This window comes from Xenorhabdus indica (genome assembly GCF_014467235.1).
Lineage (GTDB): Bacteria > Pseudomonadota > Gammaproteobacteria > Enterobacterales > Enterobacteriaceae > Xenorhabdus > Xenorhabdus indica.
On the sequence record NZ_NKHP01000008.1, the window covers coordinates 15,072 to 72,742 of the forward strand.

The 57,671-nt window shown below is 39.0% G+C and carries 46 protein-coding genes, 1 tRNA gene and 4 pseudogenes (1 of these 51 only partly in view); 14 read left to right on the forward strand and 37 right to left on the reverse strand.

Features of this window, described 5'->3' with window-relative positions; translation table 11 throughout:
- Positions 1-457: 457 nt before the first annotated feature.
- Positions 458-823 (forward strand): LecA/PA-IL family lectin, encoded by a 366-nt coding sequence (locus Xind_RS08040; protein ID WP_047685339.1) that lies wholly within the window; start codon positions 458-460, stop codon positions 821-823.
- A gap of 150 nt (positions 824-973) precedes the next feature.
- Here the strand turns inward: Xind_RS08040 and Xind_RS08045 are convergent, their stop codons facing one another.
- The 12 genes and pseudogenes from Xind_RS08045 to Xind_RS08100 form a co-directional block, all read right to left on the reverse strand.
- The gene (locus Xind_RS08045; protein WP_231571568.1) at positions 974-1,501 is read right to left on the reverse strand and encodes a nucleoside 2-deoxyribosyltransferase; all 528 of its coding nucleotides are present in this window, start codon (positions 1,499-1,501) and stop codon (positions 974-976) included.
- Positions 1,502-1,620: 119 nt separating this feature from the next.
- The gene (locus Xind_RS08050) at positions 1,621-2,799 is read right to left on the reverse strand and encodes a hypothetical protein (RefSeq protein WP_187649812.1); all 1,179 of its coding nucleotides are present in this window, start codon (positions 2,797-2,799) and stop codon (positions 1,621-1,623) included.
- A gap of 9 nt (positions 2,800-2,808) precedes the next feature.
- Positions 2,809-3,894: a GNAT family N-acetyltransferase gene (locus Xind_RS08055; RefSeq protein ID WP_187649813.1), complete on the reverse strand. Its 1,086-nt coding sequence runs from the start codon at positions 3,892-3,894 to the stop codon at positions 2,809-2,811.
- A 1-nt stretch (position 3,895) separates the two neighbouring features.
- The gene (locus Xind_RS08060) at positions 3,896-4,717 is read right to left on the reverse strand and encodes a hypothetical protein (protein WP_187649814.1); all 822 of its coding nucleotides are present in this window, start codon (positions 4,715-4,717) and stop codon (positions 3,896-3,898) included.
- Between the two features lie 53 nt (positions 4,718-4,770).
- Positions 4,771-6,150 carry a P-loop nucleotide/nucleoside kinase family protein gene (locus Xind_RS08065; protein WP_187649815.1) on the reverse strand — a complete coding sequence of 460 codons (1,380 nt, stop codon included), beginning with the start codon at positions 6,148-6,150 and terminating at the stop codon, positions 4,771-4,773.
- Positions 6,140-6,991 carry a hypothetical protein gene (locus tag Xind_RS08070; protein WP_047685327.1) on the reverse strand — a complete coding sequence of 284 codons (852 nt, stop codon included), beginning with the start codon at positions 6,989-6,991 and terminating at the stop codon, positions 6,140-6,142. Before Xind_RS08070 ends, Xind_RS08065 begins: the two co-directional genes overlap by 11 nt.
- Positions 6,988-8,136 (reverse strand): DegT/DnrJ/EryC1/StrS family aminotransferase, encoded by a 1,149-nt coding sequence (locus tag Xind_RS08075; RefSeq protein ID WP_047685324.1) that lies wholly within the window; start codon positions 8,134-8,136, stop codon positions 6,988-6,990. Before Xind_RS08075 ends, Xind_RS08070 begins: the two co-directional genes overlap by 4 nt.
- Positions 8,137-8,170: 34 nt before the next feature.
- Complete coding sequence (locus Xind_RS08080) at positions 8,171-9,280, reverse strand: MFS transporter (RefSeq protein ID WP_187649816.1); 1,110 nt, start codon at positions 9,278-9,280, stop codon at positions 8,171-8,173.
- 106 nt (positions 9,281-9,386) lie between these two features.
- Complete coding sequence (locus Xind_RS08085) at positions 9,387-10,730, reverse strand: ATP-grasp domain-containing protein (protein WP_187649817.1); 1,344 nt, start codon at positions 10,728-10,730, stop codon at positions 9,387-9,389.
- 4 nt (positions 10,731-10,734) lie between these two features.
- A complete protein-coding gene (locus Xind_RS08090) occupies positions 10,735-11,763 on the reverse strand; it encodes a radical SAM protein (protein WP_047685315.1) in 1,029 nt (342 codons plus the stop codon).
- A 279-nt stretch (positions 11,764-12,042) separates the two neighbouring features.
- Positions 12,043-12,132, reverse strand: a pseudogene (locus tag Xind_RS08095) (helix-turn-helix domain-containing protein); the annotation flags it as partial.
- A gap of 266 nt (positions 12,133-12,398) precedes the next feature.
- Positions 12,399-12,509, reverse strand: a complete 111-nt coding sequence (locus tag Xind_RS08100) for a phage integrase N-terminal domain-containing protein (RefSeq protein ID WP_231571565.1) — start codon at positions 12,507-12,509, stop codon at positions 12,399-12,401.
- A gap of 1,094 nt (positions 12,510-13,603) precedes the next feature.
- Between Xind_RS08100 and Xind_RS08105 the strand changes: the two genes are divergently transcribed.
- Together Xind_RS08105 and Xind_RS08110 are read left to right on the forward strand one after the other, a co-directional pair.
- Complete coding sequence (locus Xind_RS08105; protein ID WP_187649818.1) at positions 13,604-15,280, forward strand: ATP-dependent nuclease; 1,677 nt, start codon at positions 13,604-13,606, stop codon at positions 15,278-15,280.
- Positions 15,281-15,330: 50 nt separating this feature from the next.
- Positions 15,331-16,170, forward strand: coding sequence for a DNA adenine methylase (locus tag Xind_RS08110; RefSeq protein WP_187649819.1), 840 nt, complete (start codon positions 15,331-15,333; stop codon positions 16,168-16,170).
- Positions 16,171-16,389: 219 nt separating this feature from the next.
- Here the strand turns inward: Xind_RS08110 and Xind_RS08115 are convergent, their stop codons facing one another.
- Both Xind_RS08115 and Xind_RS08120 read right to left on the reverse strand, forming a co-directional pair.
- Positions 16,390-16,749, reverse strand: a complete 360-nt coding sequence (locus Xind_RS08115; RefSeq protein ID WP_187649820.1) for a DUF7079 family protein — start codon at positions 16,747-16,749, stop codon at positions 16,390-16,392.
- Complete coding sequence (locus tag Xind_RS08120) at positions 16,734-16,910, reverse strand: hypothetical protein (RefSeq protein WP_187649821.1); 177 nt, start codon at positions 16,908-16,910, stop codon at positions 16,734-16,736. Before Xind_RS08120 ends, Xind_RS08115 begins: the two co-directional genes overlap by 16 nt.
- A gap of 46 nt (positions 16,911-16,956) precedes the next feature.
- Between Xind_RS08120 and Xind_RS24045 the strand changes: the two are divergent.
- Positions 16,957-17,334 (forward strand): annotated as a pseudogene (locus tag Xind_RS24045) (transposase domain-containing protein); the annotation flags it as partial.
- A 22-nt stretch (positions 17,335-17,356) separates the two neighbouring features.
- On the opposite strand, the gene Xind_RS08135 reads toward Xind_RS24045, so the two are convergent.
- From Xind_RS08135 to Xind_RS08175, 10 genes and pseudogenes are all read right to left on the reverse strand, one after another.
- Positions 17,357-17,506 carry a hypothetical protein gene (locus tag Xind_RS08135; protein ID WP_187649822.1) on the reverse strand — a complete coding sequence of 50 codons (150 nt, stop codon included), beginning with the start codon at positions 17,504-17,506 and terminating at the stop codon, positions 17,357-17,359.
- Complete coding sequence (locus Xind_RS08140; protein ID WP_187649823.1) at positions 17,503-17,904, reverse strand: structural protein; 402 nt, start codon at positions 17,902-17,904, stop codon at positions 17,503-17,505. The genes Xind_RS08135 and Xind_RS08140 overlap by 4 nt, the downstream gene beginning before the upstream one ends.
- 479 nt (positions 17,905-18,383) lie before the next feature.
- Positions 18,384-18,653, reverse strand: a complete 270-nt coding sequence (locus Xind_RS08145; protein ID WP_187649824.1) for a helix-turn-helix domain-containing protein — start codon at positions 18,651-18,653, stop codon at positions 18,384-18,386.
- 65 nt (positions 18,654-18,718) lie between these two features.
- On the reverse strand, positions 18,719-18,889 hold the full coding sequence (locus Xind_RS08150) for a hypothetical protein (RefSeq protein ID WP_169926702.1): 171 nt from the start codon (positions 18,887-18,889) through the stop codon (positions 18,719-18,721).
- Between the two features lie 1,096 nt (positions 18,890-19,985).
- Positions 19,986-20,110, reverse strand: a pseudogene (locus Xind_RS21110) (IS982 family transposase); the annotation flags it as partial.
- A gap of 119 nt (positions 20,111-20,229) precedes the next feature.
- Entirely contained in the window at positions 20,230-22,071 is a 1,842-nt protein-coding gene (locus tag Xind_RS08155) for a DUF2357 domain-containing protein (RefSeq protein ID WP_187649825.1), read from the reverse strand.
- Between the two features lie 12 nt (positions 22,072-22,083).
- Entirely contained in the window at positions 22,084-24,627 is a 2,544-nt protein-coding gene (locus Xind_RS08160) for an AAA family ATPase (protein WP_187649826.1), read from the reverse strand.
- A gap of 956 nt (positions 24,628-25,583) precedes the next feature.
- Entirely contained in the window at positions 25,584-28,025 is a 2,442-nt protein-coding gene (locus Xind_RS08165; RefSeq protein WP_420856066.1) for a DUF5906 domain-containing protein, read from the reverse strand.
- Positions 28,026-28,125: 100 nt separating this feature from the next.
- On the reverse strand, positions 28,126-29,340 hold the full coding sequence (locus Xind_RS08170) for a tyrosine-type recombinase/integrase (RefSeq protein WP_187649827.1): 1,215 nt from the start codon (positions 29,338-29,340) through the stop codon (positions 28,126-28,128).
- Between the two features lie 194 nt (positions 29,341-29,534).
- Positions 29,535-29,622: transfer RNA gene (locus Xind_RS08175), tRNA-Ser, on the reverse strand.
- Positions 29,623-29,804: 182 nt separating this feature from the next.
- Here Xind_RS08175 and tusE point away from each other — a divergent pair.
- Positions 29,805-30,134 carry a sulfurtransferase TusE gene (tusE, locus tag Xind_RS08180; protein WP_047678867.1) on the forward strand — a complete coding sequence of 110 codons (330 nt, stop codon included), beginning with the start codon at positions 29,805-29,807 and terminating at the stop codon, positions 30,132-30,134.
- A 15-nt stretch (positions 30,135-30,149) separates the two neighbouring features.
- Here tusE and yccX read toward each other — a convergent pair whose 3' ends face one another.
- Complete coding sequence (gene yccX, locus Xind_RS08185) at positions 30,150-30,428, reverse strand: acylphosphatase (RefSeq protein WP_187649828.1); 279 nt, start codon at positions 30,426-30,428, stop codon at positions 30,150-30,152.
- Between the two features lie 297 nt (positions 30,429-30,725).
- On the opposite strand from yccX, the gene hspQ reads away from it, so the two are divergent.
- Positions 30,726-31,046 (forward strand): heat shock protein HspQ, encoded by a 321-nt coding sequence (gene hspQ, locus Xind_RS08190; RefSeq protein WP_176551317.1) that lies wholly within the window; start codon positions 30,726-30,728, stop codon positions 31,044-31,046.
- Positions 31,047-31,129: 83 nt separating this feature from the next.
- On the opposite strand, the pseudogene Xind_RS21115 reads toward hspQ, so the two are convergent.
- Positions 31,130-31,213, reverse strand: a pseudogene (locus Xind_RS21115) (CoA-binding protein); the annotation flags it as partial.
- A 32-nt stretch (positions 31,214-31,245) separates the two neighbouring features.
- Positions 31,246-33,342 carry a DNA helicase IV gene (helD, locus tag Xind_RS08195; RefSeq protein ID WP_047678871.1) on the reverse strand — a complete coding sequence of 699 codons (2,097 nt, stop codon included), beginning with the start codon at positions 33,340-33,342 and terminating at the stop codon, positions 31,246-31,248.
- 66 nt (positions 33,343-33,408) lie between these two features.
- Between helD and yccS the strand changes: the two genes are divergently transcribed.
- Positions 33,409-35,598, forward strand: coding sequence for a YccS family putative transporter (yccS, locus tag Xind_RS08200; protein WP_187649829.1), 2,190 nt, complete (start codon positions 33,409-33,411; stop codon positions 35,596-35,598).
- 110 nt (positions 35,599-35,708) lie between these two features.
- On the opposite strand, the gene Xind_RS08205 is transcribed toward yccS, so the two are convergent.
- A complete protein-coding gene (locus tag Xind_RS08205) occupies positions 35,709-36,317 on the reverse strand; it encodes a TfoX/Sxy family DNA transformation protein (RefSeq protein WP_047678875.1) in 609 nt (202 codons plus the stop codon).
- A gap of 249 nt (positions 36,318-36,566) precedes the next feature.
- Between Xind_RS08205 and sulA the strand changes: the two genes are divergently transcribed.
- Together sulA and ompA are read left to right on the forward strand one after the other, a co-directional pair.
- On the forward strand, positions 36,567-37,127 hold the full coding sequence (gene sulA, locus Xind_RS08210) for an SOS-induced cell division inhibitor SulA (protein WP_072032481.1): 561 nt from the start codon (positions 36,567-36,569) through the stop codon (positions 37,125-37,127).
- 352 nt (positions 37,128-37,479) lie between these two features.
- Positions 37,480-38,748, forward strand: a complete 1,269-nt coding sequence (gene ompA, locus Xind_RS08215) for a porin OmpA (protein WP_187649830.1) — start codon at positions 37,480-37,482, stop codon at positions 38,746-38,748.
- Positions 38,749-38,845: 97 nt separating this feature from the next.
- Here the strand turns inward: ompA and matP are convergent, their stop codons facing one another.
- On the reverse strand, positions 38,846-39,295 hold the full coding sequence (gene matP / locus Xind_RS08220; RefSeq protein WP_047678879.1) for a macrodomain Ter protein MatP: 450 nt from the start codon (positions 39,293-39,295) through the stop codon (positions 38,846-38,848).
- 205 nt (positions 39,296-39,500) lie between these two features.
- Between matP and Xind_RS08225 the strand changes: the two genes are divergently transcribed.
- Entirely contained in the window at positions 39,501-41,246 is a 1,746-nt protein-coding gene (locus Xind_RS08225) for an AAA family ATPase (RefSeq protein ID WP_187649864.1), read from the forward strand.
- Between the two features lie 84 nt (positions 41,247-41,330).
- Positions 41,331-41,849, forward strand: coding sequence for a bifunctional 3-hydroxydecanoyl-ACP dehydratase/trans-2-decenoyl-ACP isomerase (fabA, locus tag Xind_RS08230; protein WP_047678881.1), 519 nt, complete (start codon positions 41,331-41,333; stop codon positions 41,847-41,849).
- 165 nt (positions 41,850-42,014) lie between these two features.
- Here fabA and pqiC read toward each other — a convergent pair whose 3' ends face one another.
- The 5 genes from pqiC to rlmKL all read right to left on the reverse strand — a co-directional run bounded on the left by pqiC (position 42,015) and on the right by rlmKL (position 49,712).
- The gene (gene pqiC, locus Xind_RS08235; protein ID WP_047678883.1) at positions 42,015-42,617 is read right to left on the reverse strand and encodes a membrane integrity-associated transporter subunit PqiC; all 603 of its coding nucleotides are present in this window, start codon (positions 42,615-42,617) and stop codon (positions 42,015-42,017) included.
- A complete protein-coding gene (gene pqiB / locus Xind_RS08240; protein ID WP_187649831.1) occupies positions 42,617-44,281 on the reverse strand; it encodes an intermembrane transport protein PqiB in 1,665 nt (554 codons plus the stop codon). The genes pqiC and pqiB overlap by 1 nt, the downstream gene beginning before the upstream one ends.
- The gene (pqiA, locus tag Xind_RS08245; RefSeq protein WP_047678887.1) at positions 44,268-45,536 is read right to left on the reverse strand and encodes a membrane integrity-associated transporter subunit PqiA; all 1,269 of its coding nucleotides are present in this window, start codon (positions 45,534-45,536) and stop codon (positions 44,268-44,270) included. The genes pqiB and pqiA overlap by 14 nt, the downstream gene beginning before the upstream one ends.
- A gap of 107 nt (positions 45,537-45,643) precedes the next feature.
- On the reverse strand, positions 45,644-47,554 hold the full coding sequence (locus Xind_RS08250; protein ID WP_187649832.1) for an ABC transporter ATP-binding protein: 1,911 nt from the start codon (positions 47,552-47,554) through the stop codon (positions 45,644-45,646).
- A 4-nt stretch (positions 47,555-47,558) separates the two neighbouring features.
- Positions 47,559-49,712 (reverse strand): bifunctional 23S rRNA (guanine(2069)-N(7))-methyltransferase RlmK/23S rRNA (guanine(2445)-N(2))-methyltransferase RlmL, encoded by a 2,154-nt coding sequence (rlmKL, locus tag Xind_RS08255; protein ID WP_187649833.1) that lies wholly within the window; start codon positions 49,710-49,712, stop codon positions 47,559-47,561.
- Between the two features lie 100 nt (positions 49,713-49,812).
- Between rlmKL and Xind_RS08260 the strand changes: the two genes are divergently transcribed.
- On the forward strand, positions 49,813-49,977 hold the full coding sequence (locus tag Xind_RS08260; protein WP_187649834.1) for a hypothetical protein: 165 nt from the start codon (positions 49,813-49,815) through the stop codon (positions 49,975-49,977).
- A gap of 41 nt (positions 49,978-50,018) precedes the next feature.
- On the opposite strand, the gene Xind_RS08265 is transcribed toward Xind_RS08260, so the two are convergent.
- From Xind_RS08265 to pepN, 3 genes are all read right to left on the reverse strand, one after another.
- The gene (locus tag Xind_RS08265; RefSeq protein WP_047678893.1) at positions 50,019-50,570 is read right to left on the reverse strand and encodes a cell division protein ZapC; all 552 of its coding nucleotides are present in this window, start codon (positions 50,568-50,570) and stop codon (positions 50,019-50,021) included.
- A 170-nt stretch (positions 50,571-50,740) separates the two neighbouring features.
- Positions 50,741-51,751, reverse strand: coding sequence for a quinone-dependent dihydroorotate dehydrogenase (pyrD, locus tag Xind_RS08270; protein WP_047678895.1), 1,011 nt, complete (start codon positions 51,749-51,751; stop codon positions 50,741-50,743).
- Positions 51,752-51,979: 228 nt separating this feature from the next.
- Entirely contained in the window at positions 51,980-54,598 is a 2,619-nt protein-coding gene (pepN, locus tag Xind_RS08275) for an aminopeptidase N (protein WP_187649835.1), read from the reverse strand.
- Positions 54,599-54,925: 327 nt separating this feature from the next.
- Between pepN and pncB the strand changes: the two genes are divergently transcribed.
- The gene (gene pncB, locus Xind_RS08280; protein WP_187649836.1) at positions 54,926-56,140 is read left to right on the forward strand and encodes a nicotinate phosphoribosyltransferase; all 1,215 of its coding nucleotides are present in this window, start codon (positions 54,926-54,928) and stop codon (positions 56,138-56,140) included.
- 224 nt (positions 56,141-56,364) lie between these two features.
- Positions 56,365-57,671, forward strand: partial view of an asparagine--tRNA ligase gene (asnS, locus tag Xind_RS08285; RefSeq protein ID WP_047678901.1) — the 5' portion only. 94 nt of this gene lie beyond the right edge of the window; the window shows 1,307 of its 1,401 coding nt (coding positions 1-1,307); its start codon is at positions 56,365-56,367; its stop codon lies off the right edge, out of view.

Genomic DNA, 57,671 nt, shown 5'->3' on the forward strand with positions numbered 1-57,671 from the left:
TCAGTCCATTTTGGGATTTTTTTGATTTGGCGATTAATCAGATCGCAAAAATTGGACTGAGTTCCCTCCAAGTGATCTACTATTTTGAAAGCTTATTTATACGCATTAAACTTCAAGTTGCAATCTACAACACTATATGAAACTTGATTTCTCCCCGCTTCGCGGGGAGAAATCATACGCATCTTGAAGTTAGATTGGTATACACATAAAAATTTAGTGAGTAAAAATGGACAATTTAACAAAATAAATCAATAAGTTAAAAGACGAAAAGGAAGCGTCTTTACCAAATTTTATCACCAATGGGAATGGATTTTGTTGATGTCCGATCATCCATTTTGTGTCACCCTAACCCAAGAAACACTCTCCAGTATTGATGAACCAGCTTATTGATGTTCACAGGCGGAGAAGTCTCCCACCGCCTTCATAAAGTTATAAAAACATAATTGGAGGTAATACTATGTACGATTGGTCTGGAACTGTTCCCGGCAAACTGGCGCAAGGTCAACCGACAGGGCTTGTGCTCCAAAAAGGAGATGTAATATCTATCATTGCTTCAGGATGGGTGAAATTTGCCAATGACAACCGTCCGAATCCGTGGTCTGCACCTCAAGGAAGTCCTCCTAATCGTCCAGGTGGTGCTTTAATTGCAAAAATTGGCGATAAGACCTATGAAATTGGCAATGGTGTACTCCACAGGACAGTTCCCACAGATGGTGAATTAATTCTTTTATTTTTTGATCCCCATTATGAAGATAATTCCGGTGACTTTTATGTCAACGTTAAAATAGAGTCACGTTATTCTCCTCTCGAAGAAAGGAAATAAATAATCTCAATACCTAACCCGCAGCTTTCTGCGGGTTTATTATATAAGCCATCCATCAATAACAATATATTAATACAACATCAACAAAAATAATCTTTTTTATTGCTTTAACCAATCCATCAGAGCCCACCTCCCTACTATCTCCTAATTTCATGCGACGGCTGAGGTTTTTGGGGTAACTTTCTTTTCTACTATAGACCGAATGGTATGGCTTAATACAGCCGGCTCATGTTCAAAATCATTCAGAGGGACATGATAAACTTGAGCAATAGCAGACAGACCTTTTAGTAGATGGCTGGCAGAGTTATCAAAGGGTTTTTCGGTAACTAATACGATAGGACGTTTTAAGGCGGAAGCCCAACCCAACTCAATATGAGTACCATCCGTTCTTATTAGTTGTTTCTGTTGTGAGCAGACAGGTAAAATGGCAACAAAAATGTCGCATTGTTCCATCCATTGGCGATCCCGCTGAGAAACTTCCTCTGGAGTAAATAAGTGTGTTGTTCCGCCAAATTGCTCTGTACGATGAGCTGAAAAAACTTCTGCACCTAGTGATTCCAGATGGTGAATAGCAGATTTAATGTGAACTTGTAAATTATTGTCTAACACCCTTAATTTCAATGCGTGTTGAATAGGACCACCAACAAATACTTTAACATCAGAAAATATCATAGACATAGGGTCGCCTCTTACCGAAATAAGCTTTCATATTTATGCATAGATGATAATAAATTATTTATAAAGATATCAAATAATTATGTTTTGAATGAATTATATTTTTCATTGCTGTATTATCTTTAAATTATAGTTTTACATTGCCGATTTCCACTGGGCATCCTATTTTCAATATAATCGGCAATGATATCATCTGAATCGTTTTGGAAAATATTATGATAAGAATGAGTGTTGCTTTTCTCTTTTTCAAGAAATTGATTTATCTTATTCATGGCACGTTTTCTTTCTGTAGGGTTATTGATAAATAAGTTATTACATTTTTTAATTAATGCTAATCCATCTTTCTCTGGTAGGTATGGGGGAATATCAGGATAACCATATTCCGGTTGCCATAAGAAACCGTACTCATCACCATAATAGTTTTGCAGATACACGTCTAATTGTAACTGTTGACTATAGTTTTGTGGCGGTAAGAAAAAAACATCTTTATTGAGAGAGATACATTCATAAAATGTTGTTAAACCCGGATTGGCTAATATCTTACGAGCACGGTGTAATTTTTGCAAAAAATCATGCCTGGCAAAACAGCCAATATGAATATGAGGATGCGTTTTGGCAAACATTTCTGCCAGATTTATGATGGTCTTCCCCCCGCCTGCAATAGTAATATTGGTTTCATTTTGCATACAGGGAATAGATAATAACTCTTCGAGAAAATGATAATAAAAATTTGTTGTGTCGGCATAGACTGTATCAATGCCACCAAGAGTAATTAATATACCTTCTGGAGGATGGTCATCCACCATGCATTGTTGCAGAGAACTGTGAAGAATGGGTGGAATAACTTGATAATTACCCAGCTTATCATGAAATCGTTCAATGTTGTGTTCTATTCCATGAAAATCCTGAATAAATGTTTTTTCAGTTTTGTGCAGATCGACATGAAGATTATTCCACATCCAAAATAGTGTGTCGATATAGATAATTGGTATATTAAACTTTGAGATAAAATCAATCGAGTTAATGTTGGTGTTAATGATATACAAACTTGCACCTGAAATAAGTTCAGAATAGCTTGAAAGCGCTGTAACCGAAGTGGTATCACATTCATAAATTGCATCAAAAAGACCAGACTTTTCACCTAATTGAGAAGAGGTAAGTGTGCCTAATAAAATAAATTGGATGTCCGGTATTAATTTATTTCGACGCTTTAATTTCTCCACCACATTTAATGTGGTGGAGATTGGGCCAAAACAGAATGGCTCTGCGTCAAAAATAATATATGGAGTTTTTTTAAACATATTGCTATCTCACAAAGGAATATTTACATTTTCTATATCAAATTGTTTTGTATAAGGACAATATAAAAAAGTACTGCCATGGAGATTATTAAGATGCAATCGTCCAGAAAGATTGAGATCATTTGTCATTAAATGGGCTAAGAAAATATTGTGCAAATTTTGATGGGAGATAATAATCCGCATAGAAGACATTGAGAGTTCATCGCCAATTTGCGTAATAAAACGATAAATTCTATCAGCCGCGTCCATTACCTGTTCTGAATCTTTGAAAGGTGAATCGAGGGGGGTATGCAGTAACCGATAAGCATAATCTTCACCATAGCGATGCGGAATATCAGCCAGTTTCATGCCAATAAGCTCTTCTGGAAAAAATTCACAAAGTGCATCAGTTTCTTGTATTGAACACGATTGATATGCTGAGCTGAGTGCTTTGGCTGTTTCAAGTGCCCGACGTTGAGGTGAGGTATAAATATTTTGCCAAGGAAGTTTCCCCAATATTCGTCTGCCAATGTCTTCAGCCTGTTTGATTGACGTGGCATCAAGGGCGATCAAATTATCTTCAGGGCAGTAATCTAAATGATCAAGCGGGATAATTTGCCCATGTCTGATCCATAGTATCTTTAGGGGGGTTATAGGGCCATTGTAGTGTATGCGTCCATCTACTTGATGGCTTGCAAGCCCATGAGATTGCCAAAAAAAGTTGGCATTTTTGCCTGCATCTGTCTCCAGATGGACATGTGTAGCACCGTGGCGACGTCCCCATTGCAACATGGCATGCCATAATCCATAACCCAGTTTCTGGCGTTGGGATTCATCCCTGATATAAAATTCAGCAATATTCAGGGTCACTTTTTCTTCCCGTTCAAGATACACATTGGCTAATCCCGCCAATTGCCCGGCCTTTAGCAACAAAAACAGCCCTCTGTCACCTTGTAGGATGCGTTGTTCAAGGATAGTATGGTTTTCCTTTGCAATAGCCTCTTCTGACTGATCCCCAAAGACTTCTGGCCAATGGCGTTGAAAATATTCGCCATAAAGATGAAGAAATGAATTCCACAAGGGAGATTGAGGCGTAACTTGTTTGAGTTCTAACATTTTACTGACTCCATTCAACTCTCGGTAAACTAAACATCAACATAACTTTCTCACACCATTGATGGTAATTTAAGCTGCAATGCCCTTTTTCTTGTCGAGGATTAGCAAGTAACGGCTGAACTAGTCCCTGATGTTTAAGTAATGTTTGCAGGGAGGGAGAACATTTCTCCCAATTTAATACCGTACGATAGGGGCTTGATTGGTAAGAAGCATACAGTGAGACATTGTGAACCTCATCTTCAATAAAGCGAGATTGTAGATGCTCTCTTAATACCACGAATTTTTCTTCGGCTGCGGTATAAAAGGTAGTAAAAATATTTCTGACAGAAGAAGGAATATGCTCTCTGTTTGTTAGGCAAAGGCGTAATGCTCCACCGGTACGGATAAGTTTATTGCCGTTAAAAGAATAATAAGCGGCATGAACATGCAGGAGCTCCTGTAAACAATCCTTTCTTCCATATCCCTGAGAAAGATCGAGAAATACATGGATATTGTGGTTGTTTTGCATTTCTCGCAAAAATTCCATGCATCCTGGATCGATATAACCTAAAGGATGGGCGAGAAGAATGGCACAGGGTTGTGGAAGAGGGCTTAGCATTTCCATCATAGCCTGGAAATCCGCTTGCAAAATCATGCTGGCTTGCTTTGGCGGTAAAACAGGATAGAAGAGTGGCTGCCAATTGGCTGCGTAAACGGATTCAACCATGCTTTGACATATCCACTCTGGCATCAGGCAATAACCTTGAGCCGCCACGGCTTGTAGATCTGCGCGGAAAAAGCCTCGTACTGAACAGCCATAGCTCATGATATTGTCCAAAGACATGATATCTTGCTGAGATTGTATACCTTGCAAAGATAGTAGCTTATGGTGAGATATCATGGTGTTATCCTGAGATGAAGACGCTCAATATATTCATTGGCTAACTGGTCATAGAATTCATTCTCTCTGCCCCATAGATCAAGTTGAAGGCCAGTATAAGGGCAATAGAGCGTTTCCAGATGACTAATCAGGCAATGGATTCCCATCAATTTTTCTCTACCCTGATAACTACAACCCCATTTAGCGGCATACCATTGACCTGCACCGTTGTTTATCATCAAAGACCAAGCTCCAGGCGTACCGTTATCGTCATAAGTGACTGCCAGATGATATTGGTTACTTTTGGATAACAGTCCAGGAAGATATTGGAGGTCTTCACGATTCAGGCTGCGCATATCACTCTGTTGAATGATTTTCCAGCCTTTCGCATCTACATACAGCGCATCTTGCCACAATTGTTCAGTTTGAGCCGAAGTACTGTAACGTGTGGTGGTATAGTAAGAGTGTGCCTTCTTAAGGCTGCGTTTTAATCGTGTTGAGTGCTGGATCAAAAAATTAGCCACCCTTGTCTTAGGAGGTATGTTGACAATGGGAGCTGACCATTTACTTTCTGCATAACATCGTAAACCGTGTCGTTGCGCTAAATCACACAGGTAGGAATAAACGCGGGATTTTTCGTTCAAATACTTAAATAAAACAGGTTGCTGCTTTAAAAAAGAGAGCAATTCTTTTTCTTCTTGAGGCGTAAAAGTGAAATCGAAAAAAGTATTGCTTTGCCACTGTTGCTGGCCTTCTTGCCAAACCAGATCAACATGTTCAAAACGTCTGAATTCAGGGTAACGCAATGCTGTACCTAAACGCCATAAATGAGATGTGGTTGGATTGGTAAAAAGGGCAATTGGTGCAGATTGTTGCATAATTGCTTGGCTTATCAGAGCCACAATACTGTCTGGAGAATATTTCGCGCTATCAAGCAACGTTTCATGCGGGATATTGTTATCCCATAAACGATCCTGGGCGACTTCTCTGATACGGGAATCGGGTAAACGATCTTCTATCGCTCGCTCCTGATTACGGGTAACCAGCGTTGGTTCCTGCGCAACGAGCCGATAATACAGAATTCGAACACCTTTTCGCGCCAATAGGGAATGGATAGCATCAATTTCTTCAGGATAAATAAATACGCCATCCAGAATGATCAAGTCACTACCTGCATCAAGACAATCATCAGCAACCTTTAACAACCGCAAAGTATCTTCCATGATGATTTTTTGCGTAAGGTATGTTCTTGGTTCAACAAAATGATGAAAAGTATCCCAGGGTAAATAGGAGACGGTTAGCCCCTGCGCCAGCATGGCATCTTTCAGACAGTTGCACGCTGTGGATTTACCACTTGCCGGTGTTCCCCTAATGACAACAACAGTTTTATGCTTCATTGCCTAATACCTTTAATTGCCAGCCTCGCATGATATCTACAATAGAATGCAGGTTAAAGACGGTTTGATAGTAATCGTCATGACCAATTTTAGCGGCACGATGCATAATCTGTTTTGCGGTGAGGCGTAACTCGATTTTATGATTGCTATTACCCAAACACATTTCCTTTCCTTGTGTATTTGGTGCCGGGGTATAAAGCAATATATTGCAATTCTGCCCAGTCGCATGATAGTAAATCTGGATTGCTTTTTGTTGCGTGGTATTTTCCACAAACAGTGCTTGTTCTGGAGGAATTTCAAGCACTGTGCTGAGGAATTCGGGTGTATAGAGGGTAATGTTGCGGTAATACACATCCAACATCATCTGTTCTTCATCTGTTCCCTGCGGATAAGTAGCATCCGGTTTTTTGGCGTAGAGACCATATAGCATTGAAGTTGGTAACACCGTTTTGATATCGGGAACCAACAGATCAATATGCTGTCGGATCTTATCTTCGCAGGTATCCACCCAATAGATTGGGGGTAAAGGGATGCCAAGCTGCTCCAAAGTATAAACAATGCCGGCTTCTAACCACTCTCTCATTGTTTTGTGGTTAGCTTGTTGCGGATCAAAATGTAACAAGTCGGCCATCATGATTGCTTCATGAGATTGAAAATAGAGATAAACAGAAGCATTGTGCTGTGAAGCGATAATTGTTGGCAGCACAGAATCGATCAAATCTTGTAGTGAAAGCCGGGCAGGCACACCTTTTGCGTAACAGATGCAAGAGCCTCCCAATACATATTGGACAGGCTGGTTATTTCCGTTGATCTGAGTGAAAAAGTTATTGTCTAACATCATGACACGTTTCCTTCCATAGCCCACTGTAAGACATTTCCGTAAATCGCATCATCAATAGGTACAGGCAGGCAAATACGGTCACTGACGATGACTTTGTGTTTCTCTAATGCGGATACAGAGAGTGGACTTTCTTGCAGAGACCAAGGGAAACGGTCAGAGTAGGGAGAAAGCTGATTTTTGATAATCGGGTGGTTAGCCAGATCCCAGGCTTGCCAATCATATAACAGTGTTGAATTGAAGCGATCTTTGGGCAATTTGCTGCGTTTTAACCAGACAGAAACGGGCATCGTCCCCTTCGGGCGTGGGGTGATCCAATCTGCGGGTAAATGTTTCAGGATTTCTTGATAACGCTCTATTAATAAGGCGCGGAACAGTTCGATATTTTCCAGTTGGTTAATCAGCAATGCAGCTTGTATTTCATTGAATTTATTATTGTCACCAAAACCAATACTATGACTCCAATCTGGGTAACCCTCTGCTGTACGCTCAGCACCGTGGTCAGTCATCATGCAGGCATTGATGAACAAAGAATTATTTTTGGCAATGAGTAAACCCCCTTCACCGCTACTGATTAATTTATTGGCCTGAAAACTGAAAGCGCCATATTCGCCAAATGTGCCCACAGGCTGATTTTGATATTTCACCCCCATAGCTTGTGCACAGTCTTCAATCAGATACACATTATGTTGTTGGCAAATTTGGGCGATTTCAGCAATTGAAGCAGCAGTACCTTCCAGGTGAACGGCAATGACTGCCAGAGGTTTGGTATCCATTTGATTTAACGTCTTGTTTAATGCCTCTGGACACATCATGCCATTGTCATCAACATCAACGAGAACAGGGATTAATCCACAACTGAGCGCGGCATTGGCAGTAGCGATAAATGAGATGGAAGGAATAAGAACCCATTGCCCTATTTTGGGCCTGAGTCCAAGCAAAGCAGCTTTGAGCGCGACAGTACCATTTGTCAGTAGAATGGCAAATTGGGTATGCAGAATATTTTGTAACAACCTTTCTGCCTGACGGCAATATTGGCTCTCTGTCGCATATCTAAACACCGCTTTATTATCAAGAACAGTTTGTAAGCGGAATTGTATATTATCAGCAATCTTGGTATTACCGAGGTAAGGTCTAAGATATGACATATTATAATCCTAATAATCAATATTTTTATTAATATCACCTGTGCCAATGATGAACCGGAGCAGATACTTTATTCATTTGAATTATTAAATAAACAGCTATTGCAACCAGTAAAAGTATAGAGAAACCGACCACAGGTAAAAAAGATTGTGTGGAGTCAGGAGCAATGGATACGATGATTGCAGCGATTGGGAATGAAAAATTCATTGTGATCTGATATAAAGAAAACAGACGACCTTGTTGCATTTCTAATCCCTTTTGATAAATGGTCTTGGTAATTAAGACATTGAAATAAATTATTGCAATATTATAGAGTAAATAGAAAAAGGATTTTGCATAAAACATGTTTAGCTGAAAAAACAGAATACCAAATATAAACATACCAATAAATATTAAAATGGGGTAACGTTGGATACGGTTATCAACGCTGGTTTTATTGAGTAATGTTGTACAGAAAATGGGGATCAGGGCACTGAGTAAATAGAACAGGGTGACCAATCCATAACTTTCATTTGCCAGACTTTCCATCACAACAACAGGAAGTGCCACCATCAAAAACGCATTGGCAAGAATTGTAAAAACAATAGTAATAGCAAATGTCTTATAATAGCTCTGTTGAAATACAGAACGTAACCCAATGGATAACTGAGATTTATGCTCTGCTGTCCGTTTTATTTGCATTTTTATCATAAGATAGCAGATATAAAAATAAGGTAACAGAGAGAATAATTTGATAGTCACAATCGTATCTATTCCTTGAGTAATTCCCAGTAGAGCGCCAAATCCAGGGCCAAGAGCTGAAATAAGCGATGTTGCAATAACAATATAGAGCGAGACATTCAAATGTTTACCACCCTGTTGCTCTATCCAGTCATTAAGTTCATGCCAGGCAACACGTGACCATGGAATTTCATAGGCAAAAAGAAACTCCAGTAATGAAATAAATAAAAGCAACATAACAGGGGAGAATGCTATTCCGCTTAGTAATAATATTAATAATAACAATGTACTAAAAATTTCAATCAATAATATAACAATACGAAATTTCCAGATGTCTGATGAATAGTCAATTTTATATCCCCATAACAAAGCGCCAATGGATGTAAATAAAAATATGACTCCCATATTGGCATAATAGTATGTCATTGGCGTATTCTCAGATAATAATATATAGGGATATCCGACGGCAAGAACACTTGAGCCAACGCCATTAATAAATAAAGAAAAAAGAAACAGATATCTTATCATTGTATTAATCTTGTTTTATGGTTGTATAATTGAATTTATTATTATAATTGTTTAAATATTTCATGCATTCATGTTCATTTTTGGCAGAGCAAATCACATATCCCATTTTTTCAGTGTAATGGGTGCTGGAAAAATAACTGCCAATCTTGGCATTTTGCTCCCATTCAATCACATGCTCATCAATAATTTCTTCTATAGGCGTTATGGATTTTACTTCTCCAATCGGTGGGTTAAAAATGATCATACCAATGCAATTAAGCTCATCGTTCTTCATGGAAAAAGAGGGCTCTTTGCAAGCCGAAGCAGGGGAAATTAATGCATTAATAAAGACATCAAAAGCATGCTTACCATAGGCCTTCGCATGAAGCTCGAATAGCCTGAGCCCTGGTGGGCGTGATGCGGTTTCACAAAGTATGAGATTATCGGTATTTTCTTCGATGAAAATTTCAGTATGAGTGAAACCGTATTCGAGATTGAATGCCTGCAATACCCGTCGATTAAATTCAAACAACCTGTGGCTATCTGGGGAGCCTGGCAGCATGGTATGCCACATAAAATGGCTAGGTTTGGTTTGATCGGAAGGGAGTAATGAACAGGCATAAACTCCAATGCTTTGATAGATAATCTTATGCTGGAATACTGCTGTATCAACATGCAGTAACCTGCCCTGGATTTTTTCTTCCACTAGATACTCTTCAGGTGTATCAAGTTGCTGTAATGCATAAAATAAGGAAGTGCGGTCTGAATGCTCGGTCACCCCCATCGATCCCCAAAATGAACGGGGCTTTATAATAAAACCAACCTGGTTGCCTTTGTGTTTGGCAGAATTCTCAACGGATTCAGTAAAGCGCTCGAAATGCTCAGGTGAGCTTAGCATCTCTGATGCCAGAGTGAATTTGGGACAAAACAGCCCATGTTCATTGGCAGTCTTCCGCATTATCCATTTATCTCTAAATGATTGGGCGACATCAATGATGTGGTTATCTTGGTTAATATGGGTTGCGATGGAGGCCATTAATTCAACATGAAGCTCAGAAAAAGCGATAAAGTAATTGATGTGAATTGGGGCTGTGATAATTGATAGTGTGCCTTTGACCTGTTTCAGTGCTGCTGTTATTTTTTTACAGGCGTGGTTAGCTAACGGATCATCAACCACCAAATATGCCAATGCTAAAGAGAAATCCGTTGAATCCAGCCACTTTTTCTTGATCAATAGAATAAGATTTAAATTATATTGATAGCAGAGTTGAACAAAGCGCTCACTATCTTTGATATCTGGCATACAGAAAATAGTCGGCTTCCCGCGATGAAAACTAGCCTGATTATTGATATGTATTTCTAGAGACATAGTTTTACCTTAATCTATTGGCAGGATCACAGCCTTTAATACAGTTACAAGTGATTACGGGATACATTTTTTTACGGAAGAGTGAGAATTTATCACCATGCCAAATATCGTGTAATGAACTTTCCAAAACATTCCCCATAATATATTGCTCAGGGTTTGGTCGATACATCGTGGTATCGCAAGGATAGACATTTCCTGTTACAGCATCGATAAATAGTGTTGTCAATGGAATGGCACATGCTTTTTTGCCAGACGCATTATAATGTCCCATTTCAGCGCGGCAATAATCCTCCTCATTGCGGCCGAAAATTTCATAATTGGCATCCATAAATAAATGGCGTGAAATCTGTTTGCTTTCCAATAGAGTATTTATTTTCTGCATAAATAACTTAATTTGAGCACTATTTAAAAACAGTAAAGGATAATCTTTAATCGGAATAAGATTAACACCATCAACGCTCAGTTCGGCCATTTTAAGCAGAAACTTATCGATAGTATCGTAATTTAATGAAGTAACGACATGATTGACGATAATAATAGAGCCTGGTATTTCCTGCTTAATATATTCCATGGCATCATAAAGATTGTTTGTTAACCAACGAATGCCTCGTGACTCGCCATTTTTTTCAGGTTCTACATGGTCAATTGAGATATAAAATTTTCTGACTAGATGGCTCTTGTTTTGTACACGATTGAAAATCTTTTTTGATAAAGCAGTTCCATTGGTTGTAATAGAGATCGGTGTATTTTTATTACAATCCAAAATAGCCAGAAAATCTTTTGATAAGAAAGCTTCTCCTCCATGAATATTTACTTCCTGTGGAGAGAGAGCCTCTAACTCTTGCCAGAGTCTAATCATGTCTATTTGTTTGTGTGCATCAATCTGAGCGGTTTGCCATACATCGCAAAATTCGCAACGCGCATTGCAAATATTATTTATGCGTATAAATGCATAGTTAAGTTTAGGCATGGCAAAAAGCTTTTCCGGATCCAGGCCAATAGGGTATTTAGCTATGGCAATTAGCTCTTCCATATGATTTTCCACTTGTTTATAAATTCAAAAGTGATAATAATCACTATTAATAATATGAAAAATAAATATAATTGGTTGTTGTTTTTTACAGGTTTGAGACTCTACAGAATTTTCTTATATAATCAATATCAAAAACAAATGCTTATGATATTAATATTAGCAAATATCAATTTTTATTGAAAACTGATGAAATATTTATTTATATTATTTATTTGATGGTGGTTTTTTAATAGTGTTTATTAAATCATTGGGGAAACAATCATTTATATCAAATAATCAAAGCCCATTCTCATTTAAGGTTGTACCATGTTTACGCAATGCAGCAATAATGTCGACTTGATGCCAGTCATTTTTAACGTTGTTATTCATTCCTGCTATCCCTTCCATTAACTAATATTGATGGTGGTAATCCAGACAGAGTTCACAGTACCGGTAACGTCCAACCGGCGAGGCCAAAGCCTCCCCTCCCTGCCTGAACCACTATTGAAAGGGTGATAGCAAGCACACTGGTAGAAATTTCCTACCAATGTGGACGTTAATTCAAGGCTGCTAAACCCTGACCACTAGATTTTGCTAATGGCGAGAGTGAAATTTAACTTATTGTTTTATATGAATGAATAACTGGACGACTAAGTTTAACGATTATAAACCCAGTCGACATAACGGCCAATATTCCGAATACGGTCATGGTAGGTTTTATGGCTACCGCCAATCTGTCGGGCAGAAAACTTTAATTCTTCAATCAACTCATTGGCTTTCTCTATTTAATACCTGACAACATGCAATCTCTGGCGCGCGACAGTTCAGACAAAACAAAAAATGTCTGCCTTGCCCTTGATCGATATCTGTGCGCCAGAGTGAACGCAAGTTGAGGTATTGCGGGGTATCGGTTGAGTACGCGGTACTGCCGCCTGTATGAACAGATCATCCCCACCGGCTAAAAGCCAGCCTCGATATCGTCAAGTTCTCCTTTTGATACTTTTTCAATCTATAAAATACAGTGTCAGATTCACTGTGTGGTTAACTAGGCCAGAGCCTATCAGGGATGTGTTGCCCTTTTGCTGCGGCGTCATTTTCAGCGGTAAACCTACTAAAAGTGACGCCTTGAGTTCCGTGAACAATCAGTAAAAGTTGTGCAAACGTTGAAGTGCTCAGGCACAGCAAAACGCCGTAAGATTAAGTGTAAAATTGTAGTAATGAATTAATTGTTTTTGTGTAGAAAGATTGCTCGCTGAATATTTCAAACAGTGATCGTGATAAGTGTGAATCGGATATGCAAAGTCATCCTGTTGTTCATTGAAGATAAAGGAAATAGGATTTATGTTGTTTAGCCATTACAGCTATGTGACCATCTATGATAGTGAGTAGATTTGTTCAGACTAACGAATCTTTTTAATTATAGCAATTAAAAATCGTGATTTATTCATCAGATTTATAATCTGCTCTAATTTGGAAAACTTTTCTTCACCATTATCATTACATCCATGATAATATAATTTTCATTGTTATTACTTCAATTAAAGATGAATGGCACCATCATAACCATATTACTTTGTTAAAAGTGTAATATCTGTATTGTATTAAATACTAGCAAATAATAAATCTGTTATCTTAATCACATCATATTTTGAACTTGATAAGTAGTATTTATGATATTCATCCTATGGATTAGCAAGCTTTTAATAACCCAAGAAGTATATCTAATTTTTATCTCATTATTACATCATAAATTTCATACCTAAAACCTATTTATTTTTGTATTTTTTTATATTAAAATTCATTTACATTTTATTGATGTCACATTATTAAATATTAATTTACTTTAGGTAGAGATTAAAAAATGATAAAGGAAATAGAAATCCATAAGTACCGTAAAATTGAAAACTTAAAGTTTAGTTTCGATCCTAGTATAAATGTGATTTCTGGAACCAATGGAACATGTAAAACATCATTGTTACATATCATAAGTAATTCAGTTAAAGCACCTACTGCTAGCTCTGAAAACTACTCAAATCCAAACTGTTTTAAAATAATTAAAAATACAAATGTCATTTTAAATCCAAAAATAGAATCACTAGTTCGTGAGGCTAAAAATTATGTTGATCCATCCAATGGAGTTAAAGGTAATCTTTTTGAAGTAGAATATAATAACGAGCTAAAGTTAAAATTTAGAAAGCATAATTCAAAAATAGCTAACAGGTATGGTATAAAACCGTATTATAAAAAAGAAGATAAACAATCCCTTCCATCATGCCCAGTCATCTATCTAGGGCTATCAAGACTTCTTCCCACGGGAGAAGTTGATGATGAATTCATTAAAAACATTAAACATAATCTACCCGATGAATATGTTAATATTATATCAAATTTATATGGAAAATTAATAAACATAAGCATTACTGATGTCAAAATTAAAAATGTCAATAATTTAAAATCTGGTCCTGAATTTAACAGCTCTACAATTGGAATAGATTCCAATACTATTTCTTCTGGAGAAGATAATTTATTTATAATATTAAAGGCCTTAGTATCACTAGCATATTATCATGATTCATTAATCTCTGTTAATAATACCAGTAGTGTTAGTGTTCTATTGATAGATGAATTTGACGCAACATTACATCCATCCTTGCAAGAAAAACTATTTGATATTATATATGAATACTCATTAAAATACAAAATACAAGTTTTTATAACAACACACAGTTTATCATTATTAGAGTATGTGTTAGAACAAAAACAAAATGTTATTTATTTACTAAACAATTATACTGATGTTGATCAAATAGAACGCCCCACAATCATAGATATCAAGATGCATTTAAAAAATGACACAAGGGATGACATATATAATAAAAAAAGAATTCCTATATTTACAGAAGATGAAGAAGCACGTTTATTTCTTGATGAGATATTTTCTTATTTTGAAGAAAAAAATAAAAACTTTGCATTGGTGAGACGTTTTTTTCATTTAATTCCTTGTAAAATTGGCGCTGATAATTTATTGACAATATTTTCAGATCCTTATTTGTTAGAGACATCACTAAAATCTATTTGTATACTTGACGGTGATAAAAAAGCTGACTTAAACAAGTGCACTATTACTTTGCCTGGTAATGAATCTCCTGAAAAAATGTTTTTTGATTACATAGAATATATTTATTTAACTAATGACACTACATTTTGGAAAAATCGATATATAATGAATCAAGGTTATACAAAACAAAAATATTTAGATGATATAAGACATGATATATTAAATATAAAAAAAGAATTAGATGAATTAACCAAAGAAAAAAAATCATCAAAAGGCAAGGAAAGAAATTTAAATAAGGCTGTCTTTAATAAACATCCGGCTTTTTTTAGATTGGTTATACGTCATTGGCTTCAAAATAAAGAAAATAATTATGTTATTAGTTTATTTTTTAATAACTTAAAGAAATCTTTTTTCAAGGTTTGCATTCCAAATGGGATTGAAAAAAGAGAGTGGAATTTAGATTTTAAAATTGAAAATTAAATGAAAGGATTATATAATATGAAATTAGTTAAATATTTGGCTGGTATAATATGAATTATAGTCCTCTTAGATATCCGGGGGGGAAAACTAAGTTAGCACCCCATATTAAAAATCTTATTGAAATAAATGGGATTAAAAGGTGCAAATATGTCGAGCCATACGCCGGTGGAGCTGGGGTTGCATTATCATTGTTAATAAATGGTTATGCTTCGCACATTCATATAAATGATGCTGATATTGCTGTTTATTCTTTCTGGAAAGTGTTAGTTGAAAACACTGATGAACTAATCGATTTTATTCAAAATATAGATGTATCAATTGAAACATGGCATAGACAAAAAGAAATATTAGCATCACCAGTTGAATACTCTACTTTAGAGTTAGGTCTTGCTACTTTCTTCTTAAACAGAACTAATCGTTCTGGAATATTAAAAGGAGGTGTAATAGGTGGAAAAAACCAAAATGGTAATTATAAATTGGATGCTAGATTCAATAAAACTAATTTGTTATCCAGAATAGAAAAAATACGAAATTTTAGAGACGCAATTACGGTTTCTAATGATGATGCTGCTGACCTGTTGATAAAGTTAAAATCCGAACTTACCGGAAACTCCATTGTTTATTTAGATCCACCTTATTATATTAAAGGACAAGGGTTGTACAGAAATTATTATAATCATGACGATCACGTTAAAATTATGAATATATTATCAGATGTAGATTTTAGATGGGTCGTATCTTATGATAATAATGATGAAATCAAAAAAATATATAATTGCTTTAGACAACATGAATACACATTGAACTATAGTGCTCAGTGTAAATCAAAAGGAAAAGAGGTAATCATATATTCTGATACACTTAACTTGCCTTCATATACCGACTCATAAAACATAATTATTTATTCTAAGGCTTCATATGTAATTGATTAATGAGAAACCCAAAAATCGTATGAAGCCTATTATTATCTATCATCCACTACTTAACCCATAATATATTTTAATATTTAATAAATAATACAATAAAAATTTTTAACATAATTATGTTATTATAAAAAAGCATAAGGATGTTAGATAATTAATAAAATATAAAAACTTAAAGAAATAAAGTCAATCGTTCAACTTTCCCTTCAAACATTGCCATTCCTTTTCAAGATACTTACGTAAAAATCTCCCCCTAATATTTTCTTTTACTCTTCTTATCTTATTACCTCCTGAGAGCTGTTTTCTCCGCAGATCCTGAATATCCTCCCAAAGCTGTTCACGATCAAAAAAAGTCCATACAGGAGGTACAGGAGTATAACCATTGGTATAGCACACCGGAGCCACCCACTCGAAGAAGACCATTTCAACATGCTCAATCGGAAAATGTTTTGTTACAGAAGCGATATAATCATAGTCAATTTCATTATCTACAAAAACATAAGATAACGCTTCACACAAATCTATATCTGTCAGTTGATTGCCCAACGAATAACCTCCTCTATTTCATCATCTAAAGCATCGGCAACAACCGAACCAGCAACATCTCCAGCTATGCTACCCAATAACACTACAGCAGTAGCACAAACGGGAGCACCAGGGCCACATAATGGAGCTACAGCTAAGCCAGCGAGACTTCCACCTGCCACTCCATTCCAATTTGTATACCTTGTTTGACCGCTTCTTTAGGTTTAGGTCGTTATCGATCTGTTTGCGCGTAAGCCCATTGGCTGGGCGATGTCACTCTCCCCAGATTCTGAATTGACGAAAAAGGCCTTAATAATGGTATTTGAATCAAAAGGGCGACCCGAAGGTGTGATTATTGACAATAATGTCACCGAGCGGGATATCCGCCCGTTCACCACCGGACGCAAGAATTGGCTGTTTTCCACGTCGGCAGACGGAGCCTTTGCCAGTGCGAATCTGTACAGCCTGGTGATGACCTGCCGGGCCAATGACATCAATCCTTATTTTTACTTCCGGCATATTTTTACAGAACTCCCCAGACGCCAATCTGGTGATCCCCTGCACGACCTGTTGCCGTGGAACGTGAACATCAGCGATATAATGTGAACTGCACGGTTTAATTGAGCGCTTACTTTAATACAGTAACCTGTGCTTGATACTTCTTATCCAGCTCCGTGTAATCTTTAACTTTTTTCTGATACTGCCAGTAAGTTAAACAGAGCAAGGTAGATAAAAATACCCATGCACCAACAGTGAAGATCTGACTGTTGAGTTTCATAGCAACTCAAACGCTTTTTCAAACGCTGCCTCAGAATAAGGTTGCCTGCCGTTCTCGTGCCGGATAATGGCTTTTGATAGTCCAATCAGCGTCGGTTTATTGATCTCAATCTTGTCGAACTGGCCTACATTGAGTGCCCTAGCAACACTGTTAATATATGCAGTGGTGTTATTTTCCGAGTTTGGGGCGTAGCGGTTGATGATTTTAGAGACACTGTTGTGCCCGCCTTTATGGTAATTACACAGCAACTTCATCAGTGCCCGAATACCATATTCCGGTGATTCAAATCGGCAGAACCGCTTTTCAATCTTCGGATCATGCTGCAATTGACCCTGCCAGTGATTCTTCGGGTTGTGATCGATATTGCCGGGATTATTATTGCGAATGCCTCTGCTCATCAGATTTTCCCTCGCTCATATTGCGCTAACTTACTGATATATAGATAGTGGATCTCAAAATTGAAATAAGGCCAGCTACGTTGACTCTGGCGAATTTCGTTTAGCAATAACTGCCATCAGTCCAATGATCTCTCAATCCCTGTAACACCCACCAGCGACGAACCTGATATAACATTACAACCAGGGGAAATACCTTCACACTGCTGAGGAGAGCGCAACACTGGCATGTTAACATATTAATATTTAATAAATTAATTTTATCAAAAAAGTCACATACCCCCAGTTGTACCCCCACATTATTTTGCTACATCAAGTCTGATAGTTTTTATGTGGAAATTAGATTTATAACTTTTTAATCATCACGTTAAAGCAAAAAAGCCATGAGATTTGGAAATGGTCAAATTTGGATGCCATTTCACGCTCAAGGCTTCATACAAACATTTATCATTTTTACGAACTAGATCACAAATTAAAACGGGTTATTCCTGTGGTTTAGAGCGGGCTTTCCTTTCTAATAATTCTCCAGTATGAAAATCGAAATAACGACTTGGCCAGATTTCTGAGGGATGGATGCCAAGATAATCAGCAATGATCCATTCGCCTTTAGGCCAAGGCCTACTGAATGCGTTTGCTAGTGTAGATGAACTAAGTCCCGACTCACGAGAAACAGCCGCTAAAGTTGTACCGCGTTTACGTAATGCGGCAATAATATCGGCCTGATGCCAATCATTTTTAACATTGTTATTCATTCCTGCTACCCCTTCCATTAATTAACATTGATGGTGGCGATTCAGACAGGGTTTGCAGACTGGGTTCACACCAGCGAGGCATAGCCTCCCCCGCCTGAATCACCATTGAAAGGGTGATAGCAAGCGCACTGGCAGAAACATCCTACCAGTGTTTGTGAACGCAAGGCTGCAAAACCTTGACCATTGGATTGTGCCAATGGCGGGTATACTTTAACTGATTGTTTTAGCAGACTCAATAACTGAACTGCTAAGTTGAACGGCTATAAACCCGCTCAATATAACGAACAGTGATCCAAATGCTTAATTTCCTAATCACTCAGTTCATTAATTTTCTTACTTATACCTGACAACATGCGATCTCTGGCGCGCGACAGTTCGGACAAAACAAAAAATATCTGCCTTACCCTTGATCGATATCTGTGCGCCAGAGTGAACGCAAGTTGAGGTATTGCGGGGCATCGGTTGAGTACACAGTACTGCCGCCTGTATTAACAGGTCATCCCCACCGGCTAAAGGCCAGCCTCGATATCGTCAATTTCTCCTTTTTCAATCTATAAAAAGCAGTGTCAGATTCACTGCGTGGTTAATCAGGCCAGAGCCTATCAGGGGTGTGTTGCCCTTTGACTGCGGCGTCACTTTCAGCGATAAATCCGCAAAAAGTGACGCCTTGAGTTCTGTAAACAGTTAGCAAAAATTGTGCAAACGTTGAAGTGCTATTAGGCACAGCAAAATGCCGTAAGGTTAAATATCAAAACGGTAGTCATGTTGATGGATTAGCTGTAGAAAAATTTACTGTTGAATAATTCAAACAGGGATAGATAAAAGTATGAACAGATACGCAAAAGCTATCCTGTTGTTCATTGAAGATAAATAGGATTTATGTTGATTTGAAACGCCAGTGTATGAACTCACGTTCAATACACTTCGGTAACCAGATAAAGATATCCTTTTGAATTATCTATTAGTTTAAGAGACCTTCATTGCCAGACGAGGGTTTAGGTGTCTTGACAATATCTGCTTCCAAAGGTGTGCAGATTTACCGCAATTCTTGCTCTCTCTTTCAGGCTACGAGAGTTTTATTTCGCCACCCGAAGGCGATCCTGACAGGCGATGGATCATTAGTGTAAGTGAAATATTAGCGGCTGTGGTGAGTAGGGTCAACAACTTATGTTATGGATTAATTAGAATTTAATCTGTCAAAGATAATTTCATAAAATGACTAATTTTGACAGTTTACTTTAACTCATTTAAGCCCCATTGTGTGTTGGTGCAACTAGTTGAGTTATATCGACAATCTATTTTTAGCTTGAATTTTAGATAAGGATTCAGCTAACTACACAGTGGCACTAAAACGGAAGAGACGATACTGATGAAACGAGTATAGCTGAACAAGGTGAAGAAATTATGATTGTGATATCTCCAAAGTACTCCAAGTAAAAAACTTTAAAATTACGGTGTTGCACTTAATATGTGAATCCAAGTCCCCAAACTATCTAAATAAAATTTAGACAACTAAACGCCCTTATTTAAAACAGTGGGCGTTTTTATTAAAAATTCATTAAAACGCAATTTAAATCTAAGCCAACCTTAAATATTGATTTCTGCTTTCAGCTCCATTCTCATTTTTTAACATCAAACTCAAAATCTTATCTACAACTATTTCAAAATCATCGTTCCCTGAAAATTCATTTCCCGGCGTCACTAAAGCAATATTCAATGCAGGAATTACCGGTTTAGATGAAATTATATTAAAGTCATCTCCGTGAAAATGGTTAACTTTCGATTCTTCATGTGGAATAATTAATGTCAAACCTAATAAAGTACTTTCGCCATCTCTTGAATGTAATCCATGAACATATTTCAATGTTAATTCTGGCAAATAATGTGAAAATGCTTTTTTAGGAGTAGTATATTTTGCATCTAAAATATAATGGAATATGCAGTTTCCTTTTCTTACTCTAAAAACAAAATCAGGAGAACGATAGGAAAATATTTTATGATGATTTCTTATGCGCAATGAATCATTATATAACGTCCATCCCTCAGTATTAACTAAATCAGCTGCCTCAGAATTTTTATTTTTAGACATCCAATATTTAGGTTCATATTGCAATGAAATCTCAGCCTCTCTAACTTGATAAGAAAAATCTAATTTTCCATCTTCACTTTCTAATATAGGTTGCATTTTTAAATTGTTATCTAATTGTTCTTTTAGATAAAACAAACAGTAATATTCAAATAATTTAGGAATGCTTTTGATAGATAGAAGTTCCTCTTGTTTGCTCCAATCAGGGCTACCAAATCTATACCAACTGATTATTTTATTAAAAAGAGAAAGATAAGCACGATTATATTTAACTTTCATTGTTAATGATGGAAGACCAACAATTCTTCTTTTCACTGGTATTACTTTTTGCATTTTATTTTGTATTCTATTTAATAAAAATAGAATGTCATTACATTTTATTATTTTCCTCTGGTTTATTTGTCTCTGGAACTTTTTAAGTTGACTAAAAAAACTAATGTAACCATTAGTCTCAGTGCGACTTTCTTTAGTAATTGAGTCAGAATCATATCCTGCAAGTAAACTTGAAACTGACATTTTTAAAGTATGGACAAATCCATGTATTACTTGATTCTCATAAATATCTGTATCATTGACAAGTACATTTTCCCTAATTTTTTTGCTACCAAAATAATCACCATTAAAATTAATAATTGCTCCTGCTTCATCTTCAGTTTCAAAAAGCTCTTCAACATTATCACATAACCATCCTAACGTTCGATCATCTATATTAGAACTTAATGTTGGGGTAATTAGTTTATAAGTTGATATTAATTTTTTAACAGGTTCTGCAAGAATATCATCAATAAGTTTAAGCAGTATATTAGTATTCTGCTCTATCCACTCTAGAAAAATATCGGCTGGGGTGTCACCATCTTTGTAGCCAGCATTACGGCGGGTCACTCTAAAAAATGCACATAACGCCTCATTATTATGCTTAGACAAAAATGATAACATTTGTTCAACACGCTCTGCATTAATCTTTTTTGCCAAAACATCAAGATTTTCTAACTCAATATATTCCGGCTGCTCACCAGTTGATAAAATAAGATACAGTTCTGCAACACCAAAATAATTATGGAAAAAACTTTCATAAATTCGTCCTCCTAATCTTTTAGGTATCCAAGAGTAGATCCATGCATTACTTTTTGAATCATACTCACACTGAGTGAACTCAACTTCATTTTCATGCAAAAGTAAAGATACTTGTGAGTAATCAATATTGCTTTTAAAATTAATAATAACCGCTTCGTCTTCAAGTAGATAAGGCATAGCATGCTGTGCATGATCCCTCGAATGGAGCACTATAGTGCTCCCTTTCCGAGATCCATTTAAAATTTGAAACTCCAACATAGCCATCACCACTTAGAAAAATGAATAAGAATCACCAAAAATATCACCATGATTTATTATATTATTTAAAGCAGTTTTAGAAATAGTAAAATCATACTCACTTAGCTTCTGTTCTAAATCAACTAATCTATCTTTAAAAGCACTTCCATATCCTTCAATTAATGGTAAAACATGCTGGCTAACCGCATAATCTAAAGGAGGTGTACGCATTTCTTCAATTTCATTTGCGATATGGCAATAACGTTTCATTGCATTAATTTTTCGCTGACTTACTCTTATTGAAGTAGTTCTTTTAAGTGGTACAGCAAGTGTTTCAATAATATTATTTAAAATATTTTGCTCCTCTTGTGTAAAAGAAGCATCTACAGATGAAATATTGAAGCATTCATCTAATTTTGAAAAATCCACAGCTCCATCATAATTGTTAAATTGTGATGGTATCCCACTAAAATTAAAATTATGATCCATCGTTATCACAGGTACCCTATCAATTAATCTAGGAGATAGCCTCTCTGTTGTAGAGTCATTATTTATAGTTGCAATAAACCGTATATTTTTACCTATATTAACATGGCGTTCATTGTTATTAGGAATACCTGTATCGATCATTCTATTTATCCCCTCAGGATCACACATACCCAAGAAATCTGACCAATAATGTTCTATACTGGATAAGTTAGCTTCATCTAAAAGAATAAGTTTTAAAAAATCATTATTTTTCTCATTTTTTAGAAAATCATATAATCCAGTTCTAGCTGGCTGGTAAGTGTCCTTGAGAGAATTATAAAAGCCTAAAATATCTCGTCCGGATACCCAAGCTCTTCCTACTGCAATATTTAAAAAATTAGTTCCATTAAATCTGAAGTCATCATCTGTTAATTTGAAGTGTTTTGCCAAACGTATAGCAGTAGATGTTTTACCTGTTCCAGGAGGGCCAGCTAAAATAGTCATAAGTGATTGTGATGTACATATCACCAAATTTGCCATTTCATCAAATGAGAATGTTCTTCCACCATCAGTATCAAAACATTGAATAAGATAATTAATATAATCACTTCTATTATCTTTCTCAAATGAAATATTCGATTTTTGAATGTCATTAATAATAATAGGGGCTATATCATTTTTTTTCTTATCGCCACGTAAAATTGTAGTTAACGTGCTTATTTCTGCTAATTTATCTGGTAACTGAGGTGATTCCAACATTGCCTTTTGAGTTATAAAAGCATTTTCAATCACACGGTTTTCAGTTTCCATTTCTTGCTTACGACGCTTTAAATAATCTAACTCTTTATTTAAAGAATTAAACTCTTTTATACTTTCATGCGAAGATAAAAATGTATCAATAGTTTTCTTATGCTCATTGATACTCTTTTCTAATTTTAAATTTTCTTCAGTCAATTCCTTTTGCTTTTCAAGAAGAGCTTGGTGCGCATCTTCATCTGACTGTTTTTTAATTTCCTCAATTCTTTCTTTTGCTTTTTTCTTTTCAAACTCAACCCTCTGATTCACATGTGCTAGTTCTTCTTTTTTTGAAAAAACCAGCTTTTCTATCTCTTTAATTTCAGTATTAAGTTCATTTTTTTTATTAACAAAATTCTTTTCTAATTCTGCATTTTTTTCTTTTAATAATAGATCTCTATTTTTTTCAAAATAATTATTTAGATAAATACTACCTTCTCTATTATCTGTTAAATATTCGCTTATAATATCATGACCATAGTCACTTTTATCTAAAAAATCAGATAATAGATTTTTAAGGCGTTCGAGTCTCTCATTATTACTTAATGCCTTATTTTTTTTAACATATTCTTCAATGCCTTGTGAAAGCCTCTGAGCTTCACTTTTTCCTAAAAGATAACTTTTCCCTTTACCAAAATTATTTTTAGTAAAATATGAGATAAGTCTCACGTCAGATATATAATCAATCTGCTCAAAAGAAATTGCTGAAATATCCTTCAAGTTTCTTAAAAAGGACTTTTCAGAACCTTTTACTTTAATTGTAACCAATCGATTATATTTCTTCAGTTCTGAAAGCGGAATTTTAGCAATGTAATCAGTATTAAGCTGCAAGGGTGATGGCGTTGTTAAAGGTGAAAGCAACCAACTATCATCCTGCTTAGTTGCCTTAAATGGGCCATAAATATTTTCCTTATCTCCAATAAAAAAATAATTATTTGGTAAGTCAAATGGATAGTCTATAAACCCTGTTGCAATGTCTGGAAGATCAATATTCAAAATAGGGATAAACAAATGCCTCTCTAAACGCTCACTCTTATTCCCTAAAGTATAGTGTTTTTGTAATCTTGGATTTCTTTTCCAATCATCATCGTCACTTTCAAAATATTCATTAATGATGAATATTTCATCACTTTTAAAAGACTGATTAATACTCATAAAATTTTTAGAGACAAAAATAGCACCATTTGGAAACTCACTGGATTGTATATCCGCCAAACTTCCATCTAGATTATAATGTGATAATGGAATTACTAACCCCATATCTGGATTTGCTGAATGATTTTCATCTTTTATAACAAGTAACCGGTTATCCATTAATACCTCCGTTATGATTTAATAATATTTTGCAGAAATTCAGGGCGAGAGCTTAAAAGGATGAATTTTAAACAATCTGATTAAATGAAGAACCAGTCAACATATAAACAAAACCAAGCTGTTCATTTATTGCTTGAAATTGGATTACATTGCATACAAATTAAGTTTAAAAAACACTCACTCTCTTACTGTGCAAAAACTCTTATAATAGTATTAAGTTACCCCAATTTTGTAAATGTATTTGCCCCCACCAAAACGGACACTCTTAACTTTACCTAAGCTGTAAAAGGATATAAAAAATTAACTGATAATAAGGAGGCTCAAAAAGTCCCTCTTACTATCGATAGTGATCAACCCCCAGTAATCTTCGCTCAGTGTAACTCGCAGGGTATGAATGATTATAGCTGGCACAAAGTCCTATCTGGTTAGGTTTCATTTAGATCACCAATAGTGCCAGCTAGAGTCTTATTTGGTAATCACATTGGTACAACTAGCGCGTTTTTATCCAGAATCAGGCTAAAGGTAATTCCCAATAATTTCGATGTAATAGTTCAACCCCATGCTGACGCGCTACGCTTGTCTTCTCCGAGTTACCGGGCTAATACATTAACCCAATAACTCGGAGAGCTGAAAAAACACCTGCCAGAGAAAACATTTTTACCTCCCCCTCCCTATTAAAGAATTATGGATAAAACTGTTCACCCTATTCACCTTTGAATAATTCCATTTAAATTCATAACCTTAAAGGGTGATGAGTTGAAATTAAACTATTCGCTACTCTTCACCCAACCGTTCACCTCCAACCAGAAAAAAGGTGAACAGTGATGAATAGTTGTGAACAGTTTAAAAATAACTATTCACCCTATAATACTTTGATATATTTGGTTTAAATTATAGGGTGAACAGTGGTGAACACTTTTTATATTTATTTGAAAAGTGGTGGTAATCAGAAAAAATTATTCTTCTGGCTGGCTATTCCTTGTCAGTTTCGGCATCCATTCGATAGCAGTATCAAGATTCAGGCTCAGATTGCTACGAATGCCCTGTTTGCTTTTCTTGCGTAAATATTGCTGGCTATATTCTGCCAATGCGCCCGGCATATCCATTCCGAAACGAGTCACGGAAACAGGTTTATTCAGGTTATTGCCTTTCATATAAGCAAGGTAGGCGTGATAGAGGTACTTACGGGGATTGAACGGCATAATTTCCGCATTGCCGATTAACAAACCGTCAGCTTCATGGGAAGCAATAAGATAACCGCAAAAATCGACCAGTGGATCTGTGCCGCGTTTGATATCCAGCGCCTCCGCAGATTTCTGCTGTTCTGCCAGTAAACGCCTTGCTGTTTGTGGATCAGCAAATCGATGCAGCAAATGCCGGATAATAACGGGCAATTCTGCTGCTATTTTATCTCGCAGGAGTAGGTCACGTTCATTTTCCGGTACAACCTCGGAAAAGTTGAAAATCACTCGACGCCGAGATACACCACCACTGCGATCACTGAAACTCATGGCATTATTGTTCACTGCCAGCACTACCGCAGGGATACGGGTTGAATAAGGTTGTTTATGCTTTGGATCGATAGCAACTTCATCGCCGCCAGTAATCGCCTTGATGCCGGAACCATCACCCACATAGCGAGTTTGGTCTGGCAGGATGATCAACGAATAGCCAACAATCAACGCCCGTTCCCGTGGATTTTCTAGTGCTGCCATACTTGCGGAAACGGTATTGCCTTTACCTGCCAGCATGGAACAAATTTCGGCAAAGATGCTTTTGCCACTGCCTCCGGCTCCGGTGACTTCCAGAAAGAGTTGCCAGTCATAACGGTTCGCCAACACCATAAACAGCGCTGCCAGCACTCTATATGCTTTGTTTTCACAGTTAGCTGTTGACTGATTGAGCCAGCGCCAGAATTGTGGCGCATGATCTAGCAGGGTTTCCCTCGAAACAGGGGAATTGAATTCAGTGTCATTGGCAAGCAATAACCAATCATTTTTACGGTGAGGCCGAAACTGGCAGACTTTCAGATCAAATACGCCATTACTAAACCCGATTAAGTGGCGTTCTGGTGGCTGCATCATGGGAAGTTGTAATTTCAGGGCATCTACGGCTGAACTAATACCATGTGGTGAATACGGTAGTTTCTCTTCCATAAAAGCAGCCACCATTTCCCGCCTTAAATCACGATCACTGACCGGACGCCAGATAATATCGTCATAGTGGTGAACGGTTTCCGAAGCACCATCCAGTGCCAGATCACCGTTATAACGTGCCAGTAATACTTCCCCACGCTGGCTGGCTCCCATCTGACATAGTGTCAATTTTGCAGGCTCGGTATCACTATTAAACTGAATAGCTGCTTTTTTCTTGATTGATGTCGGTTGATAAAGCCCCTGAGCAAAGGCTTGTTTTGCTATTTCTATACTGTATTGTTGGCGATAATCGTCCCAATCAGCTTTATACTCTGTAGGCGGTAACGTTACCCATCCGTTGATCGCTATGGCGGTTTTCTCTGCTGCAACCTTGCCGATATTCTTTTTCAGCCTGCCGTTTTTGTCTCGTTCTTCCGGTTCGTGCCAGTCGTTATCAGCGGCAATTATGATTCTGGAGTTTGGATACTGCTCTCTAACCTGCTCGGCAACATTCAATAGGTTACTTTCATCAATCGCTGCCAGTACCACGCCTTTATGTAATTGACTGACTGTTAAAGCTGTAGCATAACCTCCGGTAATGATGATTGTGTCCACCGTCCCGGTAATCTCAGTTACCAGAATAAAACTGCCTTTTTTCTGTGTACCTGCAACAAGTCGTTTTTCACCATTTGGCTTGATGGTATGTGCGCCAGTAATTGCGCCATCCAGTGTCTGAGTTACCAGCAATAAAGAACCGTCTTTTAACAATCTCTGATTGGAGTATTGCAATCCCTTTTTCATCAGATATTGAGATTCCCCCGCAACAGCAGTGGCAACCAGTGTCGCGATACGTTCAGCAATTGGCTTAGCGTTCCTAGTCAGCGTTTTGGCTGATTTGGATTCTGGCAAAGGCAATACCAGCGCATCCGCAACAACTTTTGCAGCCTCAAAAATCGAGATCCGGTTAGTTTTTGCTACTAAATCCAGTCCATCACCATAGTTCGGAGCATCACACTGGCGGCAATGCCAGTTGCCATGATGGTGATCGTCGATAAAGTGGAAACGGTCATTACCACCGCATACAGGGCAAGCGCCATGTTTTCCCTTGCCGGGAATATCAATACCACATGCTGGCAGCAGATTTTCCCAGTGATACATGGCGGATTTTTTCACAGACTGGATAAAATCGAGTGGTTTTTGTTCGTCTGTTTTATCTGAAGATGTAAATTTGGGGTGAGTTTGGTTATGCTGTATGTCAGCCATCATCGTTACCTCGTTTAACGATTTGGTTAGACGCCTCAGATGTGTTACAGCACACTGAGGCGTTGCTTTTTATGTTACTTTTCTTAAAAAATCTCTATCTCTACGCCCTTTTGCCAAATTTTCCGATCAGCACGTTTTCTCCTCGTTCCAGCATCTCCATATAATCCGCGTACCATTGCAGCATTTCCCGGCGACCATCCAGATATTGAGCGTGGTTGTAAGTGCCTCGGATGCTGTTTTTATCGACGTGAGCTAGCTGTTTTTCAACCCATGCAGTGTTGAAGTCTTGATCGTGCAGAATGGTACTCATGGTGTGCCGGAATCCGTGACCTGTCGCCCGCCCTGAATATCCCATGCGGCGGATCATGGTATTGATTGCCATATCAGATATATGCTTTCTGTAATCTGTCCGGCTTGGGAAAACATACTGATAACTGCCGCTGATAGGCTGAATCTGCTTCAATAAATCGATAACTTGCTCTGATAATGGCACTACATGAGTACGCCGCATTTTCATTTTTTCGGCTGGAATTGTCCAAACAGCCTTATCTAAATCAATTTCTGACCATTCAGCTTTGCGAAGTTCTCCCGGACGAACGCCGGTTAATATAAGCATTCGCAAAGCCGTTCTGACTATCTGACTTCCCATATATTTATCAATGGAACGGAGAAATTCAGGTAATTCATCTACTGAAAGGTGAGCGTAATGTTCGCGTTGATGAGGGATAAAAGCACTCGCTAAATCGGGAGCTGGATTATATTCTGCCCTGCCAGTAATAATTGCATATGTCCAAACTTCACCACAACGTTGGCGAACTTTCTTTAATTTATCGGTGACGCCTCTCTTTTCCATAATAGAAAGGAGGTCTAATAATTCGAGGGGTTTTATTTCAGCAATCGGGCGATGACCAATATAAGGAAAAACGTCTTTTTCGAATGCGTCCATCATATCTTCACGATAACCAACAGACCATCTGTCTTTTCTTCCCTCGTACCATTCACGCGCAATGCTTTCAAAGGTGTTACTGATTTCGCCCTGAGCCGCCAGTTTCTTTTGTTTTTTATCTTGGTTGGGATCAATACCGTCGGCTATCAGTTTCTTGGCTTCATCACGTTTTCTTCTGGCCTCTGCCAACGTGATAAGCGGAAAAGTACCAATAGCGAGTAATTTTTCTTTTCCTGCAATTCTGTATTTCAGTCGCCAGTATTTAGAACCAGTTGTCTTTACCAACAGATACAAGCCACCGCCATCCGATAGCTTAAAATCTTTATCTTGGGGTTTTACTGTTTCAACTTGCCGGGCTGTTAGTTTCATATTTCTAGCATCCTTGCCCCCTCACAGTAATGGGGGTATTTTTTTAGGGGGTACAGAAAGTTACCCCTATATATACCCCCTGACTGGGGTACATTGCAATAGATGTCAGTAGACGTTACTAGAGTGTTATTTGGGGATTTTCTTTGATTTTATTGGGAAAAGTAGACTTTAAGAGATGCTGCTAGAAGTGTAGATGGCGGAGGAGGAGAGATTCGAACTCTCGGATGGTTTCCCATCGGCGGTTTTCAAGACCGCTGCCTTCAGCCGCTCGGCCACCCCTCCGCAATGCCGAGCACTATAAACATCACTATTCACAATGTAAAGTATTTATATGTTCAATTGACGTTAAATTGTTCACCTCACTGTTTGTTGGATCATTTATTCAGCATTTATAGTGATCTTTCTTGGGAATAAAGGTGATTTTTGCTAAATTGTCGCCATCATTGTAGATTGGTTAAAAAGTTATGTTGGTATTTGAAGGTCGTGAGATCGAAACTGATGCACAAGGTTATCTGAAAAACAGCAGTGACTGGAAAGAAACTATGGCACCACTGCTTGCTGAACAGGAAGATATCACTTTGACCGAACAACATTGGGAAGTGGTTCGTTTTGTGCGCGAATTTTATAAGGAGTTCAACACTTCTCCTGCTATCCGAATGCTAGTCAAAGCAATTTCACAAAAGTATGGCGAAGAAAAAGGAAATAGTCGCTATCTTTATCGTCTATTTCCTAAAGGACCAGCAAAACAAGCAACTAAAATTGCCGGTCTTCCAAAACCAGTAAAATGTATCTGAATCAGTCATCCGTCTTCAATGACGGATGCTGAAATTATCCATCTCTTCTACTTCACAAAAATGTGATTGAAAATGTTCAATCTTTGAACCCGGAGGCCCTCCCTGCTCTAACCAATGGATTAATTTTTTGATTTGCTCCTCATTACCACAAGCAACTATTTTGACACTACCGTCATTCATATTGCGAACATACCCCAATAACTTATTTTTCTTTGCCCAATGATATGTTTGATAGCGAAAACCAACTCCCTGTACTCGTCCATATACATAAATAGTGATACTTTGAATAGTCATCTTTTTTTCCCCCGTAAGCAAAATCAAAGAAATATCTCCTGCTCCCTAATAGGGTATTTTGCCGAAAGTGTGTTGATTTTTCCTTGAATAACAGTTTGGAATCTATTGGGTATAATAACTTTGGCATACTAAGATCACTTTTAGTATTGTATTTTATATACACAACAGCTAACCTGAATTATGGGACGGTGATCACATACCATCCTGCATGCAAGATTCCGGTTACCGGGTGTGCGCTTGAAATTTACCTTTCTGCCCTTATATAAGAGTGATTGCAAGGTTTCTCTGGAGGTGACTATGATGATCGCCAGCAAATTCGGTATCGGTCAGCAAGTAAGGCATAAGTTGCTAGGCTATTTGGGTGTTGTTGTAGATATTGATGCTGAATATTCTTTAGAACAACCGCAGGAAAATGATATTGCATCTAATGCGACTTTACGTTCAGCTCCGTGGTATCACGTTGTGATGGAAGGTGATGATGGACAACCCGTTCACACCTATTTGGCAGAGGCACAATTGACTTACGAGATATCAGATGATCACCCAGAGCATCCTTCTCTGGATGAGTTAGCTGAGTCTATCCGCAGCCAGTTGTTAGCACCAAGGTTAAGAAATTAATACAAATCTCTTCTATTTACTGAAAAAGATTTTAACAATTCTGGTAAGGAAAGGCGGTGAAACAGAAGCGAACATCGCCTTCTTTATTTTTCCACTCCTAAACGGGGAATTTCAATTTTTGGGCAGCGATCCATAACAACGTCTAATCCCTTGCTTTCTGCCAGTAATAAGGAAAGAGACAGCTTCCTCTCCCGAAGGCTTAAGGTTTACGCTGGCTCGAAACACCCAATTGAGAGAGTTGATGAATAAAGAACGATGGGTTTTTCAGCTCCTGCATCAACCATATCTGTTTTTTTGCCCTTGTCAGTGCAACATACAAAAGGTAATTCTCTTCTGTATCAGAAAATTTTTCAGGTTGTGGCAATAGCACCTGTTGTAATACGGAACCTTTTTCTGGTGCAGGAAATCCATCTTTACCTTGCCGTAATCCTAAGATAATTGCGTAATCTGCCTGTTGTCCCTGGGATTCATGGATAGTCATGAACTTAATATGCAAATTCGGCCAACGGGTAGACGCTTTTTTCAATAACTCAGGCTTAAGGTAATGGTAACGAGCCAATAACAAAATAGTCTCTTCGTTGGTGACATAACCACTCATTTTGTCCAGTAATGCTTCCAGTTGTTCTTCAGGCAAAATTACAACTGATTTTTTGTTTTCTTTCATCAAACTACGAGGGGTTAAATTGCTGAATGAATGGCTCACGTGACAGAGATGTTGCTGGATAAATCCATTGGCAATTTCACCAATACTATCATTAAAACGATAAGTGTTATCCAAAACACATTCAGTAATTTCGTCAAAAATACCTCCATCAGAAATACTTTTACCGAAAACCTCTTCGGCAAAATAAAAAGTCGGTTTTGTATCGTTAATTTGATAAATTCTCTGCCAATCATCTGCAACAGCAAATAGATGACTTTGTTTATTTTGTACTCTCAGTGCTGCCAATAGTCTGGTGCTTAATGGAGAAATATTCTGAAAGTCATCCAGCAAAATATGTTTCCACGGGCTAATGAAACGCTCTTTTCCCAGAATATTCACAGCCTGGCGGATCAGACCAGAGCAATCCATCGTTCCTTCTGTTTTTAATGCTAATTTCCAGGCTTTCAATAAAGGGGTCATAAGGCGGATACGTTTTTGAAACAGGCCGGCATATTCAGATGAGGCTTGCTCAATCATCTCTTTTTGGCTGCCACCGTGCATTCTTATTAGCCCCAACCAATGTTCCAAACGACTGGATAAACGAGTCTGCACTTGTTTATCATGCCAGTACTCACCATACGGCAGTTGCCAGCCCAACTCCTCTTCCAACCATTCCCGCCAACCTTTTGCCTGCGCTTTCTTTTCATTACACTGCTTTTGCCATTCCCGAATGAGAAAATCACGGCGTTTCTGAGGATTAGTTTCTAATTCGCTGATCTTGGCAGCATGATTACCAGCTTGCTGAATAATATTGAGTGCCAGCTCATGGAATGTTTGCGCTTTTATCTCTTTTGTTTCCAAACGTAACTGAATACGTTTATTTACCTCATCAGCCGATTGACGCCCACAAGAGAGAAATAAAATCTGTTCAGGAATTGCCTGTTGGCGTAACAATAACCATCCAGCACGCGCTACTAAAACAGCAGTTTTCCCACTCCCCGCACTTCCCATAACTAATATGGATTTTTCACCGTTAACTACAGCCCGGCATTGAGAACAATCGAATGGCAAATTTTCTACAGACTGGAAAAATTCACCATATTGTTCCAACATACGCTCAATCCACTGTTGGTTTATGTGCTTTAATTTCTTCTCTCCTTCATTCAACCAGTCCAAGCAAATCTGATAGTTATCACAGCAATTCTCAAATTGTTTAACTCTTTGTAAGGGTAAAGGGAGGGATTGAAATGTTTCCTGGATTTGTTGCTGTACTAAAGATAAGTCTGCTGCTTTAATCCAACGGTTCTGTTGCCTGATTTTGTCAATTTTATTTACCTGGGCAGCCAGTACCTCAGCACTGATATCACTCATTTCGAGGCTCCATACCTGCCATTTTTTCAGTAAATAATGGTAAAAATACTGTGTTTGCTGCCATTCAGTCCCATGTAAACGGACAACTTTTCCTCCAGGCAATTCAAATTCCAGTTCCCCCCAGACAATCCCTCGCTTACACTGAACATCAATTAATTGATTAAATGGAATTAGGTACTGATGCTTGTCACCACTGACTTCAACGCCAGCATTAAGCAAACGCACCCGATTATATGGATGCCGGGCAAGCCGTTGACCAATTTGTGTTGATTTTAGTTCCATTGTCGTAGCACCGTACCTGAAAATTGTTGAGCGCCCCGCTCATGTAGATGTTGTTAGGAGTATTTTGTGCTAACGGTTTTTTCAAGCTCCCGCCATTTTCTGTATAACAATCACGTTCTCTATTATATTCGTATATTCATTGCGCTAACAGGAACGACTCTCGTTCCCTGGTTATTGCAGGAAGAGCCCAAAATCACGATCCCTCTGACTTTAGGCGTCGTTGCCGCAGCATTAACAGATTTGGATGATCGCTTAGTCGGCCGTTTACACAACCTTATTATCACGTTAATCTCCTTTTTTGTTGCCTCCATATCTATCACTCTGCTTTTTCCTTATCCCTGGCTTTTCTTTTTTGGCCTGGCAATTTCTACTTGTAGTTTTATCCTGCTAGGCGCCTTGGGGCAACGTTATGCTACTATTGCCTTCGGTGCTTTATTGATTGCTATTTATACTATGCTCGGTGCATCCATATTTCCCGTTTGGTATCAGCAACCTTTATTATTACTCACTGGTGCAATCTGGTATAACTTGTTGACATTGGCTGAGCATTTACTGTTTCCTATTCGTCCATTACAAGAAAATCTGGCGCGTTGTTACCACCAGCTTTCTGCATACCTTTACGCCAAAACGAATTTGTTTGACCCCGATACTGAAACAGAAGAATATAAGCAAGCTGTATTTGATGTTGTTATGGCTAACAGCATATTAGTCGCGACACTCAATCAGACCAAAATAGCTTTATTGAGCCGCCTGAAAGGGGATCGAAGACAACAAGGAACCCGTAAGACTCTCCACTATTATTTTATTGTTCAGGATATTCACGAACGGGCCAGTTCATCCCATATTCAATATCAAAAACTGCGGGAAACGTTACGTCACAGCGATATCCTGTTTCGTTTCCAACGCTTATTGTCCATGCAGGCACACGCCTGTGAGCAAGTTTCACAATCCATTTTTCTGCGTAAACAGTATCAGCATAGTTCACGTTTCGAGAATGCTTTCAGCTATCTTGAATGCTCTCTGGAGAGATTAAAAAACCAGCAAACAATTAATGCTAAGATAAGTGCATTCAATAACTTACTGAAAAACTTACGGGCAATTGATGCTCAATTAGCGGGACTCAGTTCTGACCAATATTTCACTTCCCATGGCTGCTCTCACATTGATAAATCAAGCAATGAAAATCAAAGCCATGATAAACAAGAAGATACGCAATTATCCGATGAAACTTTAACGGGTTGGCGCGATATTTGGTTTCGGCTCCACAGCAATCTGACGCCAAAATCAGCCCTATTCCGCCATGCTGTTCGTATGTCTGCTCTGCTATGTATTGGTTATGCGATTATTCAACTGTTTGATTTACAACGGGGCTATTGGATCTTGCTGACTAGCCTATTTGTTTGCCAACCTAACTATAGTGCAACCCGTCGTCGTTTAGTCTCCCGTATTATTGGCACCCTGGCAGGCATTTTGATTGGGTTACCCATTCTCTACCTTGTGCCTTCTATTGAAGGGCTGTTATTGTTGATCGTGATTTCAGGTGTACTATTTTTTGCTTTCCGTAATATTCAATATGCATATGCAACCCTGTTTATTACGTTGCTGGTTCTGTTAAATTTTAATTTACTGGGAGAAGGTTTTGAAGTCGCTTTACCCAGAATCACAGACACGCTGATCGGTTGTGGTATTGCTTTACTGGCAGTGAGTTTTATCTGGCCTGACTGGAAGCTCCACCAATTACCGCATGTTATTATCTGCACTATGAGTGCAAATTGTCGTTATCTCAATGCAATTGTGCTGCAATATCATCAAGGAAAAAGTAATTGTCTGAATTATCGGGTCGCTCGTCGTAATGCCCACAATTGCGACGCTGAATTGGCATCAGTGATCTCAAACATGTCATCAGAACCCAAAAATCATCGCAACTCTCAGAAGGCGGCATTTCGTCTGCTTTATCTTAACCATACAATGCTGAGTTATATTTCTGCTTTAGGAGCACATCGCGATAAACTTAATGATCCCGTCATCCTGAAAATACTTAATGATGCAATCTATCATGTTGAATTTGCATTACAGCAAGACAGAATCGATGAGACGTTTCTTCAGTATATTTCAGAACATTTGATCAAAAGAAGTAATCAACTGACTTCTGATAACAATAAAGTTCAGCTTGTATTACAGCAGGTAGTGTTACTGATTGAATTATTGCCGGAGATTGTTACATTAAAAAAATACTGCTCTCTCCTGCTATACTGAAATCATTGCAGGAGCCAAACTGTATATCACCAATACGAATCCCAACTCAATTAAAATACCAAAGATAGGAGCATAGCCCCTATCTTTCATTTTTATCATGCAGGGTAATTTTAATTACTACATTCTAATTCTTTATGCCAAAGCAACAAATCATGTCGTAGTTTTTCTGGTAAAACAGCGACATGACAACCTTCTATTGCACCAGCCAACGCAAGCAATACATTAACACTCATCTTTTTCCTATTTCGTTGCAATTTAAGATAAGACGCTTTTGCTCCCAACACGCGCAATTCTTCTACTTTAGATATGCCTACTTTCCATAATTGACGTTCCAGGGCTATCCCCAAATTGGGAAGATCCTTTAACCTAAGAGGTATTTTCTGCCTGCTGATAATATCTGCTAATGTACATTGATAGGCCAAGTTGATATATTCAAATAATTGTTTTTGATCCTGCCAAAGTGATTCACCGACTCGGTAATACCGCAAAACCACTGGAATGCCCCTTTTTGAATAGATAAACTTTTCCATTCCTCTGACTTTAAATAATACCTCTGCATGACTATATCCTCGTAAATAAAGCTCTCCCTCAGAACTCAGGGCGAACAAGACTCCATCAATTGATAATCCAACTCCACCAAATTGAGACTTCTTTTTAAGTTTTCCCAGTGAAGATACACTATGTTCCAATTGATCAAAACGAGCCCCAGATAAAAACATTTTTATCACTCCATGAATTATATCCTGCTTAAATATTTTATGTGCTATATCCATGTTTGCTATTAATGAAATAGATAACAAGAACAAGTAATTAAAACCATACTCAATCTGTTCCAACCTGCCAATCACTAAGTTAGAAAAAAACTATTTTATGTGAATTTTTGCGAAGTGCTTTGAAAAAAATACCCTTGCCTTTAGACAAACAACAGAGTACTGTATAAATATACACACATCATGGTGGGGTGAGTTATGAATATTCAATTAATTTTGGAATATCTTATTGAGAATAAAATTGGCCGTAATAGAACTCAAAAAATAAATAATGTGACAAATATCACATCTCCAAAATTACAATTCTCTATTGAATCTGGTCAGTCCACTATACAGGCAAAAAATGCTATGGTTAGAGAACTTCTCTACAATGAGCAGCAACCTACGATCAGTCAAATCCTTCTTCCTTTATTACATCAATCCGGGAATGAAAATAGATGGTTACTCTGGATTTCACCTAATAGGAAACTAAGCCGTCAATGGCTAATAAATTCAGGCTTACCTTTGAGTAAAATTGTTCAGTTAAACCAAATCCTTCCCATAGCCTCTCCTGATGCCATGGAGAAAGCACTAGCAAGTGGTAATTACAGTGTAGTTTTAGGATGGCTACCAGAATTATCTGAATATGAGGTACAAAAATTACAGTTGGCTGCTCATAAAGGTACGGCATTAGGTTTGATTATGCGTCCACAGAATTTATCCGGACAACTCAAAATATTACCAAGCACAATAAAAGTTCATTCTATTTACTATCATTGAATTAAATTAGGATTTATCCTAATATTTTTTATAGTAAATAATTCGCCACTAATATGTGTTCTTATTCATAAGAAAATTCAACGTATTATAACAGTAAATATCGTAAGTTACCGTCAGTAACATTTAGCAATTGTCATTGTATATTTTAAAAATTTGCGCCACGCATCATAGTGTACTTGTAAGTTTTAAAGTTCGTTGTAGACTTTACAAAGTCGGGATTGTACTTGCTGATCTTATATTTCAGGAGCAATCTATTGATAGAAGTACATATACCCAACTAAATATCTCAACTAATGGCCAATAATAAGACTTTTAAGGCTAACTGCTCATTTGGATGATAACGAGGCGTACAATGAAGAAGACAGCTATCGCAGTGGCAGTAGCAACTTTCGCAACTGTTGCTCAAGCAGCTCCCAAAGAAAATACCTGGTATGCTGGTGCTAAGTTAGGCTGGTCCCATTTTAATAAGACAAAATTTACTGACTTTGGTTCTAATGCAGCAACAGCGTTTACAACATATAATAAAGGAGTGTTCGAGGGAGTGATACATGAACCAAATTTTCGCCATACCCAGCCGTTTGCCGCAACAGGTGATGCGACAGACAGAAATCAACTAGGTGCTGGGGCTTATATAGGCTATCAGGCAACTCCATATTTGGGTTTCGAACTGGGTTATGACTGGTTAGGGAACATAAAATATAAAAGCTCCGCCAATAATGGAGATTTTCGTGCTCAGGGTGTCCAGTTGACAGCAAAATTAAGTGTTCCGGTTATGAATGATTTAGATGTTTATACCCGCCTGGGAGGGATGGTATGGCATTCAAAGGTTTCAGCCCATTATAATTCTAAAGATATATCTTATACAGGTAAATTTTTCCTTCAAAATATAGATTCGTTATCCGGCTGGTCGCCAACTACAGACAAGGTAAATGTGAAAACCAGTAGCACAGGTATTTCTCCATTAATAGCGATTGGTGCTGAGTACGCACTAACCAAAAATCTGGCAACTCGTTTGGATTACCAGTGGACCCCCAAAGTAGGTCGAGGAGGAGATGGTAACTCACGTCTGGATGGTCGGGAGGCCGCTATCGGGGCTCGTCCAGATATTGGACTGCTAACTGTTGGTATTTCTTATCGTTTTGGTCAGGATGAAGCCCCCCTGATTGCAGCACCTGTTACTCCGGCTCCAACTCCGGCTATCGAGAAAAAGAGTTTTACCCTACGCTCAGATGTTCTGTTCAACTTCAATAAATCAACATTGAAACCTAAAGGCAAGTACGAGCTGGATAATCTCTATAACCAACTAACGAAAATTGATCCAACTCAGGGACACGTTTTGGTAGTCGGTTATACTGACCGTATTGGTAGTCAACGCTATAATTTGCCACTGTCTCAAAAACGTGCTCAATCTGTTGTAGACTACCTGGTAGCAAAAGGTATCCCTGCAAACAGTATTCAAGCTGAAGGTCGCGGTAAAGAAGATCCTGTTACTGGGTCAGCATGTAATAACATCAAAGCTCGCGCCAAATTGATTGATTGCCTGGCCCCAGACCGTCGGGTAATCATCAATATTCAAGGTACTCAGGAAATTAATCAGACTCAATCTAAAGTATCTCTGTAATAGGCTCATTAGTAATAGAAGTGCAAACCCCATGTTCACGCATGGGGTTTTATTTTGCAGTAAGCTTCGTCTGTCATCGTGCTATAAGTTGTTGGATTCATTTCCCTAAAATAGCAGCCAAATCCTGTTTCAAGCTCAACATCTGGTGAGTGTATTTTTCTTTATATTCGGCATCTTCCAATAACTGCACTATTGTTTCTGATAACGTCTTACCTCGGCGCTGGGAGAGATTTGAAAGGCGCTGCCAGACATGAAAATCCAAATCAATAGACTTTTTACGTGAATGCTGATGTTCAGCATTAAAATGGCGTTTACGTCGTGCCCGAATGGTTTGTTTCATGCGATTGGATAAATCTTGATTCATGTGCTGTGATATCCATTGCATTACCTTGACAGGTTCTCGTTCCAGTTTCAGCAATTCACTAACTGCATCCTGAGCAGCACTTTTTTCAATATATTTAGTAATTAGCTCACCTTCACGATGCTTTTTTACCAAATAAGCCCATTTCCAGCCACATTCCAGATTTTCCAATTGTTGATATTTCATTTCATCTCTCAGTGACAGCGTAACTTAAATTAAGCATAGCAATTATTTATCTAAATTGCTCATAACAACACAAGATACTGAAATATTTTATGGGCAGTTAATGAGTTAGCACGAATATTATCTTTTTCAAAGATTATAACATGTTGGTTCACTGCCTAATCTTGTATAATAAATGTTTCTTTTTTCACTACATGTAGCTATCACTTTGACGAATCTAAAATTAGACTGGCAGTCGTTACAGCCAGACAGTGCACCTTATCAATCACTTTTCAATTCTGTTGCTGAATTGCCTGCTATTACTATAGAAGCAATTCAACCCAGATTGCATAATGGACTAACACTTTTTTGTCAGGCCAACTTACGTCAATCTTTTATGTTGCTAAAAGCAGAGGAGAGTGATGCCTATCTGGCTCTTCTGTCTGATACAGTTTCTGCATTATTACCAGAAAATCGTCCCAATGTTGGAGGCTACTATCAGATTGAACACCAAACCATCACATGGCACCCGTCTGGTGAAGGCCCTTTCTCACCAAATCAGCGTGTTGCTTATCGTGAGTGGATTGAACCGGAACAATTGTTTGGTAATATTTATACACATCAAGGCGTGCTTCAGTTACAACCAGGGCTTATTCATCACGTTAATGGTGGAGTCCTGATTTTACCTCTGCGCACTCTGTTATCCCAACCACTAATGTGGGTTCGCCTCAAGCAGATGATCATTCAGCGCCGTTTTGATTGGTTATCACATGATGAGAATCGTTCCTTACCTCTGCCAATTCCCTCTATTCCATTAAATTTACATCTGATTCTTGTAGGAGATCGGTTGAGCCTTGAAGAGTTACACGCAATCGAACCAGAGCTGGCAAGTAACGCTTTATACAGTGAATTTGAACTGGATATGCTATTCCATGAAGAAGCGGATCTGGCAATATGGTGCCGCTATGTCAACGGACTCATTCAGCAACAAAAATTCCCATCTTTGAGTGCTGATGCATGGCCAGAATTACTCAGACAAGCTATCCGCTATACTGAAGATCAATTCAGCCTGCCTTTAGATATCCAGTGGTTGAACCAAAAACTGACAACGGCAACCAATTATCAGCAGAAAAATCAGATTACACTTCATTCTCTGCAACAGGCAGAAGAGAATCGACGTTGGCGCCATGCATACTTGGCTGAGCGTAGTATAGATGAAATCCTGAAAGGCCAAATATTGATCCGCACTCAGGGTGCTGTTATTGGTCAAATTAACGGGTTATCCGTACTTGAATATCCGGGCTATCCAGATCCCATCGGTGAACCCTCTCGTATCAGTTGTGTTGCCCATTTAGGCGATGGGGAATTTATTGATGTAGAGCGTAAGGTTGAACTGGGTGGCAATATTCATGCAAAAGGCATGATGATCATGCAGGCTTATCTGATCTCTGAATTGAAACTGGATCAACCACAGCCATTCTCTGCTTCGATTGTATTTGAACAATCCTATGGGGAAGTTGATGGGGATAGCGCTTCATTGGCAGAATTATGTGCATTAATCAGTGCCCTGTCACAACAACCTATTGACCAGCAAATCGCTGTCACAGGTGCAGTAGACCAATTCGGTTTTGTTCAACCAATTGGTGGCGTTAATGAAAAGATTGAAGGTTTCTTCCATGTGTGCAACTGCCGTGAATTGACTGGTTCACAAGGTGTAATTATTCCAATGGCCAATGTACAACACCTATGTCTGCATCAGGATATTGTTAACGCTGTGAAAAGTGGCAAATTCCATATTTGGGCTGTTGAACACGTATCCGAAGCCGCTTCATTATTGACCGGTATTCCTTACTATGATGCACAAAACTATGATGCACAAAAAGAACACTTGTTAGCTATGATATACGAGCGTATTACCCAAGTGAATAATCAAGAACGTCCTAAATTACCTTGGTTCTTACGCTGGTTAGGTTAGTGAACCTATATCTGATCGGAGTTGTTCAGCGTACAACTGTACGCTATTCTTTAGCCTTACCCAATGATAAGGCTATTTCAAAATATGTTTAAAAGACAAGAGTCCTACACGAAAGAAGAACTTCTAGCCTCTGGAAAAGGTCAGTTATTTGGTGAGAATGGGCCACCACTCCCTTCTGGCAATATGTTAATGATGGATCGCATCATTAAGATGACAGAAGACGGTGGCACTTATAATAAGGGGTATATCGAAGCTGAGCTCGATATTCATCCTCACCTGTGGTTTTTTGATTGCCATTTTATCAATGATCCCGTTATGCCTGGTTGCCTTGGCCTTGATGCAATGTGGCAACTTGTTGGTTTCTTCATGGGCTGGCTTGGTGGTGAAGGCAAAGGTCGTGCACTTGGTGTTGGAGAAGTAAAATTTACAGGACAGGTGTTACCAACAGCTAAAAAAATCACTTATCGCATTAATTTTAAACGTGTGATTAACCGTAAACTTATTATGGGTCTGGCTGATGGTGAAGTATTAGTGGATGGTAAACTTATCTACACAGCAACCGATCTGAAAGTAGGCGTATTCAAAGACACCAGTAATTTTTGATATTCTTGTATTACTTACCAATCCTTCACCTATGGCAATCACCTCCGCTAATTGTGCAGAGGTGATTTTCTTGAGCTGAGTTATTAACTAAATACAGAATAAAAAAACAGCAAAGCAAACTCAATTAATTGATAATCAAATAACCTTATTACTCTGAATAATTGATTAACCCTGTGAAGCTATCTGACTGGTAATGGACTGAGTCAACTGATTATAACCCGTGGCCAAAGTGCGCACTAATTCCGCATAACCATCTTTCGTTTGTTTCAATTCTAAGTTAAATGCTCGCTTAACCACTTCTTTCTGTTTAGATAAGACCCAATATCCCTGAATAGTAACCCGCCCATCATATCGCCCATGAAAAGCTGTTATTGTGACATCCAGTGCATCAGCATTCTTCTCTATTGGTTGATCAGAAACCAACCTTTGTGGAAATGCAGAACTCAACTGATTAACTAAAATTTGGTGTAATTGTTGTTCCAGTGGACTTGCCCATAAGTGATTTGAGGCATCACTATAAGTGACATCTCCCGTTTGATAAACAATGCCAGATGATGCGAGATAATCAACGAGGTGTACCCTTTTTACCCATAACTGACGCTCTTGATTGGTATCTATCCTGCTTACCTCTGAAGTTATTGTTGAAACAGGTAATTGGTAATAAATTTTTTTCGATTGGCTACTACTGCACCCCGAAATTAATAGGTTTCCCATAATCAAGAAACTGACAGGAATTAAAAGAGCCAATCTTAACATCAACTTTTTCATTAATTACGCGCCTTTTTGGGTTCCGGATCTGGAGTTGCTTCTGCTTCAAATACCAATGCGTTGCTCTTATTGTTCAGCGTTTTCAATACTGGCTGCAATTCGCGCAAGACCTGATCCAGGCGCTGCATACTATCAACCAATTTGTTGTAAACCGGCGATCCTGGCTGAATACCCTGCATACTGCGATTTAATTCATTCAACGTATTATGTATATCTTGGGGAAGATTTTGAGCTTCTTTACTTGCAAGAATGCTATTTAACTCATTCATGGTCTTATGTGCTGCCTTGATTGTTTTCTGGCTCTCTTCTAACGTTCGTGTTGCCTGAATAAAGACTGGCTCAATTGGCATTTGATTAATTTTGTTTAGAGCCATGATAACTTTTTGTTGAATTTGAGCTAATCCACCACTTATGGTTGGTAAAATTTCATAACTGGCAAGTTTTCGCGGGCCTTTCCATGCTTTCTCATCGGAATAAAAATCCAGATCAATGTACAGTGCCCCTGTCAGTAAGTTTCCTGTTTTCAAAGAAGCCCTTAAACCACGGGAAATAATTTCTTCCAACTCTTTATCTGTATAGAAACCATCACCAATTTCTTTCTCAAACCGTTCAGGTTCCATATGAATTAAGACAGGAATACGAAAATCGCTATCAAGGCGCTGTCTGATCCCATCAGTATAAAAAGGAACTTTTGCTACCGTACCTACCCGTATACCACGAAATTCGACAGGCGCTCCCGGTTGCAATCCTCTGACCGAATCAGAGAAGAAGAGTAAGAAATCTCTGTGTTCTGTATAAAGTGAGTTTTCAATATTTTTTTCATTATCGTAAAGTCTAAAAATTTCTTTTTCTTTAACCGGACTACCTAAGTCCCAACCTTTCGGCACATCAAAACTCACACCTCCGGCAAACAAAGTCGATAATGCAGCTACTTCAACTCTCAGCCCCTGTGAAGAAACATCAAAAGCAATACCACTGTCTTTCCAAAACCGGACATTAGTTGTCAGTAGTCCATCATAAGGGGCATTAACAAAAATCTGATACTTGGCTAAGCGAGATTTAGGATCAAAAGTACTTGTTTCCACTGAACCAACACGATATCCACGAAATAAAACCGGATCACCGGGAGATAGTCGTCCTGCTTTCTCGCTGGTTAAAACTAACCGAATACCTTTGGCATCAGGCGAAGCCAAAGGTGGTGCATCTAATAATGAAAATTTTCTTTCTTCACTACCTTCATTGCCGGGTTGTAATTCAATAAATACCCCAGATAACAAGGTACTCAGCCCAGAAACGCCTTCACGACCAATTTGGGGTTTTACAACCCAAAATGCAGTATCTTTATGTAATAACCTCTCCATACCATCATTTAAGCGCGCTTTGATAATCACCTCACCTAAGTTATCGCTTAATGACACTCTTTCAACCACACCAACATTAACACTGCGGCTTTTTATTTTCGTTTTTCCGGCTTCAATACCTTCAGCATTAGACGTTATCAGAGTGACTTCGGGCCCTTGATGGCTAAAGTGATAAAATAATATCCAGGCTCCAATAAGCACGGTAACAATCGGTACGATCCATATAGGTGACCAACTCTTAAGTTTACTGATCCTGGCCTGAGTCAGTTTCTCTTCTTTATCCGTCACCTTACGATTCCTCATTCTTCTGTAACTCAAATTTCTTATTAGCTTTATCCCAGGTTAAGCGTGGATCAAATGTCATTGACGCAAACATTGTCAAAATCACCACCAAAGCAAATAATATTGCTCCTGTTGCAGGATAGATACTCATGAACTGCCCCATGCGTACTAATGTCGATAAAACAGCAATAACAAAAACATCAATCATTGACCAGCGCCCAACAAATTCCACTACTTCGTAAATCAAATGCATAGTTTCCGAGTTATATCTGCCGTGACTTTTAGCGTCCCAGCATAACCAGCAGATAGAGAACATTTTCAGCAAAGGCACCATAATACTGGCAATAAAAATAACCAGAGCAACCGGATAAGAGCCAGTACTCCAGAGCAAAATAATGCCTTCCAAAATGGTTGAGTTAATGTGACTTCCTAACGTCTGAGTCACCATGATCGGCAATGCATTCGCTGGAATATAAAGTATGGCTGATGTGACTAATAGCGCCATAGTCCATTGAAGACTATAGTGACGGCGAGCATGTCCTTTTGAGTGGCAACGAGGACATTGATGTTGTTGAGCAGGCAAAATAGCAGTACAACATTGACACAATCTGATGCCCTGAACTAAACCGGGTTTACCCGCTTGCAGAAGCATACACACTTTGGGTGCAGATTCTATATCATTCCAAATCCAATATCTGTCAAGGCATTGGAACGCTCTGACCTGAAACAGGCAAAAAAGACAGTAAGGCAGAAAACTCAGACCAACCGCAATATCGCCATAAGCCATAAGCTTAACGAAACTAACCAGCACGCCGGCTAAAAAGATCTCAGCCATACACCAGGTTTTCATCTGAAACAAAATACGCGCCAACTCAATTTTTAGCCGACGTGCTATTTTAATGTTCTGACATAAAAGGATAATGGAAATCATGCAGAATGCAGGTACAAGCTGCACAAAGATCAAGAAGAATACAGCTATGCTCGAATAATCTTCACTGAACATAACCTCTGGGATCTCTGTCAAAGTAATTTCATTGACAATACCCGCAACATTCATGCTGACGAAGGGAAACAGGCAAGCAAGAAATAACATTAATAATGAACTTACTGCATAACCTGTCGGTTGATTACGTGGTTCTTTCCACTTTGCAGTCAGTAAAGTGTCACATCGTGGACAAACCGCCTTATTTCCTTCCTCCAGGTCAGGTAAGGCCACCAGCATATCGCATTGGGAGCATAAAACCAGTTTGTCATGCTGATGATTGTCAGAACACAAAGTACCTCTCCTGTAACAAATCAATGCCGCTTTTTCTTATTTAGCCCTGTAAATTGCCGCTGTATTAGCGGCAATTTGTACACTATCGGATATATATGCAGCAAATATCATCCATTTTTCATCATTTCCAGCTCCTGCCAGCGATCAAAAGCTTTTTCTAATTTTTGCTCTTTATCTGCCAGTTTCTGCAACACGTTTTGTGTAATTTCGTATGATTGACTAAAAAATTCTGGATCACTGACCTGAGTTTGTAGCTGTTCTATCTCTTGTTCCAACGTTTCCAATAATGATGGTAGTTGTTCTAACTCTCTGAGTAAATGGTAACTTATCTTATTATTTGAGCATTTCGTCGTTTCCTTGGCTTTAACCGGTTTGGCTTCCACTCTCTCCTTTTTTACGGAAGACTGGCGTAAAGAGACTGTTTGTGCCCGTTGCTGCTGAGCATCAAAGTATCCACCCACATAGTTGTTGATTTCTCCATTACCTTCAAAAATCCAACATTCTGTCACTGAATTGTCAACAAACTGACGATCATGGCTTACCAAAATCACTGTACCGCTATAACTATCCACGAGTTCTTCCAGTAACTCCAGCGTTTCAACGTCGAGATCATTGGTAGGTTCATCAAGAATAAGCAAATTGCTGGGTTTCAAGAACAAACGCGCTAACAGCAGGCGGTTACGTTCACCACCCGAAAGCGCCCGAACAGGTGTCATTGCCCGTTTAGGATGGAAAAGGAAATCTTGCAGATAACCCAAAACATGACGTGGTCGCCCGTTTACTACCACTTCCTGTTTACCTTCGGCAAGGTTATCCATCACCGTCTTGTCCGGATCAAGAGCTGCACGATGCTGATCAAAATAAGCGACGTCAAGTTTTGTTCCGCAATGGATCCGACCACTATCTGCCGACAAATCTCCCAACATCAACTTCAATAATGTTGTTTTGCCACAACCATTCGGCCCGACTAAAGCAATTTTGTCACCACGTTGAATTTGAGCCGAGAAATTCTTGACTAATGGCTTATCACCAATCTGATAATTAACATTTTCCAGTTCGAACACAATCTTACCGGAGCGTGTCGCCTCTTCGACCTGCATTTTTGCCATGCCAATAACATTACGGCGTTCAGAACGCTCTACACGCAATGCTTTCAGTGCCCTTACCCGCCCTTCATTGCGGGTACGGCGTGCTTTAATCCCCTGACGGATCCAAACTTCTTCCTGAGCCAGTTTTTTATCAAATTCAGCATTCTGTAGTTCTTCGACCCGTAAAGCTTCTTCTTTACCTTCAAGGTATTTATCATAATTTCCCGGCCATGAAATCAGTTTTCCACGATCCAAATCGACAATTCGAGTCGCCATACTGCGGATAAACGAACGGTCATGGGAAATAAAAACTAAGCTGCCATTAAAATCTTTCAGGAAATTTTCCAACCACTCAATCGTATTAATATCAAGATGGTTAGTTGGTTCATCAAGGAAAAGCACTTTTGGTGAACTGACCAAAGCCCTTCCTAAAGCGGCTTTACGTAACCAACCTCCTGACAGAGAAGATAATTTCGCTTCGGCAGGCAAAGAAAGCTGTTTTAATACATCATTAATGCGGCTATCGAGTAACCAAAGACCGCGAATATCTAACACTTCCTGCAATTCCGCCAATCGGTTAAGGTTTTTGTCGCTAGGATCTGTTTCTACCAAACGTGAAGTTTGATGAAATGCTTTGATATATTCTGCCTGCTCTTTTACTCCTTCAGCAACAAAATCAAATACGGTTCCTTCTACATCACGAGGAGGATCTTGTTGCAAACGGGCGACAATCAGATCCTGCTCATAGGTAACTTGCCCGTCATCCAGCATCTGTTCTTTCGACAGTACACGCAATAAGGTAGATTTCCCTGCCCCATTGCGACCAACCAGACACACTCTCTCATTTTCTTCGATATGTAACTCAGCATTATCCAATAACGGCGCATCACTGAATGATAACCAAGCACCAGATAAACTAATCAATGACATAATATTATTTTTCCTCGCCAACGTGACGCAGCAACCAGCAATTATGGATCTGGCGGTTACGGGCAAAATCTTGAGATAAAGTTTTTTCTGTAATTTCTTCTGCAACCAGACCTAACTTCTCAAGTTCAACAAAATCCATTTTAAAACCACGCTTATTGTTGGAGAACATTAAAGTTCCGCCCCGGCGAAGCAAGCGTTTCAGCCCTTTCATTAAGGTAATATGATCACGTTGAACATCGAATGTCTCTTCCATACGTTTGGAATTGGAGAATGTCGGAGGGTCAATAAAAATCAGATCAAATTGTTCACGTGTCTGTGCCAGCCAACTCAAACAATCAGACTGAATCAAACGATGCTGACGACCAGTCAGGCCATTTACCTGCAAGTTTTTCTCAGCCCACTCAAGGTAAGTGCGGGACATATCCACTGTGGTCGTCGAGCGAGCGCCTCCCAAACCGGCATGAACGGTTGCTGAACCGGTATAGGCAAATAAATTGAGGAAATCTTTTCCTTGGCTCATTTCGCCCAGTTTCCGGCGGGCAATACGGTGATCGAGAAATAGTCCTGTATCCAGATAATCTGTCAGATTAACCCAGAATTTCGCCCCATATTCGTCCACCAAAAAGAATTCTTTCTTTTCAGCGAGTTTTTCATATTGATTTTTGCCTTTCTGACGCTGACGAGTTTTCAGGATCAGCTGATTAGATTGCAATCCGAGCACATTCATTGTTGCACTGATCACATCAAATAGACGTTGACGAGCTTTATTGGCATCAACAGACTTAGGGGGTGAGTATTCCTGAACAATAACTTTATCAGCATAGCGATCAACTGCTACATTATATTCCGGTAAATCTGCATCATATAATCGATAGCAATCAATACCCTGCTGCTTAGCCCATTTACTCAACTTCTTCTCATTTTTACGCAAACGATTCGCATAATCTTCGGCAATACCGCTATCCAGTGATTGAGGTTTGTCTGATAACTGCGTGTTTTTCTGGATGGAAGAGTTTGTCTGGACAAAATAGTTTTTCTGAACACAATCCAAAGGACCATTTTTCGCTTTAAACTCACGTTCAGCCCGCAATTGCAGGCAACTTAACAATTCTGGTGAAGCACTGAATAGAGATAAACGCCAGCCTGAAAAACGGCTTTTCATGATCCGGCCAAATACATTGTGCAAAGCAATCAGCGCAGGCTCACTTTCAAGACGTTCTCCATAAGGCGGGTTACTCAATACTGTACCTGTTACCCCTTCCGGCAATGGGTTTTCCAGCTTACTTGCATCTCCCTGCTGGAATTGGATCAATTGGGAAACTCCAGCTCTTCTGGCATTTGAGCGCGCCATATCCATAGCCCGCCGGTCAATATCTATACCAAAAAAGCGGGAAGTCGTTTCTTGCAGTCCCTTTCTGAAACGCACCTGCGCTTCTGTAGCAACTTCACGCCAGATTGTTTCATTGAATTTCAACCATGAAGTGAATCCCCAATGTTGACGGTGTAAACCAGGGGCACAATTTGCCGCCATCATTGCCGCTTCAATCAATAACGTTCCTGAACCACACATCGGATCAACCATCGGCGTTCCCGCATTCCAACCAGAACGCAAGACAATCGCTGCGGCCAAATTTTCCTTTAAAGGGGCTTGTCCGGCCAAATCACGATAACCACGGATATGCAACCCGTCGCCACTTAAATCCAGGGAGACAGTTGCTTTTTCTTTATTCAGGAAGACATTAATACGCACATCCGGTTGCTGTTTAGCAACATCGGGACGCTGCTTTATTTTACGCATAAAGCAGTCAACAATGGCATCTTTTACTTTCAGAGCGCCATATTGTGTATTTCTGATTTCTTCATTTGTACCACTGAAATGGACTGAAAATGTACTATCTACTGAAAAAATCTCAGTCCAGTCAATAGATTGAACTCCCAGATACAGATCCAGGTCACTGTATACCTTGAATTCATTAAGCGGAAGCAGGATTCGGGATGCCAGTCTGCTCCAGAGCAGACTTTTATACATCACTCGTTCATCACCTTTAAAATGAACCCCGCCTTGGGCAATCTTGCAGGATTGCGCACCCAGTATTTCCAGTTCGTTTTTCAACAGTTCTTCCAGTCCACGTGCCGTGCTGGCAAAGAGAGAGTTCATACTATTATTCACCAAGACTATTATTTACCAAGAAATGTACCACCAAAAAAATTGCTGCCATTATAGCTAATACCAGCAACATGTCATAAGATTGCTCACTATGAACAAAAATCAACCTGTTTTTTTATGTGTTACTGCGTATTGTGTTACTGCGGAACTGTACGAAAAAATGCCGGAGACTCTCGATGATCAGATATTAGTTAAGATAGTGAAAGAGAGGAAAAATCAGCCTTTGATTGATGTCGATATAGCTCAATATTTATAAGCTATATAGTTAATTTGTTGTCTTCCCATAATACAATAACGTTAGATTACCTTGTCATATATTGGCGACTGGGCGGGTTCAATATAAGGCATTAAACGATCATTCATTATTTTGATCGGATCACAAAAGTTCATCACGCGATCACCGAGATCTAATTTTTGCTGCACTAATAAGCATACGCTGGCACTATCTCCAGCTTCAGCAACCATAAACAGAATTTCTGTTCCATCATTTTGTAAACGCACCTGAACAATTTCTCCTTGCTCCGGTTTAGTCATTAAAGAAAAAACAGAAAAATACCAGCTTCTAGGCATTTGTGGTTTCATAAAGCGAAACGCAACTAATCCATTTAGTGCTAATTCAGCCCTGAGCTCTGGTGCAATATTAATGCGGCGGGAATATTCTTCGAAAGTATAATAAAGTGCTGCATCATCGACAGAAAAACAACTTTCTTTCATTGTGGTTGCATAAATAGTCAACATTTTGGCAGGAAAACGGGAACGAAAAACCATACCATTAGCAAGATCGAGCATGACACGATTATGTTCGGCATCAAAATACCAGCACCACTGATCATCAGGTCTAATTCTCATTGCTTACCCTTTTATACTCAAAATAGTTTACTTGTTTAAAAATAAGCACCACCATCATGGAGATTCAAAAGAATTGATAAAAGATTAATCTGCCAGACAAAATATAGACGAATTGGGGGCAGAAATAAACCCCCAACACAAAACCTTTAATACAAGATTGTAGCGAATACTCAGATATAATTGACAATATCTTTGATTAATTTTGGCCCTTTATAAATAAAACCAGAGAATATCTGAATCAATGAAGCTCCTGCTTCCATTTTTTCTCTGGCAGAAACCAGGGAGTCAATTCCACCAACACCAATAATTGGTATTTCATCTTTTAATTCCTGAGAAAGACGTCGAATAATCTCTGTGCTGCGCAGTTGTACAGGACGACCACTCAAACCACCAGCTTCATGACAGTGACTCAATCCTGCAATAATCTTTCTATCTAATGTGGTATTAGTCGCAATAACACCATCAATGTGATGACGTATTAAACTATCTGCAATTTTTACTAATTCTTCTTCTGTAAGGTCTGGTGAAATTTTCACAGCAACGGGAACGTACTTTTGATATTTTAGTTGTAGTTCACTTTGTTTATTTTTAATCGCAGACAAGAGATCATCCAGCGCTTCACCATACTGTAATGTTCTCAGGCCCGGTGTATTAGGTGAAGAGATATTAATCGTAATATAACCTGCATGAGGATAAACTTTATCCATGCAAATTAAATAATCATCTTTACCATTTTCTACTGGTGTATCTTTATTTTTACCAATATTAATTCCGATAATTCCGTCGTATTTTGCTCTTTTGACATTCTCGACCAGATTATCAACGCCAAGATTATTAAAACCCATCCGATTAATAATGCCTTCCGCTTCAACAACGCGGAATAATCTCGGCTTATCATTCCCGGCTTGTGGTCGTGGTGTTACTGTACCAATTTCAACAAAACCAAAGCCCATCGCACCAAATGCATCAATGCAATCACCATTCTTATCAAGACCAGCGGCTAAACCAAGAGGATTTTTAAATGATAATCCCATACAAGTGACGGGCTTAGTAGCAACTGATTGGCGGATGAGGAATTCGAAAGGAGTATCGGTAACAAGTTTAAGCTGGCGGAAAGTAAGTTCATGTGCTTGTTCCGGATCAAGCTGGAACAATGCCTTTTTTAGAAGAGAATAATACATGCAATCTCCTGCAAGCATAATGACAGGTCATGGTGACAGTGAAATAAGCGCGGAGCATCTTAAAGAGATCCTGGCAAAATGTAAACGTAGCAAAGAAGATATTTTTCAGTGTACTTCTGTATTAACAAATAGCTGTATTAACAAATCACTATGTTAACAAGTTATCGACAGAAGAAGATCTGAACAGCAAAATATCCTCCGGCTGTTGCCGGAGGCAAATATCATAACTCAGCTTTCAAGTGCCTTGGTGATTTTTTCAAACAAGTCACCAGATAAGTTTTCCAATTCTTTCAATTCTTCTAAAGTAACACGCATCAGCGCCTGACGTTTTTCATCATAACGTTTCAAACGAATCAACGGTTCAATTAAACGTGACGCCACTTGTGGATTCCGGCTGTTCAGGTCAATCAATACTTCTTTCAAGAACTGATAACCACGCCCATCCTCAGCATGAAATGCTACTGCGTTATTGGCAAAGAAAGTTCTCAGTAACGAATAAACCCGATTTGGATTACTCAGACTGAAAGAACGATGCTTCATCAGGCTACGAACTTTATCAAGTACATCAAACGCCGGGCTAGTGGCTTGAAGGATAAACCACTTATCCATAACTAAACCATCTTGATGCCAACGTTGATCAAATTCATCCATCAGTTGATAACTGCAAGGCAATTCTGCCGCCATCGCCGCAGATAATGCAGCAATAGTATCCGTCATATTATCAGCCTGATAATATTGGGCAGCGATTAATTTATCTGCCTGCCCCTTATCTTCAATAAAAGCTAAATAATGCAGACAAATATTACGTAATGCTCGTTTCGCAATATCCTGGTGATTTACACGATATGTTCCTGTGTGAATGCTGTGATAAACAGCAGCAAATTCATCCGCCATTTCATTAGCCAGACTACGTGTGATGGCATAAATCACCTCATGAATAGCCTGTGGATCAATCACCGTAAACAACTCTGCCATTTCATTTTCAGATGGCAGTGTCAGGATCAGAGCGGCCAAGGCAGGGCCGATAGCCTTATCCAACAACACCGCACGGAATGCATCAATCACATGCATTGGTAACTCTATTGGCTGAGATTGCTGATAACGGGCAACATTCAGTTTTATATAATTAGCCAACAACGCTTGTGCGGCATCCCAACGGGAAAATTCATTACGTGCATGCTTCATTAAGAACGCCAATTGGGTATCATTATACAGATAATCCAATTTCACTGGTGCCGAGAATTCACGTAATAAAGAAGGAATCGGCCGTGACGGAACATCATCAAATACAAATGATTGTTCTGCATTGGTAACATTCAGGACATGGTGAACCAACTGACCATCACGGCATAATGGGATCACCCGACCATCTTCATCATACAACTCAATATCCAGCGGAATATGTAGTGGCAGTTTCATTTTCTGATCGGCAGTTGGTGGTGTCATCTGACTGACATGCAGAGTATATTGCCGTTTTTCTGCATCGTATTCATCGCGGACAGTCACTACTGGCGTACCGGATTGGCTGTACCAACGGCGGAATAATGACAAATCAACGTTTGAAGCATCTTCCATCGCCTGAATAAAATCGTCACAGGTTGCTGCACTCCCATCGTGACGATGAATATAAAGCTGCATCCCTGCTTGAAATTGTTCCTCACCCAGCAATGTATGGATCATTCGGATCACTTCCGAGCCTTTTTCATAGACTGTCAGCGTATAGAAATTATTCATTTCCATCACTTGATCAGGGCGGATAGGATGCGCCATTGGGCTGGCATCTTCAGCAAACTGTGCTGCGCGCATAACACGCACATTATTAATGCGGTTAACAGAGCGTGAACCTAAATCAGAACTGAATTCTTGATCACGGAATACTGTCAGCCCTTCTTTTAGGCTTAATTGGAACCAATCACGGCAAGTGATCTTATTTCCCGTCCAGTTATGGAAATATTCATGGCCAATCACGGCTTCAATGCCGAGATAATCCTTATCTGTTGCCGTTTCAGTTTTCGCTAATACATATTTGGAGTTAAAGATATTCAGCCCTTTATTCTCCATCGCCCCCATATTGAAGAAATCAACAGCGACGATCATGTAAATATCAAGGTCATACTCCAAACCAAAGCGAGTTTCATCCCACTTCATGGAGTTTTTCAGTGATGTCATGGCCCAATCGGCCCGATCCAAATTACCCCGGTCTACAAACAACTCCAGAGCAACTTCACGACCACTACGGGTAATAAAAGTATCATGCAAGACATCAAAATTCCCCGCCACCAACGCGAACAGATAAGAAGGTTTCGGGAATGGATCCTGCCATTTCACCCAATGGTGACCACCATCAAGATCTCCCTGCTCAACGCGGTTACCATTAGACAATAAGAAAGGATATTTAGACTTATCTGCGGTAATACGGGTCGTAAAACGGGCCAGTACATCCGGTCTGTCCAGATAATAAGTAATGTTACGAAAACCTTCCGATTCACACTGCGTACACAGAGCATCACCTGACACATACAGCCCTTCAAGTGCAGTGTTAGCAGATGGATAGTTTTCATTAACAATTTTCAGAGTAAACTGTACGGGTAATTGTTCTATGATTAATTGACCCTCCTGCTCCTGATAATGTTCCCACGCTATCTCATTAATATGGATACTCTTCAGTGTGAGATTTTCCCCATCCAAAATGAGTGGTGTAATGTCATTAATCAGACGTTTTACCTGGCTGGTTGCCGTGACAATTGTTTTATCTGCATCCAGAACAAAATCGAGATCAATATCTGTAATAGTGTAATCTGGCGCTTTATAATCCAGACGATGTTTAACAAGCCGTTGTTGTGTCATAAGAAACCTTTTTCATTACTAGATTGAGAAGCTAACGCTGCCACAGAGATCCCATCCTTTCAATCTTGAAATCTCTTTTTTCGAATGCTAATCATTTATTAAATAAAGGTATAAATGATGTAACCAGAATATTGGTGCTTTTGTGCTAATTGTCATCTCATAGTGTATTTAACATGATATCATCTATAAATTGATCAACCTTTAATCTCTATTGTCCGGAAAAATATATGTGATTATGTGGCTTTAATAACCTAATAATCGCGGTATACTCTTCCGACTTTATCGATTTAGCAGACACAAATGCTCCGCGAGGATGCTTGACGCGCCATGACTTTAGACGCTACCCCGATTATCAAATCACTGCTTGACACTGATGCTTATAAATTTCATATGCAGCAAGCGGTGTACCACCATTACAACAATATTCCTGTTGTTGCAGAATTTCGTTGTCGTAGTGATGAGCTACTCGGTGAATATGCCGAGGAATTACGTCATCAAATTAATATGATGGCTGATTTAGCCCTGACAGAACGCGAAGCCGAATATCTTTCCAGTTTACCGTTCTTTAAACAAGATTATCTGAACTGGTTCAAAACTTTTCGTTTTAATCCAGAACAAGTCGAAGTTTCTGTTACTGATAAGGGGCAGTTAACCATCAGAATTTCAGGTTTATGGCGTGACGTTATTCTATGGGAAGTTCCACTGCTTGCCTTAATTAGTGAACTGGTTCACCGCCATCGTTCTCCTGAAATAAAACCGGAAGTGGCTGTCAGTCAGCTCAGAAAGTTAATTGAGCTGTTCCATCAAGATGCCGCCGCAGAAAATATCGATTTGTCCGGTTTCAAGTTGATGGATTTTGGCACTCGACGTCGTTTTTCACATGAAGTGCAATATGCCATCGTCAAGGAGCTGAAAGAGAGCTTCCCTTATCTAATTGGCACCAGTAACTACCAACTGGCACAACAGCTGGATCTGGCACCTCTCGGCACACAAGCTCATGAGTGGTTTCAGGCACATCAGCAAATCAGCCCTGAACTCGCTAACAGCCAGCGGGCAGCATTACAGATTTGGTTAAGTGAATATCCAGAGCAGTTAGGCATTGCCCTGACAGATTGCATTACGATGGATGCATTCCTGCGGGATTTTGATAAATCCCTCGCTACTGCTTATAACGGTCTGCGCCATGACTCCGGCGATCCCATCGAATGGGGTGAAAAAGCGATTACACACTACCAATCACTGGGTATCGATCCACAGACCAAAACATTAGTATTTTCGGACAGTCTGGATCTGCAAAAATCACTGGGTCTCTATCAACATTTTTACAAGCGAATCAATGTTATGTTTGGCATTGGCACACGGTTGACCTGTAATATTCCGGGCATAAAACCGCTGAATATTGTGATTAAACTCGTTGAATGCAATGGTAAACCGGTGGCTAAGCTATCTGACAGCCCAGGAAAAACCATTTGTGAAGATGTTGAGTTTGTCAACAGATTACGCAGAGCATTTGATATACCGGAAATGAAAAAAGCCGTGTAGTTTCCAGTATAATCTCTACCGGTTGTTTCCGGCATAACCTGTCACATTCCGGTTATGTCGGGAAGAAAAATATCTTTTCTCTTTATTTCCCTGTTAATCCCTTTAATTTCTGCTTGTTTCCTGTGAGATGACAAGTAAGATAATGGGCCATAGTGTTTATTTGACACTATTTACAATAAATCTAATTAATTATTTCACTATCATATAAAAGAAGAGAGAAATTTATGAGCGTAGCGCCTGTAGTCGATGTACTGCAAGGCCGTGTTCCGGTTGGCAGCGAAGTCACCGTCCGCGGCTGGGTACGTACAAGGAGAGATTCTAAAGCTGGTATCTCATTCCTCGCCGTCTATGACGGTTCCTGCTTTAATCCATTACAGGCCGTCGTTAATAATAATTTACCTAATTACCAGGATGAAATTCTGAATCTGACTACTGGCTGCTCTGTGGAAGTGACTGGCACAGTAGTAGAATCACAAGGTAAAGGCCAGAGTTTCGAGCTGCAAGCAACCAAAGTAGTTGTTATTGGTATGGTGGAAGATCCTGATACTTACCCAATGGCGGCGAAACGCCACAGCATCGAATACCTGCGTGAAGTGGCCCACCTCCGCCCACGTACCAACCTGATTGGTGCAGTTGCCCGTGTTCGTCACACTCTGGCACAAGCTCTGCATCGTTTTTATCATGAGAAAGGTTTCTTTTGGGTATCTTCACCCTTGATCACTGCTTCAGATACCGAAGGTGCAGGTGAAATGTTCCGCGTTTCCACTTTGGATCTGCAAAACCTGCCACTGACAGATAAAGGTGAAGTTGATTTCAGTAAGGATTTCTTCGGACGTGAAGCCTTCCTGACAGTATCTGGCCAGTTGAACGGTGAAGCCTATGCCTGTGCATTGAGCAAAGTCTATACCTTCGGGCCGACTTTCCGTGCTGAAAACTCCAATACCAGCCGCCATCTGGCTGAGTTCTGGATGCTTGAGCCAGAAGTCGCTTTTGCCGATTTGAACGATATCGCCAAACTCGCTGAAGAAATGCTGAAGTATGTCTTCAAGGCAGCTTTGGCAGAACGTGCTGATGATCTCGCTTTCTTTGCAGAACGTGTTGATAGCGAAGTCATTACCCGACTGGAAAAATTTGTTGATTCAGACTTTGTTCAGTTGGATTACACTGATGCCATTGAAATTCTGGAAAACTGTGGTCATAAATTTGAAAACCCTGTTTACTGGGGTGTTGATTTGGCATCTGAACATGAGCGTTATCTGGCAGAGAAGCACTTTGGTGCACCAGTTATTATGAAAAACTATCCAAAAGACATCAAAGCCTTTTACATGCGCATGAATGAAGATGGTAAAACTGTTGCTGCAATGGATGTTCTGGCGCCAGGCATTGGTGAGATTATTGGTGGTTCCCAACGTGAAGAACGTTTGGACATGCTGGATAAGCGTATGGAAGAGATGGGACTGAATAAAGACGATTATTGGTGGTATCGTGATCTACGCCGTTATGGCACTGTTCCTCATTCTGGTTTCGGTCT

Bases quoted from the DNA above. Each gene is read 5' to 3' on its own strand.
- Xind_RS08110 (WP_187649819.1), top strand. From the start codon at position 15,331: ATGAATTATAGTCCTCTTAGATATCCGGGGGGGAAAACTAAGTTAGCA.
- Xind_RS08165 (WP_420856066.1), bottom strand. From the start codon at position 28,025: ATGGCTGACATACAGCATAACCAAACTCACCCCAAATTTACATCTTCA.
- Xind_RS08080 (WP_187649816.1), bottom strand. From the start codon at position 9,280: ATGACATACTATTATGCCAATATGGGAGTCATATTTTTATTTACATCC.
- yccX (WP_187649828.1), bottom strand. From the start codon at position 30,428: ATGACTATTCAAAGTATCACTATTTATGTATATGGACGAGTACAGGGA.
- Xind_RS08090 (WP_047685315.1), bottom strand. From the start codon at position 11,763: ATGGAAGAGCTAATTGCCATAGCTAAATACCCTATTGGCCTGGATCCG.
- Xind_RS08140 (WP_187649823.1), bottom strand. From the start codon at position 17,904: ATGAGCAGAGGCATTCGCAATAATAATCCCGGCAATATCGATCACAAC.
- Xind_RS08055 (WP_187649813.1), bottom strand. From the start codon at position 3,894: ATGTTAGAACTCAAACAAGTTACGCCTCAATCTCCCTTGTGGAATTCA.
- fabA (WP_047678881.1), top strand. From the start codon at position 41,331: ATGTTTAAAAGACAAGAGTCCTACACGAAAGAAGAACTTCTAGCCTCT.
- Xind_RS08040 (WP_047685339.1), top strand. From the start codon at position 458: ATGTACGATTGGTCTGGAACTGTTCCCGGCAAACTGGCGCAAGGTCAA.
- rlmKL (WP_187649833.1), bottom strand. From the start codon at position 49,712: ATGAACTCTCTCTTTGCCAGCACGGCACGTGGACTGGAAGAACTGTTG.
- Xind_RS08265 (WP_047678893.1), bottom strand. From the start codon at position 50,570: ATGAGAATTAGACCTGATGATCAGTGGTGCTGGTATTTTGATGCCGAA.
- helD (WP_047678871.1), bottom strand. From the start codon at position 33,342: ATGGAACTAAAATCAACACAAATTGGTCAACGGCTTGCCCGGCATCCA.
- Xind_RS08060 (WP_187649814.1), bottom strand. From the start codon at position 4,717: ATGTCTTTGGACAATATCATGAGCTATGGCTGTTCAGTACGAGGCTTT.
- Xind_RS08065 (WP_187649815.1), bottom strand. From the start codon at position 6,150: ATGAAGCATAAAACTGTTGTTGTCATTAGGGGAACACCGGCAAGTGGT.
- pqiB (WP_187649831.1), bottom strand. From the start codon at position 44,281: ATGAGGAATCGTAAGGTGACGGATAAAGAAGAGAAACTGACTCAGGCC.
- Xind_RS08075 (WP_047685324.1), bottom strand. From the start codon at position 8,136: ATGTCATATCTTAGACCTTACCTCGGTAATACCAAGATTGCTGATAAT.
- ompA (WP_187649830.1), top strand. From the start codon at position 37,480: ATGAAGAAGACAGCTATCGCAGTGGCAGTAGCAACTTTCGCAACTGTT.
- Xind_RS08070 (WP_047685327.1), bottom strand. From the start codon at position 6,991: ATGATGTTAGACAATAACTTTTTCACTCAGATCAACGGAAATAACCAG.
- Xind_RS08205 (WP_047678875.1), bottom strand. From the start codon at position 36,317: ATGTTTTTATCTGGGGCTCGTTTTGATCAATTGGAACATAGTGTATCT.
- Xind_RS08160 (WP_187649826.1), bottom strand. From the start codon at position 24,627: ATGGATAACCGGTTACTTGTTATAAAAGATGAAAATCATTCAGCAAAT.
- pncB (WP_187649836.1), top strand. From the start codon at position 54,926: ATGACTTTAGACGCTACCCCGATTATCAAATCACTGCTTGACACTGAT.
- sulA (WP_072032481.1), top strand. From the start codon at position 36,567: ATGAATATTCAATTAATTTTGGAATATCTTATTGAGAATAAAATTGGC.
- Xind_RS08085 (WP_187649817.1), bottom strand. From the start codon at position 10,730: ATGTCTCTAGAAATACATATCAATAATCAGGCTAGTTTTCATCGCGGG.
- tusE (WP_047678867.1), top strand. From the start codon at position 29,805: ATGTTGGTATTTGAAGGTCGTGAGATCGAAACTGATGCACAAGGTTAT.
- hspQ (WP_176551317.1), top strand. From the start codon at position 30,726: ATGATGATCGCCAGCAAATTCGGTATCGGTCAGCAAGTAAGGCATAAG.
- Xind_RS08145 (WP_187649824.1), bottom strand. From the start codon at position 18,653: ATGAATAACAATGTTAAAAATGATTGGCATCAGGCCGATATTATTGCC.
- pepN (WP_187649835.1), bottom strand. From the start codon at position 54,598: ATGACACAACAACGGCTTGTTAAACATCGTCTGGATTATAAAGCGCCA.
- Xind_RS08135 (WP_187649822.1), bottom strand. From the start codon at position 17,506: ATGAAACTCAACAGTCAGATCTTCACTGTTGGTGCATGGGTATTTTTA.
- Xind_RS08250 (WP_187649832.1), bottom strand. From the start codon at position 47,554: ATGTCATTGATTAGTTTATCTGGTGCTTGGTTATCATTCAGTGATGCG.
- Xind_RS08260 (WP_187649834.1), top strand. From the start codon at position 49,813: ATGAACAAAAATCAACCTGTTTTTTTATGTGTTACTGCGTATTGTGTT.
- Xind_RS08045 (WP_231571568.1), bottom strand. From the start codon at position 1,501: ATGTCTATGATATTTTCTGATGTTAAAGTATTTGTTGGTGGTCCTATT.
- Xind_RS08170 (WP_187649827.1), bottom strand. From the start codon at position 29,340: ATGAAACTAACAGCCCGGCAAGTTGAAACAGTAAAACCCCAAGATAAA.
- Xind_RS08050 (WP_187649812.1), bottom strand. From the start codon at position 2,799: ATGTTTAAAAAAACTCCATATATTATTTTTGACGCAGAGCCATTCTGT.
- Xind_RS08105 (WP_187649818.1), top strand. From the start codon at position 13,604: ATGATAAAGGAAATAGAAATCCATAAGTACCGTAAAATTGAAAACTTA.
- Xind_RS08155 (WP_187649825.1), bottom strand. From the start codon at position 22,071: ATGTTGGAGTTTCAAATTTTAAATGGATCTCGGAAAGGGAGCACTATA.
- matP (WP_047678879.1), bottom strand. From the start codon at position 39,295: ATGAAATATCAACAATTGGAAAATCTGGAATGTGGCTGGAAATGGGCT.
- pyrD (WP_047678895.1), bottom strand. From the start codon at position 51,751: ATGTATTATTCTCTTCTAAAAAAGGCATTGTTCCAGCTTGATCCGGAA.
- pqiC (WP_047678883.1), bottom strand. From the start codon at position 42,617: ATGAAAAAGTTGATGTTAAGATTGGCTCTTTTAATTCCTGTCAGTTTC.